We start from the raw sequence: 57671 nt of genomic DNA, 5'->3' as shown, positions 1-57671 counted from the left end.
TTTCCCAAAAGTTATTCACTTTCGTCGGTTTGCCGTGTTGAATGGTCAACCAGCCGTCCCGCGCCAGACGCTGCAAAACTTCGCGTAACGTGGTACGTGTTACTCCAATGAGTTCGGAGAGTTCACGTTCAGCGGGCAAAATAGTGCCAGGTGGGAAGCGGTTATTCCAGATACTCTCAATGATGTACTCTTCCGCGAACCCAGCAGGGCTTTGCGCCTTAATGACCATAGTGATAATTCCATTACACAGCAAAACATAGTTACACACATCATACCAGACGGGTTTCTTAGCTGATAGCTGACGCAACGAAGAAAAAGTGGATCAAGGCTTCATTTTCCAGATAACGCTGATACGCAGTCGGTACGATAAGCCACGTGAAGAGCTTGCCTGCGTTCACTCGTGCCGCTAAGCTTTGCGGTCAAACATAAAAACATGATTTCATTTTTACAGGTAAGGGAAACTGCCATGGAGCTATCATGGGGCCGCGCTATGTGGCGCAACTTTTTAGGCCAGTCGCCGGACTGGTATAAACTTGCACTGCTCGTCTTCTTAATCATTAACCCGCTTATTTTTTTCATCAATCCCTTTATCGCGGGTTGGTTGCTGGTGGCCGAATTCATTTTTACGCTGGCAATGGCGCTTAAGTGTTATCCACTGTTGCCGGGCGGGCTGTTAGCCATCGAAGCTGTCGTCATCGGCATGACCAGCGCCACTCATGTTCGTGAAGAAGTTGCCGCCAACCTTGAAGTGCTCTTGCTGCTGATGTTTATGGTGGCGGGCATCTACTTTATGAAGCAACTGCTGCTGTTTATTTTTACCCGACTGCTGCTCAGTATTCGCTCCAAGATGCTGCTGTCGCTGGCCTTTTGTGTTGCCGCTGCCTTCCTTTCGGCGTTCCTCGACGCATTGACCGTGGTCGCGGTCGTGATCAGCGTGGCGGTCGGTTTTTACGGTATCTACCATCGCGTCGCCTCTTCCCGCCCGGGAGATAACAATTTGCTGGATGACAGCCATATCGACCAGCACAATAAAGTCGTACTGGAGCAGTTCCGCGGTTTTCTGCGTAGCCTGATGATGCACGCGGGAGTCGGCACAGCCTTAGGCGGTGTGATGACCATGGTTGGCGAACCGCAGAACCTGATTATCGCCAAAGCAGCTGGCTGGCATTTTGGTGATTTTTTCCTGCGCATGTCGCCGGTCACCGTCCCGGTGTTGATTTGCGGTCTGCTCACCTGCCTGCTGGTTGAAAAGTTACGTTGGTTTGGCTACGGTGAAACATTGCCGGAAGCTGTCCGTGGCGTTCTGCAACAGTTTGACGATGAAAGCCGGCAACAACGTACCCGCCAGGATAAAATCAAGCTGATTATTCAGGCAGTCATCGGCGTATGGCTGGTCGTCGCCCTCGCGCTGCATCTGGCAGAAGTTGGATTAATTGGCCTGTCGGTGATTATTCTGGCGACTTCGTTAACTGGCGTTACTGACGAACACGCTATTGGTAAAGCCTTCACCGAGTCGCTGCCGTTCACCGCACTGCTGACCGTGTTCTTCTCTATCGTTGCGGTGATTATCGATCAACAGCTCTTCTCGCCGATTATTCATTTCGTTTTGCAGTCTTCTGAGCATGCACAGCTGACCCTGTTCTATCTTTTCAACGGCCTGCTGTCGTCAATTTCAGACAACGTCTTTGTTGGCACAATTTACATCAACGAAGCGAAAGCGGCGCTGGAGCACGGGACGATTAGCCTGAATCAATATGAACTGTTAGCGGTGGCGATCAATACCGGGACCAACCTGCCTTCCGTGGCCACGCCAAACGGCCAGGCAGCATTCCTGTTCCTGCTGACCTCCGCGCTGGCACCGTTGATTCGCCTTTCTTATGGTCGCATGGTGTGGATGGCTCTGCCGTATACTCTCGTCCTGACGCTCGTCGGTCTGCTTTGCGTAGAGTTCACGCTGGTTCCAGTGACCGAGTGGATGACGCAAACAGGCTGGTTAGCTACACTTTCATAACAATAAACCGGGTAAATCACTGCCCGGTTTGACTTTTTGCATGATAATTATCCGATTACACAATATTTCAATTGCCGCTAGTGGCGCATAAATTGAATTGGTTTAAACTGCGGTCTCTACGCATGTTGCAGGGAAATTATTATGTTGCGATTTTTAAACCAGTGCTCCCGTGGGCGTGGAGCGTGGTTATTGCTGGCGCTAACCGCCCTGGCGTTGGAACTTGTTGCCTTGTGGTTCCAGCATGTCATGCTGCTAAAACCCTGCGTGTTGTGTATTTACGAACGTAGCGCATTATTTGGCGTGATGGGTGCTGGTCTGGTGGGCGCAATTGCCCCAAAAACGCCACTGCGTTATGTGGCAATGCTTATCTGGATTTACAGCGCCTGGCGCGGGCTTCAGTTAGCGTATGAACACACGATGATTCAGCTTCACCCGTCACCGTTCATGACCTGTGATTTTGCCGCGCGCTTCCCGAGTTGGTTACCGCTGGATAAATGGCTGCCGCAGGTATTTATGGCATCCGGTGACTGCGCTGAGCGTCAGTGGTCATTTTTAACCCTGGAGATGCCGCAGTGGCTGTTGGGGATTTTTGCCGCGTATCTGGTCGTTGCAGTGTTGGTGCTGATTGCTCAGCCCTTTAAACCGAAAAAACGTGACCTCTTCGGTCGCTAACAGAACGCTCCTTCGGGAGCGTTTTTTTTTGCCATAATGTCATTGCTTGCTGGCATCTATAAGATGTATATTAAATACATCTTATAGATGCCATACAAAGGAGATGTCTTATGTCCCATTTACGCATCCCGGCAAACTGGAAAGTTAAACGCTCTACTCCCTTCTTTACGAAAGACAATGTCCCGGCCGCTCTGCTTTCTCACCACAACACAGCAGCCGGCGTTTTTGGACAACTCTGCGTGATGGAAGGCACTGTAACGTATTACGGCTTTGCCAATGAAGACGCAAAAGAACCTGAAGTAAAAGTGGTCATTAATGCCGGACAGTTCGCGACCAGCCCACCGCAGTACTGGCATCGTGTTGAATTAAGCGACGATGCGCAGTTCAACATTAATTTCTGGGTTGAAGATGACAACCATAGTGATGAGATGTATCAGGCGAAAAAGTCTTAATCCTTAACGCCTGTTAATCGATGGGCGGCTTAGTCCGCCCATGAAGGTTTGTTCAGAATATGGTCCTGCCAGTCACGCACTTCTGATTCTTTCACCGCGATATGGCGTACTGAAATACGCTCACCGTGCATTGCCGCCTTTGACCCCGTCAGCAGCGGATGCCACTCCGGCAGCCCTTTACCTTCCGCGAGCAGACGATAGGCGCAGGTCATCGGCAACCATTCAAAAGTCGGCAGATTATCGCGCGTCAGCTTGATGCAGTCAGGCTCGTACTCGAATCGACGTTCGTAATTACGGCACTGACAGGTTTTGATATTGAGTTGCTTACACGCGACGTTGGTAAAGTAGATTTCGTCGGTGTCTTCATCCATCAGCTTATGCAGGCAGCATTGGCCGCACCCATCACATAATGACTCCCACTCGGCATCGGTCATTTCATCAAGGGTTTTACTTTGCCAGAAAGGTATGTCGCTCATCAGGGTATCCGCTATTTCACTAAAGCTGCACCTTATAACCAGTCTGGCACGTTGATGCAAGTTTTGCCGCCCGAAATAGGCGGCAAGCACAGGTTACAGCACCCGGGTGGTTAGCGTCTGTCCATGGAAACTGATAGCCAGCTCATCACCGCTGTGTAACGGCCCAACGCCAGCTGGCGTCCCAGTCAATACCACATCACCGGCTTTAAGCGTGAAAAATCGGCTCATGTAAGCAATCAATGGGACAATATGATGGATCATATCCGCCGTAGTGCCCTGCTGGCGGACTTCGCCATTCACCGTTAATCCGAGCTGAGTATCCTGCGGATCACCGTTAAATTCCGCTACCGGAATAAACCCCGACAGCGGGCAAGAGTTGTCAAAACCCTTCGCTTTTTCCCACGGCTGGCCCGCTTTTTTCATTTTGCCCTGAATATCACGCAGGGTCAGGTCCAGCGCCACACCATAGCCAGCGATGGCTTTGCGCACATGCTCTTCTGTCGCCTGGCGCAGGGTTGCACCGATCAGCACGGCCAGTTCAACTTCGTGATGGACGGACCCCATATCCGCCGGAATGACCAGCGGTTGGCGCAAATCACACAGCGCAGTTTCAGGCTTAATAAACAACACTGGCTCTTCCGGCGTTGCTCCCCCCATCTCTTTAATGTGGTTTGCATAATTGCTACCGACGCAAACCACTTTGCTCACCGGATAATCCAGCAGAGCACCATGCCAGTTGTGATGTTGATACATTACTTTCCCCTAACGTAGTCATAGATTTCAGGTACTGCATCGATGAGACATGCTGCTGCCGGATGCAGTTTAACGTTTAGCGTCTGATGTATTTTCTTTTACCGCAGATAAATGCTGTTTGAGTAAATCTTCAGGCGGCGGTGGTATTTGTAAATAATAGCCCTGCTCGGTTAGTGCCTGTTTTACTTTTTCAAGATCGGCATTAACCAGTTTTTTACGACCATCAAGCGGTAAAATCATTGCCAGCTTTGGCTGGCCAAACCCTTTCATCAGTTCTTCAGGAACACGCGAGAAATCGTCTTTTTTTTCGACATATAAATAGGTCTGGTCACGTTTGCTGCTTCGGTAGATCACACAAAACATATCTTTTACTCTGAATTCACGGAATGGTGGCTTGCCTCAATATAATACTGACTATAACATGCCTTATAGTCTTCGGAATATCACCCCGCACTGGGGATGATAAATAGCAAATTGAGTAAGGCCAGGATGTCAAACACGCCAATCGAGCTTAAAGGCAGTAGCTTCACCTTATCAGTGGTTCACTTACATGAAGCAGAACCCGAGGTTATTCGTCAGGCGTTGGAAGACAAAATCGCGCAGGCACCTGCTTTTTTAAAACATGCTCCCGTCGTAGTTAACGTGAGTGGTCTTGAAAGTCCGGTAAACTGGTCAGCGCTGCAGAAAGTTGTCGCGTCTACCGGATTGCGCATTATCGGCGTTAGCGGATGCAAAGATGCCAGACTCAAAGCTGAAATCGACGAAATGGGTCTTCCTTTACTGACAGAAGGTAAAGAAAAAGCCATTCGTTCCGCACCTGTTGAAACTCCGGCACCTGCCGTACCGCCACAAAACGTTACTCCCATCACAAAAACACGATTAATAAATGTACCGGTTCGTTCCGGTCAGCGTATTTATGCTCCACAATGTGATCTGATTGTTACAAGTCACGTCAGTGCGGGCGCAGAGCTTATCGCTGATGGCAATATTCACGTTTATGGCATGATGAGAGGCCGTGCGCTGGCGGGCGCAAGCGGCGATCGGGAAGCGCAAATTTTCTGTACCCACCTGACGGCAGAACTGGTGTCTATCGCAGGTGTTTATTGGCTGAGTGATAAAATCCCAGCAGAATTTTATGGCAAAGCGGCACGTCTGCAATTGGTAGAGAACGCTTTGACAGTTCAACCGTTGAATTGATCCCTTTTTAACAAGGAATTTCTATGGCACGCATTATTGTTGTTACTTCGGGTAAAGGGGGCGTTGGCAAAACCACCTCCAGCGCGGCCATCGCTACAGGTTTGGCCCAGAAGGGAAAGAAAACTGTCGTTATTGATTTTGATATCGGCCTGCGTAACCTTGATTTGATTATGGGTTGTGAACGCCGCGTCGTTTATGACTTCGTCAACGTTATTCAGGGCGATGCGTCGTTAAATCAGGCGTTGATCAAAGATAAACGTACCGAAAATCTCTTTATTCTTCCGGCCTCACAGACTCGTGATAAAGACGCGCTGACGCGTGAAGGCGTCGCGAAAGTTCTGGACGACCTGAAAACGATGGAATTTGACTTCATCGTCTGCGACTCCCCGGCAGGTATTGAGACCGGCGCGCTGATGGCCCTGTATTTTGCCGACGAAGCCATTATTACCACCAACCCGGAAGTGTCTTCTGTACGTGACTCTGACCGTATTCTGGGTATTCTGGCATCGAAATCTCGTCGCGCTGAAAATGGCGAAGATCCGATTAAAGAGCATCTGCTGCTTACGCGCTATAACCCTGGCCGCGTAAATAAAGGTGACATGCTCAGCATGGAAGACGTACTGGAAATTCTGCGAATCAAGCTGGTTGGTGTGATTCCTGAAGATCAGTCAGTCCTGCGCGCGTCTAACCAGGGTGAGCCGGTTATTCTCGACATCAATGCTGATGCCGGTAAAGCCTATGCTGATACCGTAGACCGTCTGTTGGGAGAAGAACGTCCTTTCCGCTTCATTGAAGAAGAGAAGAAAGGTTTCCTCAAACGCCTGTTCGGAGGATAAGTTATGGCATTACTGGATTTTTTTCTCTCGCGGAAAAAGAGCACAGCGAACATCGCTAAAGAGCGACTGCAGATTATTGTTGCGGAACGTCGTCGTAGTGACGCAGAGCCACATTATTTACCGCAACTGAGGAAAGATATTCTCGAGGTTATCTGCAAGTATGTACAAATTGATCCTGAAATGGTCACCGTACAGCTTGAACAAAAAGACGGCGATATTTCTATCCTCGAACTTAACGTGACTTTGCCTGAAGCAGAAGAGTCTAAATAGCATCTTTTGTAAATGAGTCATGGTTGAAAAAAGGCAGATTATTCTGCCTTTTTTATTTTTGATCGTAGTCCAGGCTGCGCCCCATTTATTCCAAACTGAACTTCGGGTAGTTCTCAGCAAAATAGCGACGTAAATACTCCACGGTAATACGGATTTTTGCCGATGTCGCCAGACGTGACACATAAACAGCCCAAATATTTGCTGGTTGATAATAGTCAGGCAATATATGAACCAGATGCCCACTGGCGATGTTATCGCAGACATCCCACCATGAACGTAGCGCAATCCCCTGACCATCGACACACCATTGGTGAACAACTTCGCCATGATTGGAGGAGAGCGGCCCCGTCACCTTGATCGAGTGCACGCCCTCTTTATTACGCATTTGCCAGATGCCAAATGGATGATCGCGCTCTTTAATCACCAGGCAGGGCAACGTGGACAGATCGTTCAGTTGCTTCGGTGTACCGTGCTGTGCCACAAACTCAGGTGATGCACACAATACTCGATAATTGGTCGCCAGCTTACGTGCGATCAAATTGGGTGCAATATCATCCCCGATGCGGATATCAAGATCGACACCTTCATTAACCAGATCGACTAACCGATCCTCAACGTCAAACCGCAACTCCAGCTGCGGATACTCTTTTGCCAGCGCTGACAACGCTGGAGCCACTACACGGCGACCAAAACCAAAGCTGCTGATAATACGTAACATCCCCTGCGGGATCTGCCGGACATCAGACAGCTCATCCATCATCTGATCCACATCCTGCAGGATCCGCTGAGCCCATTCGTAGATCCGCTCCCCCTCTTCCGTGATGGTTACGCGTCGCGTAGTCCGGTGCAGCAGCACTACATTCAGCGTCTGCTCCAGCAGGGCAACTCGCTTACTGATAAAAGCCGGTGAAACGCCTAGCTCCTCGGCAACGGCGGCAAAACCCGCACGGCGGGCAACCAGCATAAAGACGCGTAAATCATTTAACAGCGGCAGATTATTCATGATCTGTGTTTTATGTTTCACCAGTTGGAGGGATTAACTATTAATCAGTCAATTATAGGATAAGGGGAAAGTCAATTTTGATGGCGTACAAGTGAGAGCTGCTATGAAGAAAACCTGTCGTATTGCCGCTATCCCCGGAGATGGCATTGGTAAAGAAGTCCTGCCTGAAGGCATTCATGTGTTACAAGCGGCCGCTGAGCGCTGGGGGTTGTCGCTCAGCTTTGAGCAAATGGAATGGGCCAGCTGCGAGTACTATATGCATCACGGCAAGATGATGCCCGATGACTGGCATGAACAGTTGAAATCCTTCGATGCTATCTACTTTGGTGCGGTCGGCTGGCCGGACACTGTCCCGGATCACATCTCACTATGGGGCTCGTTGCTCAAGTTTCGTCGGGAGTTCGATCAATACGTCAACCTGCGTCCGGTACGCCTGTTTCCTGGTGTTCCTTGCCCACTGGCGGGTAAGAAACCTGGCGACATTGATTTCTACGTTGTGCGTGAAAACACCGAAGGCGAGTATTCATCACTGGGTGGTCGCGTAAGCGAGGGTACCGAATACGAGGTGGTTATCCAGGAGTCGGTCTTCACCCGTCGCGGCGTGGATCGTATATTGCGTTACGCTTTCGAGCTGGCGCAAAACCGCCCACGTAAAACCCTGACCTCGGCGACCAAATCCAATGGCCTGGCTATCAGCATGCCTTACTGGGATGAGCGCGTTGAAGCTATGGCGGCTCACTATCCCGAGATCCGTTGGGATAAACAGCATATCGACATTCTGTGCGCCCGCTTTGTGATGCAGCCGGAGCGTTTTGACGTGGTGGTCGCCTCTAACCTGTTTGGCGACATCCTGTCCGATTTGGGGCCTGCCTGCACTGGCACGATTGGCATTGCACCTTCGGCAAACTTAAATCCGGATCGAACCTTCCCATCGTTGTTCGAACCGGTCCACGGTTCGGCCCCGGATATCTACGGCAAGAATATTGCTAACCCAATTGCCACCATCTGGGCTGGTGCGATGATGCTGGATTTCCTTGGCAACGGCGATGCGAATTATCAGGCGGCCCACGATGGCATTCTGGCTGCGATTGAACAGGTTATTGCCAGCGGTCCGAAAACGCCGGATATGAAAGGCAATGCCACCACTCAACAGGTAGCTGACGCTATCTGCCGGGCACTGCGTTAGAGGTCAAACCACGAAATATGAGCCGCGTCACTGACGCGGTTTTTTTATGTGTTCTGTACGTCAAATAACCTGCGTGAATTCACTTTTTATTATTTCCGTTCCGTGTTTTATTGCTTCACGCATCAGGCAATTGTTTAATTCATGTAAAGAACAAATAATAAAATTGTTAAATACGAAGCGACAAAATCTTACCCTACAGCATGATAACAACGACAGGCTAATGCCAAACGCGGGCGACTATGCCCAGGAGATCATCCATGTTGAGCAACGTAAAGAAAAAAGATGTGCCACTGATAGCCATCAGCCTGGTGGCTATTCTTTTTATCGCCGCCACACTCAGTTTCTTCCCTCAGCAGTCTGCACAAGTTGCAAATACCATTTTTAACGGCGTGACCCGAATGCTGGGTTCCGCCGTGCAGATCCTGGTCCTCATGGCCATGGGGCTGGTTGTCTGGCTGGCCACCAGCAAATACGGCAATATTCGCCTCGGTGAAGGTAAAGCGGAATACAGTACCCTTTCCTGGCTGTTTATGTTTATTTGCGCTGGATTAGGCTCCTCCACGCTCTACTGGGGGGTTGCTGAATGGGCCTATTACTACCAAACGCCGGGGCTGAACATCGCCCCACACTCACAAAAGGCCCTGGAATTCAGTCTGCCTTACTCCTTTTTCCATTGGGGGATCAGCGCATGGGCGACCTACACGCTGGCCTCGTTAACCATGGCCTACCATTTCCATGTGCGTAAAAATAAAGGCTTGAGCCTGTCCGGGATAATTGCTGCTATCACCGGCGTTCATCCACAGGGCGTATGGGGAAGACTGGTCGATTTGATGTTCCTGATCGCCACCGTCGGCGCGTTAACCATCTCCCTGGTCGTTACCGCTGCAACCTTCACTCGTGGTTTATCAGCACTTACCGGTTTACCGGATAACTTCACGGTGCAAGCCTTTGTGATCCTGTTCTCTGGCGGCATTTTCTGCCTGAGCTCCTGGATTGGCATCAACAATGGTCTGCAACGTCTGAGCAAAATGGTCGGCTGGGGGGCATTTTTACTGCCGTTGGTGGTACTGATTGTCGGCCCAACCGAGTTCATCACCAATAACATCATCAACGCTATTGGCCTGACGACACAAAACTTTTTGCAGATGAGTCTGTTTACCGATCCACTCGGTAACGGTGAGTTTACCCGCAACTGGACGGTGTTCTACTGGCTGTGGTGGATCTCCTACACCCCGGGCGTCGCTATGTTTGTCACGCGCGTATCCCGCGGTCGCAAAATTAAAGAGGTTATCTGGGCATTAATCCTCGGTAGCACCGTTGGCTGCTGGTTCTTCTTCGGGGTGATGGAGAGCTACTCTATCCATCAGTTTGTCAATGGCGTGATTGATATCCCGCAGATCATGGCAACGCAGGGCGGAGAAACGGCTGTGCAGCAGGTACTGATGTCACTGCCTGCCGGGAAGCTGTTCCTGGTCGCGTATCTGGCCATCATGATTATTTTCCTTGCCTCGCATATGGATGCTGTGGCCTACACCATGGCAGCCACCAGCACACGTAATCTACAGGAAGGGGATGATCCTGAACGTGGCTTACGTTTGTTCTGGTGTGTGGTCATCACATTAATTCCATTATCAATTTTATTCACCGGTGCGTCTCTGGAAACAATGAAGACCACGGTGGTACTGACCGCCCTTCCCTTCCTCGCCATCCTGTTGGTAAAGGTCGGCGGTTTTCTTCGCTGGGTACGGCAGGATTATGCCCATGTTCCTGCTCACCAAATTGAAAGTCATCTTCCCGAAGCACCGGGCGACGCGCCTGTCACGCCACCGGCTGGGACACTACTCAAAGGCGGCAATTAAGCGCCAGTCAAAAATCTTCTTACTCACAAATTAAAGGTAATCCAATGAGCAATCTGAGCCCTGAGTTTATTCTGCCGCAAAATTTTTGTGCCAATCCGCAGGACGCCTGGACTATCCCGGCACGGTTCTATACCGACCAGCAGGCTTTTGAACACGAACAAGAGAACGTGTTTGCCAAAAGCTGGATTTGTGTTGCCCACAGCAGCGAACTGGCAAAGCCAAATGACTATGTCACGCGTGAAGTGATTGGTGAGAACATCGTGCTGGTGCGTGGCCGCGATAATGTACTGCGCGCATTCTACAACGTCTGCCCGCATCGTGGTCATCAACTGCTGAGCGGCGAAGGGAAAGCCAAGAACGTGATTACCTGCCCCTACCACGCGTGGGCATTCAAACTTGATGGCAATCTGGCTCATGCCCGTAACTGTGAAAACGTCGCCAACTTTGACAGTGAGAAGGCTCATCTGACACCAGTGCGACTCGAAGAATATGCCGGTTTTGTATTCATCAATATGGACCCGAACGCCGGTAGCGTTGAAGATCAGCTTCCGGGACTGGCAGCCAAAGTCGTCGAGGCCTGCCCTGACGTGCACGATCTGAAACTCGCCGCGCGTTTCACTACCCGCACGCCGGCCAACTGGAAAAATATCGTTGATAACTATCTGGAGTGCTACCACTGCGGTCCGGCCCACCCTGGTTTTTCCGACTCAGTACAGGTTGACCGTTACTGGCATACCATGCACGGCAACTGGACGCTGCAATACGGTTTTGCCAAACCCTCTGAACAATCGTTTAAGTTCGAAGAAGGTGTTGATGCTGCGTTCCACGGCTTCTGGTTGTGGCCGAGCACCATGCTTAACGTCACGCCAATCAAAGGCATGATGACCGTTATTTATGAATTCCCGGTGGATGCAGAAACCACACTGCAAAACTACGACATCTATTTCACTAATGAAGAGCTGACCGAAGAGCAAAAAGCGCTGATCGAATGGTATCGCAATGTCTTCCGCCCTGAGGATTTACGCCTGGTTGAGAGCGTACAAAAAGGTCTGAAATCACGTGGCTATCGTGGACAGGGACGCATTATGGCGGATACCAGCGGTAGCGGAATCTCCGAACATGGCATTGCCCATTTCCATAACCTGGTCGCTCAGGTGTTTCAGGATTAATCAGTGAAGGAGTTAGTCATGACCGTTTTTCAGACTTCACTTTTTCGCCAGCAGGCGTTTATCGCCGGACTGTGGTGTGATGCCGATGACAGTAACACGTTGTCGGTCAGCAACCCGGCAACAGGGGCCGTTCTGGGACAAATTCCCAACATGGGAACGTCAGAGGCGCAACGCGCCATTGATGCCGCCTCTCAGGCGCTTCCTGCCTGGCGGGCAATGACCGCAGCCCAACGTTCCACGTTGCTTAAAGCCTGGCATCATTTAATTCTCGACAACAAAACGGCGCTGGCGCAAATCATGACCGCCGAGCAGGGCAAACCGCTGGCTGAGGCGGAAGGAGAGATTGTCTATGCCGCGTCGTTTATTGAGTGGTTTGCCGAGCAGGCTAAACGTACTAATGGCGAGATTATCCCCTCGCCTGCGGCGGATAAACGGTTGATGGTTATCCGTCAGGGTATCGGTGTCTGCGCGGCAATAACACCATGGAACTTCCCTGCGGCAATGATCACCCGCAAAGCCGGTCCCGCGCTGGCTGCAGGTTGTACGATGGTAGTAAAACCGGCCAACGAAACACCGTTTACCGCTCTGGCGCTGGCAGAACTTGCACGTCAGGCCGGTATTCCGGCGGGTGTTATCAATGTCGTGACCGGAAAGTCCCGCGAAATTGGTGCATTGTTCACCGCAGACGATCGCGTACGCAAACTGTCGTTTACCGGCTCTACCGAGGTAGGGCGCGTACTGATGCGCCAGTGTTCCGATTCTATCAAAAAGGTTTCACTGGAGCTGGGCGGCAACGCGCCGTTTATCGTATTTGAGGACGCGGATCTCGACAAAGCCGTTGAAGGCGCGCTGGTGGCTAAATTCCGCAATGCCGGACAGACCTGTGTTTGCGTGAACCGTTTTTACATTCATCAGGCTGTTTATGATGCGTTTTGCGAGAAATTCGTGGCCCGGGTCGCCGCTCTGAAAGTCGGCAACGGTGAGCAACCCGGCGTACAAACCGGTCCGCTGATCAATAGCGCCGCCGCCGACAAAGTGCAGTCGCTTCTTGATGACGCGCTGACGCGGGGCGCCACGCTGTTAACCGGGGGTCAACGCCATGCTCTGGGAGGAAACTATTTTACGCCCACCGTCATCGGCAACGTGCAGCCGGGCACGCAGTTGCTCCAGGAAGAGATATTCGGACCGGTCGCCGCGCTGGTGAAGTTTGAAGATGAACAGGATGCGATCCGCCAGGCAAATGACACCATTTATGGACTGGCATCCTACTTCTACAGCAATGATGCCGCACGCATCTGGCGTGTTTCAGAGCAACTGGAGTATGGCATGGTCGGTATTAATACCGGACTGATCTCGAATGAAGTCGCCCCTTTCGGTGGTGTGAAGCAATCAGGGCTGGGGCGAGAAGGTTCTGAACACGGTATCGAAGATTACCTGGAGATGAAATATCTCTGCCAGGGGCTGTAACGACAGATTCCGGCGCGCCGGGTAACCCGCGCCGGACAGATTTTTTAGGGAGTGCCGCAATGTCTGAATATCAAATGCGAGAAGTTCAGGTCAGTCAGATTGAAACGATTACCGCGCATGTAAAGCGCTTCACCTTAACGGCTGCCTCAGGCGATCCGTTGCCTGCGTTCCAGGGCGGCAGCCATATCATCGTGCAGATGCGCGATGGCGAAAATCTCTATAGCAACGCGTACTCGCTGATGAGCTCGCCGTTGGATACCCGCACCTGGCAAATTGCTGTGCGCCTGGAGGAGAATTCCAAAGGCGGCTCACGATACCTGCATCAGCAGGTCAAACCCGGCGATACGCTGACGATTTCCACGCCCAATAATCTTTTCGCCCTCGAACCGCAGGCGCAAAAGCATTTGTTAATTGCTGGCGGCATCGGTATTACGCCCTTCCTGTCGCAGATCCCGGAACTCGAAAGCGCCCAGGCACAGTGGCAGCTACATTACTGTTCACCCAGCCCTGAAAACTGCGCGTTTCATGATGAACTGAAACAGCACCGCCAGGCCGATCGCATTCATCTGCACCTTTCGAGTGAAGGCACACGCCTCGACCTGGCACGTCTGCTTGCCGATGTAGAACCCGGCACCCATATTTATACCTGCGGCCCGGCCGTGCTTAACGATGCCGTAAGAAGCGAGGCCGCCCGCCACGGTCTGGATAACAATACGCTGCATTTCGAGCAATTTGCGGTAGAAGATAAAAGCGGTGATGCTTTCACCCTCGTGCTGGCACGTTCCGGACGTGAGTTTGTCGTTCCGCAAGAGATGACGATTCTGCAGGTTATCGAAAATAACAAAGCTGCCAGAGTCGAGTGCCTGTGCCGTGAAGGCGTGTGCGGTACCTGTGAGACGACGATTCTTGAAGGGGAAGCGGATCACCGCGATCAATACTTTAGCGACGACGAAAAAGCCAGCCAGCAGAGCATGCTTATTTGCTGTTCACGTGCCAAAGGCAAACGCCTGGTGCTTGATTTGTAGAATTTAACCGACCGGATAAGCGATGGACTCCCCGGTCGGCCTGCTCGCTTACTGTGGATAGTCCAGCAGCAGCGTCTTGAGGCGGTCGGCCATCAGTTCGCCACGCCAACCGGAAATCAGCTCCGGCAGGGACGCCTGCGGCTTTAATTTCCAGTGCCAGTTGAGCAGTTGGTTGATTTGACGACGCGAAGCAAGGAGTTCCACGCTAAGATTCTGCTCCGCACTCACATCGGCCACCAGGGCTTTAATGGCTTTGAATGCCTTGCGATAACCCGGCATATCCATCAGATTCAGCAACGGTTGCGGCAGCGACTCTTCCGGTAAGGCCTGTGCCTTTTCTACCAGGGAGATCAGCGTCTTGCCGTGGAAGCGAATTTCGCTCCCGGAAAGTCCCAGACTATCCAGCTCGCCCAGACTGCCCGGCATATAACGGGCCACCGCCCACAGATGCTCTTCACGCACCACGAAGTTTACCGCCAGATCGCGCTCACGCGCTTTGCGCAACCGCCAGTCGGCAAGCAGTTGCAGACAGGCGAGCTGACGGGTACGCAACTGCCAGGCATTGGTAATTTCTCGCCACGCATCTTCGGGTGCCAGAATTTCCTGACGACGCTGTTGCATCAAACGACATTCGTCCAGCGCAGCGGGCAGCCAGCCGGATGCATCGGTTTCTGCCATCAGTTTTGTGGTGATCGGTAATAAATACCAGACATCTGCCGCCGCATACTCGCACTGCCGCTCAGTCAGCGGTCTGGCCAGCCAGTCGGTACGTGATTCACTTTTATCCAGCACCACCCCGGTGAACTCTTCCACCATCGCAGCAAAGCCCCACGACAGTGGGCGCCCACAAAAGGCGGCCAGAATCTGTGTATCGATCAGTGGTTGCGGGAGCTCACCAAACGTGTTGAGAAACACTTCGAGGTCTTCACTTCCGGCATGCAGGAATTTGGTGATCGCAGTGTTACGCAGGATATCGCGCAGCGGCGACCAGTCGGTGATCCCCTGCGGGTCAATCAGAGCAACGTGTTTGCCATCAAACAGCTGGATCAGTCCCAACTGCGGGTAGTAGGTACGCGTGCGAACAAATTCGGTATCCAGGGCTATCGCCGGAAATTCACGAACGGCTTCGCACAGCGTGGCCAACGCGTCGTCCGTGGTGATCATTTGATAATTCAAATCGTGCTCTCTTAGGTTTTCGCCAAAAAAAACGCCGGATTATCCGGCGCTTTCTGCTGGCTGTCTTAACGCTCAGCCTTTATTGTCCACTTTGCCGCGCGCTTCGTCACGTAATTCTCGTCGCAAAATTTTACCGACGTTAGATTTCGGCAACTCATCACGGAATTCCACCAGCTTCGGTACTTTATAGCCCGTCAGGTGACGACGGCAGAAAGTAACCAGCGCTTCATCGGTTAACGAGGCGTCTTTCTTCACCACGAAAATTTTCACCGCTTCACCGCTGCTGCCTGATGGAACGCCAACGGCAGCCACTTCCTGCACACCTGGATGTTGCATCACCACGTCTTCAATTTCGTTCGGATAGACGTTAAAGCCGGAGACCAGGATCATATCTTTCTTACGATCAACAATACGCAGGAAGCCTTCATCATCCATCACCGCAATATCGCCGGTGTGCAGCCAGCCGTCTTTGACGATTTCGTCTGTGGCGTCTGGTCGCTGCCAGTACCCCAGCATCACCTGCGGACCTTTCACGCACAGTTCGCCCGGTTCTCCCGGTGGCACTTCGTTGTCGTCATCATCCACCAGTTTGACCTCGGTAGACGGAACCGGTAACCCGATACTGCCGCTATGGTAGTCGATATCGTGAGGGTTGACGCTCACCAGCGGAGCGCACTCCGTCAGGCCATAGCCTTCCAGCAGATACTGCCCCGTCAGCTTCACCCAACGTTCCGCTACCGCCTGTTGAACCGGCATCCCGCCGCCTGCAGAAAGGTGCAGTGACGAGAAGTCCAGTTGCTGGAACTCTTTGTTATTCAGCAGCGCGTTAAACAGCGTGTTAACGCCGGTCATCGCGGTGAAGGGATATTTCGCCAGCTCTTTTACCAGTCCGGGAATATCGCGCGGGTTGGTAATCAGCAGATTTTGACCGCCCAGCTCAATAAACAGCAGGCAGTTCATCGTCAGCGCAAAAATGTGATACAGCGGTAGAGCTGTTACCACCAACTCTTTGCCCGGATGCAGCAACGGACCATAGGTGGCATTAACCTGCTCCAGGTTAGCCAGCATGTTACGGTGCGTGAGCATTGCGCCTTTCGCCACACCGGTGGTACCACCGGTATACTGCAGGAAAGCCAAATCTTCTGACACGACTTCCGGCTTCACATACTGCATGCGGTAGCCGTTTTGCAGCGCACTGCGAAACGAGATGGCATCCGGCAGGTGATATTTCGGCACCAGACGCTTGATATATTTCACGACGAAGTTAACCAGCGTCCCTTTGGCGGTGGACAACTGATCGCCCATACGCGTGAGGATCACGTGTTGAACTGAGGTCTTATCGACCACTTTCTCCAGCGTGTGAGCAAAGTTAGAGACGATGACGATCGCCGATGCACCGCTATCGTTGAGCTGATGTTCCAGCTCGCGAGGCGTGTACAGCGGGTTCACGTTCACAACTATCATGCCAGCACGTAAAATCCCAAACAGTGCAACGGGATATTGCAACAGGTTGGGCATCATCAGTGCCACGCGATCGCCCTTTTTCAGTCCAAGTCCTTGTTGCAAATAAGCCGCGAATGCCCGACTGCGCTCTTCGAGTTTGCGGAAGGTCATCACCTCCCCCATGTTCATAAACGCGGGTTGATCGGCATACCGTCTTACTGAGTGTTCAAAGAGTTCCACCAGGGATTGATAACGGTCAGGATTGATCTCCGCGGGAACACCAGCGGGATAACGGTTAAGCCAAACCTTTTTCAATACATCACCTCTAAAATGCGTATTCGTCGTCATCACAACCCCAGGCAATAAACAAATTGTTAACATAATATTAACTCAGCGTACCAGTTTGTTTATTACACAACGACAAGGTTGCGAAGCACGTCACTATTTATTTTTCTTATATCCACGTTAATGCAGAAACAGCGGACGAGCCGCTGTTTCTTTTATCATTAAAACAAAGAGTTACTCTGTTACTATCGTCTGAACCTGCGCGGGACCGGGATTGTACCATCCCCATCCGCCGTAGCCACCGTAAGGCCAGCCACGCGCACCGTAGAACCAGGGGTCAATCGGCTGCGGAGGCATGACAATCTGCTGAGTAATATGCCAGCGTTTATAACCGGTTACCTGCATCAGCATGAACTTATACGGTGTACTACCAATTTTTCCGTCCACAGTTCCGCTAATGGGTCCGACGACGGTGACCAGTTGACCACGAAAATCTACCGGGTCGAGAAAACCGTTAACATCGGCATAAATTCGCCCGCGTGACGCTTCGCCCAGAATCGGTCGTGCCCCGCTATCGAGCGGCATAGTGGCGATCTCCAGTCGGGATTTCCCCTGCTGGTTTTGAATATCCACCACCTTACCGCCAAAACGTGCTTCTTGTCCGACGTACAACTGCGGCGCATTCATCACCCGCACCAGATCCTGCTGCGGTGTCGGGCTCGAACCTTTAATCGCATCCGGGATGGTGACGCAGCCGCTTAGCGATAACGCCAATACGCCTGCCAGTACACCTTTCAATAACTGCTTTTGCACCACCATATTGCGACTCCCTTTTCTTAGCCTCTGCCCGGACATGTTCGCGATGCTGTGTATTGACATCAGTGCGAATTTACCAGGGATGTACTACTAAGATTCATTCTTTACCGGGAAGTTTCTTCCACGCCACGGTGTTACGTAAATAAACCGGTTCAGCATGTTCAACCGCCACGGTCTTACCGGCAGCCAGCATTTGCGTGGCGACAGGCAGCATATCTTCTGCCGCAGGAAGCAATACGTCGCCATCGTTCAGCATCAGACCACTATCTTTGCCGAGTTCAGGCCAGGCTGGCCAGCCCGTGCCAACGGTTACCCAGTCGCCAGAAAGCTGCAGCAGGCGATCGTGTACCTGCTCCGGCGTTAACACCGCTTCTGTCTCTTCGCCGTGCCAGATGCCATCTTCATCACGCTGGTATTCAGCCCAGTACACTTCACCCATACGCGCATCAATCGCGGCCAGTACGCGGGTAGCGCCCGATTTACGCCAGGCCCCCTGCGCCATTGTCGCGAGAGTGGAGACGCCGATCATCGGTAAATTCGCGCCTAACGCCAGCCCCTGGGCAATGCCAATCCCAATACGGACACCGGTGAAACTACCGGGACCGCGCCCAAATGCCAGGGCGTCAATGTCGGTTAACGTGAGATCGCCAGCGGCCAGGATTTCCTCGACCATCGGTAAAATTCGTTGGGTATGTTCTCGTGGGCAAAGCTCGAAGTGAGCCTTGATAGTACCGTCATTCCACAGGGCAACAGAGCACGCCTCTGTGGCGGTATCGATAGCCAGAATTCGCATGGGTGTTTGTGATCAGATCAATAAATTTGGCGCGCATCTTACCACACTCCGTAACAAATTACTCAGCCGATGGTATAGCAAGAAAGCGAACAGCACGCGCAATATCACGCGTGCGTGGCGCAGGCGGAAGGCTTGCCAGGAAGGTCGCGCCATAAGGCCGCATCACCAGACGGTTATCACAAATCACCAGCACACCGCGGTCGTCAGCATCACGGATCAGTCGCCCTACCCCCTGTTTCAGCGTGATAACCGCATCCGGCAACTGGACGTCTTCAAACGGATCGCCGCCGCGCAGTCGACAATCCTCCATTCGGGCTTTTAACAGCGGGTCGTCCGGCGAGGTAAACGGCAGTTTGTCGATAATGACCAGCGACAGCGTATCGCCACGCACGTCTACCCCTTCCCAGAAGCTGCTGGTGGCAACCAGTAGCGCATTACCTGCGCTGACAAACTGCTGTAACAGTTGCCCTTTACTGGTTTCGCCCTGCAATAGAACGGGAAGCGTCATGGTGGCGCGGAATTGTTCCGCCAGATCGCGCATCATCGCGTGCGAAGTGCACAGCATAAAGCAGCGACCGTTGTTCGCTTCGATAATGGGACGCAGCATGGAAGCCAACTGCCGCGCAGCCCCCGGCTGGTTGGTTTGCGGGAGATTACGCGGCACGCACAGCAGCGCCTGACGGGTGTAATCAAATGGACTCGGCAGTAGCATCGACTCGGCATCGTCAATACCCAGCCGCGCGGTGAAATGATGGAGGTCATCGTTTACCGACAGCGTCGCGGAGGTAAAAATCCAGCAGCCCGGCTTTTGTTCCATCACTTCTTTGAATTTATCCGCCACAGTGAGCGGCGTCAGCGCGAGCGTAAAATGGCGGGAGGTGCATTCATACCAGTAGCTGAAGCCTGGCTGGTTGATCTCTTTCAGACGCTTCAGGCGCGCACGGTAAAGCGTGGCACGTTCAAACGCAGCATCCAGCAAGGCAGAACGGCCGAGAGACAGCTTCGCCACGTCATAACAGAGCTCAAGTGTGTCATCGAGCAGCAAAAACGCGCGCTGCACACGTTGGTCAGCCAACAGCTCTCGTAGGTTTCCACGATAGCCGGGCTCGCCGAGCTGTAGGCGAAAGTCCTGCGCGCTTTGCGCCAGCCGGTCCGCGCATTTTTGCAACTGCTTGGTGTCTTTCAGCTCGGTGCGATAGGCAATGGTGATGTCTTTTGCTAGATCCAGCAGTTGGCGACTGGAAAGCGATTGACCAAAGTACTGGCTGGCGATATCCGGTAGCTGATGGGCTTCATCGAAGATCATCACGTCTGCCTCGGGGATTAATTCACCAAATCCACTCTCTTTCACCACCATATCAGCGAGAAACAGATGATGGTTCACCACGACGACATCCGCTTCCATCGCCTTCTTGCGCGCTTTAACGACAAAGCACTCTTTATACAGCGGGCAGTCGCTGCCAAGGCAATTATCGTTTGTGCTGGTTACCAGCGGCCAGGCCTGAGAGTCTTCCGCCACGCTGACGCAGGTGCTGATGTCGCCATCAAGCGTTTGATTTGACCATGAGCGCAGCAGTATGACATCGCTTAACGTTTGTACCGGTAGATCACCACCCGCCAGCGCCTGCTGTTCGAGGCGTTCCAGACACAGGTAGTTGGAGCGCCCTTTTAGCAACGCCAGCTTACCGGTGAATTTCAGTGCTTTGGCAACGGTGGGAAGATCGCGACTGTAGAGCTGATCCTGCAACGCTTTCGATCCCGTCGACACAATCACTTTCTTTCCAGCGCGAAGCGCCGGGGCGAGGTAAGCGTATGTTTTACCTGTGCCAGTGCCGGCTTCTACAACAAGCGGTTGTGATTTTTCAATGGCATGACTGACAGCAATCGCCATCTGTCGCTGTGGTTCACGCGGTTTAAAACCCGGTATCGCTTTAGCCAATTGACCGTCTGCTGCAAAATCGTCCGTCACACTGCCCCCTGTTCATTTGAACAGGGATTATGTCAGGCCAGCGGGTCTTTCGCCAGTTGAAGAGGTGACGCGGGCGCAACATTATGGCAGTCTTGGCGCAATCTGAAGCCCATGAAGAAAAATGTAAATAAGGAATGATTTATGACGATTGTGCGCATTGATGCTGAAGCTCGTTGGTCTGACGTGGTTATCCATAACAACACGTTGTACTACACCGGCGTGCCGGAGAATCTGGATGCAGACGCTTTTGAGCAAACGGCAAATACGCTGGCGCAAATTGATGCGGTGCTGGAAAAACAGGGTAGCGACAAGTCACGAATCCTTGATGCCACCCTTTTTCTGGCGGACAAAAGTGATTTTGCCGCCATGAACAAAGCTTGGGATGCGTGGGTCGTTGCCGGTCACGCGCCGGTACGTTGTACCGTTCAGGCCGGATTGATGAACCCGAAATACAAAGTCGAGATCAAGATTATCGCTGCAGTTTAAGCGGCGCTACTCGTCTTCATCTTCAAAACGCGCCACGATCCGTTCACCGGTATGGCTGGCGCGTAGCTCTTCAGCAACCAGAGCAATCGCCTGTCCGCTGCTCATCCCCTGCGACATCAGTTCCTGAATCCGCTCTACTGCTTTTTGCTGCTGCTCATGACTGAGTGAAGGTAAACCTGCAAACATTGTTAACTCCTGCTAAATTGTCTGCGCTAATTATTTCATGCTACCGGGCAGTTAGCCAGTAGAGTAGCAACGAGTCAGGACTGATGAAGACGTTATCTCCCGCAGTAATCACATTACCCTGGTGTCAGGACGCCGCTGAACGCTATTTTTCGACCTTAAGCCATCTGCCCTGGGCGATGCTGTTGCATTCAGGTCATGCCGATCATCCGCATAACCGTTTTGATATTCTGGTCGCCGACCCTGTAGCGACCCTGGTTACGCGTGCACAGGAGACTATGGTCAAGGACAGGCAAGGCATTTTGCGCACGCTTGATGACCCGATGAAAGTATTATATTCAACGCTAACCGCTCAGGCTATTCAGCCTGATTATCATCCCGACCTCCCGTTCCAGGGCGGCGCACTGGGTTTGTTTGGCTACGATCTGGGCCGCCGCTTTGAATCGCTGCCAAATATTGCCGAACGCGATATCGCCCTGCCGGATATGGGCGTCGGTATCTATGACTGGGCGTTGATTGTCGATCACCAGCTACAGACTGTATCACTGCTTAGCCATAGCGATGTGCATGCCCGTCTGGCGTGGCTCGAAAATCAACTGCCGCCGGTACGCGAGCCATTTACATTAACGTCGGCATGGCACTCGAATATGAGCCGTGAGCAATACGGCGAAAAATTTCGTCAGGTGCAGCACTATTTGCACAGCGGCGACTGCTATCAGGTCAACCTGGCCCAACGTTTTCAGGCGCAATATCAGGGAGATGAATGGCAAGCGTTTGTGCAGCTCAATCGCGCTAACCGCGCGCCATTCAGTGCGTTTATACGCCTGGAAGACGGCGCAATCCTCAGTCTGTCACCGGAACGCTTTATTCAACTGGAAGATCAGCATATCCAGACACGCCCCATCAAAGGTACGCTACCCAGACTGGACGATCCTGATGCCGATCGCCAGCAAGCCGACAAGCTGGCAAATTCGCCAAAGGATCGGGCGGAAAACCTGATGATCGTCGATTTGATGCGTAACGATATTGGCCGCGTTGCTGTACCGGGTTCGGTAAAGGTTCCGGAGCTGTTTGTGGTTGAACCGTTCCCTGCCGTTCATCATTTGGTCAGCACCATTACCGCACGTCTGCCAGAGTCATTACACGCCGCCGATCTGCTGCGTGCCGCCTTCCCTGGTGGCTCCATCACCGGCGCGCCAAAAGTGCGGGCGATGGAAATTATCGACGAACTGGAGCCGCAAAGACGCAACGCCTGGTGCGGCAGCATTGGTTATCTGAGCTTTTGCGGCAATATGGATACCAGCATCACCATTCGCACACTGACAGCCACAAACGGACAAATTTATTGCTCCGCTGGCGGTGGCATTGTTGCAGACAGTCAGGAAGACGCGGAGTATCAGGAAACGTTTGATAAAGTGAATCGTATTTTGCACCAACTGGAGAACTGACACGTGGAATACAGCAGCCTGACGCTTGATGATTTTTTATCGCGCTTCCAACTCCTGCGCCCGCAGGTCAATCATGCCGCGTTAAACCAGCGCCAGGCCGCCGTACTGATCCCTGTCGTACGCCGTGCGCAGCCGGGATTGCTGTTAACCCAGCGATCCGTTCATCTGCGCAAGCACGCCGGACAGGTCGCCTTTCCCGGCGGCGCGGTGGACAGCAGCGATGCTTCATTGATTGCCGCCGCCCTTCGCGAAGCGCAGGAAGAAGTGGCGATCCCACCTTCTTGCGTTGAGGTGATTGGCGTGCTGCCACCGGTCGACAGCGTTACCGGATTTCAGGTCACGCCAGTGGTAGGTATTATCCCGCCAAATTTACCGTATCGCGCCAGTGAGGATGAAGTGTCTGCAGTGTTCGAAATGCCGCTGGCGCAGGCCCTGCATTTAGGTCGCTATCATCCTTTGGATATCTACCGTCGCGGTGATTCACATCGTGTATGGCTTTCCTGGTATGAGCACTATTTCGTCTGGGGAATGACTGCCGGAATAATTCGTGAGCTGGCGCTGCAAATTGGCGTCAAGCCCTGACTATACTTATCTTTACGCACGCCATAGACAACTTGAAACTCAGGTCACAACATTAGTAAAACCGCGGTTATCTATTAGTTTAATTCATGTGAATAGTTAAGCCGATCGCCGCGTTCCCTCTTACACTATGCGCAGTTATAACATCGTTACTGGAAAGCCCAGTCGCCCTGTAGGAGTATTATCGTGATTAGTCTATTCGACATGTTTAAGGTGGGGATTGGTCCCTCATCTTCCCATACCGTAGGGCCTATGAAGGCGGGTAAACAGTTCGTCGATGACCTGGTCGAAAAAGGATTACTGGACAGCGTAACCCGTGTTGCCGTCGACGTGTATGGTTCACTATCGCTCACGGGTAAAGGTCACCACACCGATATCGCCATTATTATGGGTCTGGCGGGCAATGAGCCTGCTACCGTGGATATTGACAGCATCCCCGGATTTATCCGCGACGTAGAAACGCGTGGCCGCCTGCTGCTTGCGCAGGGGCAGCACGAAGTGGATTTCCCGCAGAATGACGGCATGCGTTTTCACAACGGCAACCTGCCGCTGCATGAAAACGGGATGCAGATCCATGCGTACAATGGCGAAACCGTCATTTACAGCAAAACGTACTATTCCATTGGCGGTGGGTTCATCGTTGATGAAGAACATTTTGGTCAGGATGCAACGAATGAGGTCAGCGTACCTTATCCGTTCAAATCCGCCACTGAAATGCTGGAATACTGCAACAGCACCGGTTTGTCTCTCTCTGGCATGGTGATGCAGAACGAACTTGCGCTGCACAGTAAAAAAGAGATTGAAGAGTACTTTGGCAACGTCTGGCAGACCATGCAGGCTTGTATCGATCGTGGGATGAACACCGAAGGCGTGCTGCCGGGTCCGCTGCGCGTTCCTCGCCGTGCCTCCGCCCTGCGTCGTATGCTGGTTTCCAGCGACAAGCTCTCCAACGATCCGATGAACGTGATCGACTGGGTGAACATGTTCGCGCTGGCGGTTAACGAAGAAAACGCCGCGGGTGGTCGCGTTGTAACCGCGCCAACCAACGGTGCCTGCGGGATCGTGCCTGCAGTACTGGCCTATTACGATCATTTCATCGAGTCCGTCAGCCCGGATATCTACACCCGTTATTTCCTGGCGGCGGGGGCAATTGGTGCGTTGTACAAGATGAACGCCTCTATCTCTGGCGCCGAAGTAGGCTGTCAGGGTGAAGTCGGTGTGGCATGTTCCATGGCTGCTGCAGGTCTGGCTGAGCTACTGGGCGCGAGCCCTGAGCAAGTGTGTGTTGCTGCCGAGATCGGTATGGAGCACAACCTGGGCTTAACCTGCGATCCGGTTGCCGGACAGGTGCAGGTTCCGTGCATCGAACGTAACGCTATTGCGTCCGTGAAGGCGATTAACGCCGCACGTATGGCGATGCGCCGCACCAGCGCGCCACGCGTCTCGCTGGATAAAGTCATTGAGACCATGTACGAAACAGGTAAAGACATGAACGCCAAATACCGCGAAACGTCACGCGGTGGTTTGGCAATCAAAGTTCAATGTGACTAATACTTAATTTTCGCCCATCTGCGACGGATGGGCGAATTTGCCCCTTCTCGCTCGTCTACTGTAATTTTCCCCACTACACTTGCTCTGTTGCTGTTGGCTTCTGTGACCAACGGCTTATCGGGCGGCCCGCATGCAAACAGCACAACGGATCATTCAAAACTATCGCCGTAATCGCTTAATCGTCTGCACAATATGTGCACTACTGACGCTCATCCTCACATTAACGGTCCGATTTATTTCGGAGCGTAATATAAATCACCGTTACACCGTCACCTTTGCTAATCATGCCGTAGAGGCACTGGATGATGTGCTGCTCCCACTGCAGGCCGGGCGCGATATACTGCTCCCGTTGATTGGTCTTCCCTGCTCTGTGGCGCGTTTACCTTTGAGCAAGCATGCTGCCAGGCTACAAACAGTGCGCTCTATCAGTCTGATTCAGGGGGGGATTCTTTATTGCTCCAGTATCTTTGGCTATCGCAATGTGCCTATCCGCCAAATTCAACCTGAATTACCGAGCCGGGAGGCGCAACTTCTGTTGTCCACCGACCATTCGCTGATTAAAGGTAGTCCCATTCTGACGCAGTGGTATCCGGCCTCCGCGGATGGCGAAAATGGGGTGCTGGAAATCGTCAATATTGATTTATTATCGACCATGCTGCTGGAACCCCAGCCACCGCAAATCACCAACGCCAGTTTAACCGTCGGCAACCGCCACCTGCTCTACGGACAAGGTGTTGTCGAGACCTTGCCTGCACTGAACGATGAAAAACGTTATCAGCTTTCATCGCAACATTTTCCCTTCACGATCAGCGTCACCGGCCCTGGCGCCAGTGAATTGGCGATAAAACATCTGCCGACACAACTGCCGCTGGCGGTGATCCTGAGCCTGTTGGTGGGATACCTTGCCTGGCTGGCAACCGCCAGCAGAATGAGTTTTTCCTGGGAGATTAATCTGGCTCTCGCGGCACACGAGTTCGAGTTGTTTTGTCAGCCACTGCTGAACGCGCAGACCCAGCAATGTATGGGTGTAGAAATTCTGTTGCGCTGGAACAACCCACGTCAGGGCTGGATTTCGCCGGAAGTGTTTATTCCTATCGCCGAAGAGCACAACCTGATTGTCCCTCTTACCCGTCATGTCATCGCAGAAACCATTCAGCAACGACACGTTTTTCCGATGAGTAGCCAGTTTCATATCGGTATCAATGTTGCCGCCAGCCATTTCCGCCACGGTACGCTGTTAAAAGACCTTAATCAGTACTGGTTCAGCCAGCATCCCATCCAGCAACTGGTTATAGAACTGACCGAACGCGATGCCTTACTGGATGTGGATTATCGGATCGTGCGCGAGTTGAATCGCCTCGGCGTTAAGCTGGCGATTGACGATTTTGGTACCGGAAACAGCTCGCTCTCCTGGCTGGAAAAATTGCGCCCGGATGTGCTGAAAATTGATAAATCATTTACTTCGGCGATCGGAACCGACGCCGTGAATTCAACCGTCACAGACATCATTATCGCGCTGGGAAAAAGGCTGAATATCGAACTGGTGGCTGAAGGCGTAGAAACGCAGGCACAGGCGCAGCATTTACGCCGTCATGGCGTACATATCTTGCAGGGTTTTTTGTATGCCAAGCCGATGCCGCTTCGTGATTTTCCCAAATGGCTGGCGGGCAGCACGCCACCGCCCGCCAGGCATAACGGGCACCATATCATGCCCATTATGCCATTTCGCTAACCCCGTTTACTCGTCTTCGTCGTGAGCGGGTTGTTCTTTAACAATGCGAACTAAATCCACACGATAGTCATTAGCTTCGACAATCGTAATGCTCAGCGGTGCAACCTCAATAACATCACCTACACGCGGGATGTGACCGTTAGCCGCAATCACCAGCCCTGCTACGGTAGCGATGTCTTCGTCCTCATCCACCAGCGTATCCACGTCCAGCGCCTGTTGCAGCGCGTGCAGATCGGTTCCCCCTTTCACCAACCAGCCACCGGCGTCAGCAATGATTTCAGGGGTTTCGTCGGCGTCCGGGAATTCACCTGCGATCGCTTCTAATACGTCCAGCGGTGTTACCAGCCCCTGCACCACACCAAATTCGTTAGTGACGATGACAAAGCTACCGCGGGCACGACGCAGCACGCCTAGCAGATTAATCGGGTCGAGCGTTTCCGGGACGACAATTGCCGGCGAGGCAGACGCAATCGCTGCAACATCCACACCGTCTTCCAGCGCCACCAGCAGCTCTTTAGCACGCACGATACCGATAATTTCATCAAGTTCACCGCGACACACCGGGAACAGGCTGTGTGGAGAAGAAAGCAACTGTTCGCGAATTTCCGCTACGCTCAGATCGGCGTCGACCCAACTAATTTCACCACGAGGTGTCATGATGCCGCGTAATGAACGGGATGCCAGTGAGAGAACACCGTTGATCATATAGCGTTCTTCTTCCACAAACGCGCCTTCCGGGACCGGAACAGGAACCGGATTGTCGGATTCCATCTGCACGCTGGCCTGACGTTTACCCCCCATCAGACGCAAGATTGCATCCGCAGTCCGCGCACGCAGCGGCAGAGTCGACTGGTGGCGAATAAAGTTACGACGGGCAATCTGGTTAAACAGTTCGATGATAATTGAGAAGCCAATCGCCGCATACAGATAGCCTTTCGGAATGTGGAAGCCAAACCCTTCGGCAACCAGGCTCAAACCGATCATCAGCAGGAAGCTCAGACACAGCACCACCACCGTCGGATGTTGGTTCACAAATCGCGTCAGCGGCTTCGATGCCAGCAGCATCACCGCCATCGCAATAACCACCGCCGCCATCATCACCGGCAGATGGTTGACCATACCGACTGCAGTAATGACCGCATCCAGCGAGAACACCGCATCGAGGATAACAATCTGCGTCACCACGACCCAGAAGCTCGCATAGCCTTTTGACTGCCCGGTATCATGTTCACGGTTTTCCAGCCGCTCATGCAGCTCTGTCGTAGCCTTGAACAAGAGGAAGATACCCCCCAGCAGCATAATCAGATCTCGCCCGGAAAACGCGTAGTCCATGACCGTAAACAGCGGTTTTGTCAGCGTCACCATCCACGAAATCACGGACAACAAGCCCAGACGCATAATCAGCGCCAGTGACAAACCAATGAGGCGCGCTTTATCTCGCTGTTTCGGTGGCAGCTTATCGGCAAGAATTGCAATGAAGACCAGGTTATCGATACCCAGAACAATTTCGAGAACAACAAGCGTGAGCAAACCCACCCAAATCTGCGGGTCCATTAAGAGTTCCATGACAAGCTCCTGCTTAAGGAATGATCAAACTGCGCCCTGAACATCTCAGGCGTTAAAGCAATATGCAGATAAAGTTTGTGGCAAAAAGTGCCAAACTGACAGGCTTGATACGGCCTAAAGGTGAAATGACGTCGGTGACGATCCATATGGTGGGCTACTGCCCTATACTCCTGAGTAATTAAACAGATGCTAAACATAACAGAGACAACCGGTTTTTAGCAAAGATTTACCTTCCTTTGCAATAAGTTGTTTCGGAGATATTTCACCCTTCGAAATTTCTTCTGATCGGAAGTTAAATTACGGATCTTCATCACATAAAATATTTTTTTCGATATCTAAAATAATTCACGAAAATCATAGGTTTTTCTTTGTAACCCTTATCTGAATCGATTCGATTGCGGACGAGCGATTCAAAATGCATCTTCACGTTGATGTGTTAACGATAATAAAGGAGGTAGCAAGTGACCATTGCTATTGTAATAGGCACACATGGTTGGGCTGCAGAGCAGTTACTTAAAACAGCAGAGATGTTGTTAGGCGAGCAGGAAAACGTCGGCTGGATCGATTTCGTTCCAGGCGAAAATGCCGAAACGCTGATTGAAAAGTATAACGCTCAGTTGGCAAAACTGGATACCAGTAAAGGCGTGCTGTTTCTCGTTGACACATGGGGAGGCAGCCCGTTTAACGCTGCGAGCCGCATTGTTGTCGATAAAGAGCATTATGAAGTTATCGCAGGCGTGAACATTCCCATGCTGGTAGAAACCTTCATGGCGCGTGACGACAACCCCAGCTTCGATGAATTAGTCGCACTGGCGGTTGAAACGGGTAGCGAAGGCGTAAAAGCGCTGAAAGCAAAACCTGTTGAAAAAGCCGCACCTGCCCCCGTCGCAGCACCTAAGGCAGCGGCACCCGCGAAACCGATGGGCCCGAACGACTATATGCAGATCGGCCTCGCACGTATCGATGACCGTTTAATCCATGGTCAGGTGGCAACTCGCTGGACCAAAGAAACCAACGTAACGCGCATTATCGTCGTCAGTGATGAAGTTGCTGCTGATACCGTGCGTAAGACGTTGCTGACTCAGGTCGCACCGCCAGGCGTTACCGCACATGTGGTTGATGTCGCGAAAATGATCCGCGTCTATAACAACCCGAAATACGCCGGTGAGCGTGTAATGCTGCTGTTCACCAACCCGACCGATGTAGAACGCATCGTTGAAGGTGGCGTAAAAATTACCTCTGTTAACATTGGCGGCATGGCATTCCGCCAGGGGAAAACGCAGGTAAACAACGCGATTTCGGTGGATGAAAAAGACATCGAAGCCTTCAAGAAACTCAACGAACGCGGTATTGAGCTCGAAGCCCGTAAGGTTTCTACCGATCAGAAACTGAAAATGATGGATTTGATTGCCAAGGCGAAATAACCACCTGGCATTTACTTAGTTTTCACACTTAAGTCTGTATAGCAATAGGAGAAGTACAATGGAGATTACCACTCTTCAGATTGTGCTGGTGTTCATCGTCGCATGTATCGCGGGTATGGAGTCGGTACTCGATGAATTTCAGTTCCACCGTCCATTGGTGGCCTGTACGCTGATTGGTGCCGTTCTCGGGGATATGAAAACCGGCATTATCATCGGTGGTACCCTGGAAATGATCGCTCTGGGCTGGATGAACATCGGTGCTGCGGTTGCGCCTGATGCTGCACTGGCTTCCATTATCTCTACCGTTCTGGTTATTGCGGGTCACCAAAGTATCGGTGCAGGTATCGCGCTGGCGATACCACTGGCAGCAGCAGGCCAGGTTCTGACCATTATCGTTCGTACCATCACCGTAGCATTCCAGCACGCGGCGGATAAGGCGGCCGAAAACGGCAACCTGACGGCGCTCTCCTGGCTGCACGTTTCCTCCCTGTTCCTGCAGGCTATGCGTATCGCTATCCCGGCGGTAATCGTAGCGATTTCTGTCGGTACCAGTGAAGTTCAGAGCATGCTTAATGCCATTCCGGAAGTCGTGACCGGCGGCCTGAACATCGCAGGCGGTATGATCGTGGTGGTTGGTTATGCGATGGTCATCAACATGATGCGCGCAGGCTACCTGATGCCATTCTTCTACCTCGGCTTCGTCACCGCGGCATTTACTAACTTCAACCTGGTTGCTCTGGGTGTGATTGGCGCAGTAATGGCGATCCTCTACATTCAGCTGAGCCCGAAATATAACCGCGTAGCCGGTGCGCCTGCTGCGGCGGCTGGCAATAACGATCTCGATAACGAACTGGACTAGCAGGTGAGCGAAATGGTTGATATGACTAAAACTACCACCGAGAAAAAACTCACTCCGAGTGACATTCGTGGCGTGTTCATTCGTTCTAACCTGTTTCAGGGTTCATGGAACTTCGAACGTATGCAGGCGCTGGGCTTCTGTTTCTCCATGGTACCGGCTATTCGCCGCTTGTATCCGGAAAACAACGACGCCCGTAAGCAAGCTATCAAGCGTCACCTGGAATTCTTTAACACCCATCCCTATGTAGCGGCACCGGTTCTGGGCGTTACACTGGCAATGGAAGAACAGCGTGCGAATGGCGCAGAGATTGACGATGGTGCTATCAACGGTATCAAAGTTGGTCTGATGGGACCGCTGGCAGGCGTGGGCGACCCGATTTTCTGGGGTACCGTACGCCCGGTATTCGCCGCGCTGGGTGCAGGTATCGCGATGAGCGGTAGCCTGCTTGGGCCACTGCTGTTCTTTATCCTGTTCAACCTGGTACGGCTGGCAACCCGTTACTACGGCGTGGCATACGGCTACCGTAAAGGCGTAGATATCGTTAAAGATATGGGCGGCGGCTTCCTGCAGAAACTGACTGAGGGAGCGTCAATCCTCGGCCTGTTTGTCATGGGGGCCTTGGTTAACAAGTGGACGCACGTGAATATCCCACTGGTGGTCTCCACCATCACCGGTCAGGATGGCCAAACGCGCGTGACCACTGTGCAGACAATCCTTGATCAGCTGATGCCGGGCCTGGTTCCTCTGCTACTGACCTTCGCCTGTATGTGGCTTCTGCGTAAGAAAGTGAACCCACTGTGGATCATCGTTGGCTTTTTCGTCATCGGTATCGCGGGCTACGCTGTCGGCCTGCTCGGCCTGTAAGACTGTTGTACATCACCGGGGGCTTGCCCCCGGTTTTTCTATTTAGAGGGTTGAGGATTCATGACTATCACGGACCTGGTGCTGGTTCTATTTATCTTTTCGCTGCTGGCGTATGCCATTTACGATCAGTTCATCATGCCCCGCCGTAATGGCCCCACTCTACTTACTGTTGCCCTGCTTCCACGCAGTCGAGTCGACAGCGTTATCTTCATCGGTTTGATTGTTATTCTGATCTACAACAACATCACCAGCCACGGCGCGCAATTTACCACATGGTTATTATGTGCACTGGTGTTAATGGGGTTGTATCTGTTCTGGATCCGTACGCCTAAAATTATTTTCAAACAAAAAGGTTTTTTCTTCGCCAATGTCTGGATTGAATATGACCGGATTAAAGAGATGAATTTATCAGAAGACGGTGTGCTGGTGATGCAATTAGAGCAAAGACGATTGCTTATTCGCGTACGAAATATAGACAACCTGGAGAAGATATATAAACTTCTCATTTCAAACCAATAAGTTACAAATATAGCCTGAACTATGTTTTTTATATCTCAGTGAAAAACAAACATAGCTAAGGCTATATTTCTCCGCCCATATGTTATTTAATTTAACGTTTTATCTATAAATAAATCTAAATGAAAATTATTTTCATTTAGAAGTCAAATAATATTTCTGCGTTTCTTGTTTTATATTCCAAAAATATGTTAAGGTTGCGCCCGTCGTTGGGGAGTAGCCGATTTCCAGACTCCGGAAATGTACGTGTCAACATACTCGTTGAAAAACGTGGCACGTACGGACTGAACATCACGTTTAGTCAGGCGAGACCATAGGCACATCAACTGCAATGCATATTTGAATGGCTCTGTATAGACAATGGGTCCGCTCATTGTGCATGGTTACTGGGGGCAGTGATGTGTTTTATGGAATACCCCGGTCAGGACGCTGTTATGAATATCACCGCAACTGTTCTTCTCGCTTTCGGCATGTCGATGGATGCTTTCGCAGCATCAATTGGCAAAGGCGCCACCTTACATAAACCTAAATTCTCTGAAGCTCTGCGTACCGGCCTTATCTTTGGCGCAGTCGAGACCCTTACGCCACTGATTGGCTGGGGAATGGGGATGCTTGCCAGCAAATTCGTGCTGGAGTGGAACCACTGGATCGCCTTCATTTTGCTGATCTTTTTAGGCGGCCGAATGATAATCGAAGGCTTTCGTGACAACGATGATGAAGATGAAGAGCCGCAGCGCCGCCACGGTTTCTGGCTGCTGGTCACCACTGCCATTGCGACCAGTCTCGACGCGATGGCCGTCGGGGTGGGTCTGGCCTTCCTGCAGGTCAACATTATTGCCACTGCGCTGGCCATTGGCTGCGCCACGTTAATTATGTCCACGCTTGGCATGATGATCGGTCGTTTTATTGGCCCGATGTTGGGCAAGCGAGCTGAAATTCTGGGTGGGGTAGTCCTGATTGGTATCGGCGCCCAGATCCTCTGGGCACACTTCCACGGTTAATTCAGACGCTGCCAGATATGAATACTAAAGTCAGTCTGGCAGTCAAACTTCGTTTTCCCCGCTAACGTTTCCCACACTTCCGGCTTTGCCCGCCAGGCGAACGGCGTCATTTGCAATAACGCAACGGCCTCGCTGCCCTTAAGCTGCATCTGATACCCCAGCGCAATACTCTGTTGCAGAACAAAACCGTCCAGTTGCTCTGTGTGTGGCGCATGTAAACGCACCTCATCATAAATCAGCCCTTTAAGTTCCATTAAATGACGCGGACCCGGCGTGGCGGTGATTACCCATCCACCCGGTTTCACCACGCGGGCCAACTCTTCGGCTTTGCAAGGTGCGTAGATCCTGATAATGGCGTCCATTGACGCATCGGCAAACGGCAGACGATGGCTGGAGGCAACGCAAAAGGTCACCTGCGAATAACGTCGGGCCGCGGCCTTAATCGCCACTTTAGAAACATCAAGCCCAAAGGTTGTACTGCCCGCCAGCACATCGGCAAACGCGTGAGTGTAGTACCCTTCCCCACAGCCGATATCCAGGATCGTCGCATCGTCTGAAATCAGCCTCTGCTTGAGCGCATCCACAATCGCATCGCGTAGCGGCTGATAGTGACCAGCATCAAGAAATTCCCGGCGCGCCTGCATCATTTCCGCACTGTCACCCGGATCGCGCGACCGCTTATGCTGAACCGGCATCAGGTTAACATATCCCTCTTTCGCCACGTCAAACTGGTGTCGCTCCGGGCAGACAAAACTGTTATTCGCTTGAGTAAGAGGCTGGTGGCAAAGAGGACAGGAAAACGACATGACAACTCCGGCAGGTGGCTTAAGGGCGCAAGTGTAACGCGAATTGCGCCCTGGGAAAATAACTTACAGCGACGGCGAGGATACGCTGCTGCCGTGCATCACCAGCAGATGATCGGAGTCAGCAGGCATGCCGTCCGGTTTGACGTTTTCCAGACGCAGAACATCGCCCATAATCTGGCTGAAGACCGGCGCGGAGACGGCTCCCCCATAGTAAGCACCGTTTTGCGGGTTATTAATCACCACGACCAGCGCGAATTTTGGATCGCTCGCTGGCGCAACCCCTGCCGTATAAGCCACGTATTTATCGACATATTTACCGTCATCACCAATTTTCTTTGCCGTCCCGGTTTTCACCGCAACACGGTAATCCCTCACCGCAGCCTTGGTCCCACCGCCGCCGGGTAGCGCGACGCTTTCCATCATATGTTCAACCTGATGCACCAACGCCTCCGGCATCACCCGCGTACCTATCACTGGCGGATCGATACGCGTAATAGAAAGGGGGCGGTAAATACCAAAACTGCCGATGGTGGCATAGACATGCGCCAACTGGAGCGGCGTCACCATTAACCCGTAACCGAATGCAAAGGTCGCCCGGTCCAGATCGCTCCAGTAACGTCGCTGAGGCATTAAACCGCTACTTTCTCCGGTTAGCCCCAGCCCGGTTGGGTCGCCAAAACCAAAGCGTTTATAGGTATCCAGCAGTTTCTGTACCGGCATTGCCAGCGAAAGGTGCGACACACCGGTATCGCTTGATTTCTGCAAAATACCGGTAAGCGATAGCTCCGGGTAAAATCCGACATCGCGGATGCGATGTCCATCGAGATTAAAAGGATGGGTATCAATGACGCTATCAGGCTGCACAATCCCTTGCTGCAGAGCAGTCATGATCACCAGCGGTTTAACGGTTGAACCGGGTTCAAAGGTGTCGCTAATTGCACGGTTGCGAAAATCATCCAGCACCGCGCCATCACGGTTATTGGGATTGAAGTCGGGAAAGCTTGCCATCGACAGGATTTCGCCGGTGGCAATATTGACCAGCACCGCGGCTCCAGATTCCGCTTTATTCCATGTTACGGCATTATCCAGCGCATCTTCAGTCACCGTCTGCAAGCGCTCATCAATACTGAGCTGCAATTCGTGCGCGGGGACCGGCATCACTTCCGTGATATTTTCAATCACATGCCCGAACTTGTCTTTGCGCACAAGGCGAGAGCCGGGTTTACCCATCAACTGGCTGTTGAAACTTTTCTCCAGGCCTTCAATACCTTGTCCATCAATGTTCGTAAAGCCGATAAGATTTGCCGCCACATGACCTGCGGGATAGAAACGGCGGGATTCTTCGCGCAGATTAATCCCCGGGAGATTAAGATCATCGACCCACTGCGCCTGCTGAGGAGAGATCTGGCGCGCCAGATAAATAAAACGGCCAGCTGGATTGCTGTTAACACGTTCAGCCAGCGTGCTGAGTGAAATATGCAGGGTCTTCGCCAATGCCTGCCAGCGTTCGTTATAGCCAACGCCACCTTTGCTGACAATCGTCTTCGGATCGGCCCAAACTGCATTCACCGGCACGCTTACTGCGAGAGGACGTCCTTCTCTGTCGGTAATCATCCCACGCGGTGAGGCGATTGTGACTTCACGTAACGAACGCATATCCTCCTGCTTGACCAGGCTCGTTGGGGTGACAATTTGTAACCACGCAACCCGACCAAGCAACAATCCCAGACTCAACAGTATTGCCACACAAAGCAGGGCAAAACGTACGGGAGTAAAATTGCGCGCATCGCCGTCGTTTTTCTTTTTCACCGGGGCTCCAGCAAGATAGTTTTTCAGGTGACTGATTTAACGGGAATTGCCGGGAGAAAGCGGGAAAAACAATGCTACGAACATCGCGCCTTTGCAACAAAGCGCTAATGGAGAGGCATTCAGAAATATTTTGACGTAATTTGAATTAAAAAGCCCCGCATAAGCGAGGCTTTATATCTGAATTGGTTGCGCCTGAGCGCTTCAAATCAGTGGTATCGATCAGATAGCTGTTACGTTAACAGCAGCCGGACCTTTCTGGCCGTCCTGAATTTCGAACTCAACGTTCTGGCCTTCAGCCAGAGTTTTGAAGCCGTTACCCTGGATAGCGGAGAAGTGTACGAACACATCTTTGCTGCCATCAGCCGGGGTAATGAAACCAAAACCTTTAGACTCGTTGAACCACTTAACTTGACCTTTAATCTTTGCCATTTGCAAAATTCCTTAGAGTATTTTCTTCGCCCGCAGGCATAACATAGATAAAACTGAGACATTACTGCTTGAGGCACTAATATAAGGTTCGGCAGAGAAGCGGTATTCAACGTCAACGTGTTTACTCAGGACTTCTTTACTGAAAATGCCACACATAAACAGAACTGTACCTCGTTTAACCCAAACCGTGTTATCACATACAACGTTAATAATGGCAAGCCATTTTTAAACGTGTCTCGATCGGTCGCACAAATCCCGCAGTTCATCAAACAACAACTGCACAGTTATGCGCCAGGCCGAGTAGAGATATATCCTCGCCTCTCTCCCCTTGCCCCGGCTGGCCTGCGCCGTAGCATGGACTTTCTACCATAGCTCATCAGGTTCAACTGTTCCAGATTATCTGTCACAGCCTCTGCCAGATATCATTTTTTATGCTTAGTAATGCATAAAATATCACAAGCGTAAAAATGAGATCGGCATTCTGGTTTTGCACCAAAATAATGAAAGAATGATGACAATGCACAAAAAAAGTAAGAGAAACGTTTCGCTGATAATAAAACGATCGGTATCACAAAAATGACACAATCATATTATTAATCTATGGATAATTATATTTATGTCAAACCAGAGATAAGATATTAATTGGTCAGAGCATCTGGAAAAATGCAGGTTCCACGTGTGTCGGCGCAGTAATTGCCGGATTGTTGCAGAAGAAAATAATCTGATATCGTTGACGACAGGATGAAGCATCTGAGGATAGCATCTACAGACTCTCACCCTGTCTTTCTGTTTACTACCGTTCGGCTACCAGACGAATGATGTCATCATCTTCATCCTGAGTTTGCACCGCGGTAGGCTCTTCTGCTTTTTCCGGTTCGTTAGCTTCACAAAGACGACGGAGCAATACGTTCTGTCGTTTTTGCTGATCCAACAACGCCTCAAGCAGTTCAATCTGCTCGTTAGTACGCGAACTTGCCCGATTGATGAAAAACCACAATACAAGCCCGATAACCAGAACCACCACCGATACCACTAAAGACGCAAAACTCAACGCGCCAGAATTCAAAACTTCGTTCATTTCACCACCTCAATGTAGACAGCGTAGTTTACCATTGCCGCACAAGAAGGTAATCAACTGTTACTGAAATGCGCTTACCAGGGAATAAATTTATTGATGGCGCAAATTCCGCTGAAAAATTGTACGTCCTGATCGCACATGATGTTGAACACCTGCGCCCACATCAGTATGCATACCAGCACGACAACTATCAGGACCACCCATCGAATTTTTTTCACTCCAACTCCACTCTCCGAATCTACAGCCTATGTTGATAAATTATCATGAGTTACCTAAACCCTAAGTTAACTGTAACGGCATTAAATGTTTTTAGGAATGATTCACTTGTTTCATCCCATGTACAGGCTAATCTAATAATAACGAGAAAAGATAAGAGGTTGTAATGCGTTTGATTATCCGCGCTATTGTGTTGCTCGCTCTGGTTTGGATCGGTTTATTACTGAGTGGCTACGGCGTTTTGATAGGAAGTAAGGAGACTGCGGCAGGTCTGGGCCTGCAATGTCAATATCTGACCGCCCGCGGGACCAGCACCGCGCAATACGTCCATACCAACAGCGGCATCATTGGCCTGTCAGATTGCCCCCTGTTGAGGAAAAGCACCGTCGTTATCGATAATGGTTAATATAGCAGCAAAAAAATCAGTACGTTATTCGCTCCGGCGACGACGGCAGATCGTAAAAAACCCGATACGCCGTATCGGGTTTTCTGTGTATCGCAACACGTCAAAATTAGAACGGGTAATCGTTATAACCCATTTGCTCTGAAATCTTACGCGCTGCGGTGTGCAGCATTTCGACATATTCGTGCAAACGTTCTTCAGAAAAACGCAGCGTCGGGAATGAGATGCTCAGACCCGCAATGACCACGCCGAAACGATCAAACACCGGTACCCCGATACAGCGCAGTCCTTCTTCCTGCTCTTCGTTGTCTTCGCCATAGCCCTGCTCACGGACTTTATCGAGTAATACCAGCAATTCATCAGTGTTAGTGATTGTCCGATCTGTACTGCGTTTGTACTCAATACCATCCAGAATTTGCTTCACTTCATCGCGGTCGCGCCATGCCAGCAGCACTTTACCAATGGCGGTGCTGTACAGCGGATTACGACGACCCACGCGGGAATACATGCGCAAATTGTACATCGAGTCGATTTTATGGATGTAGACAATGCTGTCTTCATCCAGCGCACCGAGGTGTACTGTTTCCTTGGTCAGACGTGAAAGTTCGCGCATCTGGATGTCAGCGCTACGGATCAGATCAACGTTCTGTAATGCACGCGCACCCAGTTCAAATAATTTCAGGGTCAGGGAATACTTCTCAGACTCGCCTTCTTGTGCCACATAACCCAGCGTTTTCATGGTCTGCAAAAAGCGATAAACGGTGCTTTTTGACATCATGACGCGTTGTGACAATTCGGTAATACCAATTTCGCGCTCTTCACCCAGCGCCTGCAGGATGCCAAAAACCTTCAGCACGGAAGATACAGAATCGGGTTGTTTATCCAGATCTGCGATAGCCATTTACCACCTCATTGCGAGTGTTTTATAAAAATCAGAACCGGTTTTTATTATAATTTCACGTACCTGCCGTCGCAATCTGTCTTTGCTCACTTAGTTACAAATCTGCGACCTAACGCCTGAATATCAATGCTAAAATTATTATTCTCATCATATTTTCCGACAAAATTGACTGCCTATGGAAAAACTCAGGTCGATGGTCTGCCATTGCCCCAGCGATACGGTGCAATTTTAATCATTGCTATTGGCCATCTCTATGGTAGTACTGGACGGCGCAATTGCTAACATTGCCCTGCCGACGATTGCCACCGATCTTCAGGCCTCCGCGGCCAGTTTCGGGTGGATCATTAATCAGAGCTGTCATTTCTGTCAAAGCTGACACTTTAAAAGAACAGTTTATTGACGCTAACCAAGATCGTATCTGCGTTCATAACGCACACTTCCACGACTATTATTTGAACGTTGGCTTATCTGGGCACAGCTCTTTCAACGTTCTTGACGCTAAGGTTGTTCCAAACGATGAAAACTAAAATTTTGCTTGTCATGGCACTGATGACTTCGTTCTCTGGTGCTGCTCATGCAGTGGGTGTGCAGTATGGTGAATACCAGCAGGTGGAGAACATCGCACAATGTGGGTATATTGCCAACACAATGATCGCTGACAACACTGCTCACGTGATGGAGTTGTCACTCAAAAAGTATGTAGACATAACAGCGCGAATGCGCCCTGGCGGTTATAACCCATCTCCTGTCGATCTGGCCACTGACTATGCGCTGTTCTTCCAGCAGTCAGTGTCAGATACAGAAGATGACATGTTTAAAGCGATCAATGCACAGGGCCTACCTCTTGCTCCTGAGTCCTGGCAAGCTATGGCCGCTCAGTTTTGGGTAAGCAATAACTGTGCAGCTATCACCGCAGTGAAGTAACGGCAACGCGATACAGGAAGGACAGACCGTCTTCATTAATGGAGTATTTGACACAAAGGCGAAATCGAACGCTGGCTGACTCACATTCTTTCTTCCAAAGTGGGTGCAGAACATCGCCAGCACTCGATCCATCGATCATCGTATTGTCTGGTTAAGAGGGAGATTTAACCTAAGCCTGCAACTACAACCACTTCGGTGGACATATCGCGCCTATCGGAGCACAAAACTATCCCTCTTTGGCGACATCTTCGTATTCGGAGCGTTTATTCTTTTTCGTATGGGAGAATACCGATTTTGCGCTCTTCACCCAGCAGCGCCTGCAGGATGCCAAAAACCTTCAGCATGGAAGATACAGAATCGGGTTGTTTATCCTGAGCGCGATAGCTATTTACCACCTCATTGCGAGTGTTTTATAAAAATCAGAACCCGTTTTATTACAATTTCACGTACCAGCCGCCACAATCTGTCTTTGCTCACTTAGTTACAAATCTGCGACCTAACGCCTGAATATCAATGCTAAAATTATTATTCTCATCATAATTTCCGACAAAATTGACTTCCTATGGAAAAAATTCAGGCCGATGGCCTGCCATTGCCCCAGCGATACGGTGCAATTTTAACCATTGTTATTGGCATCTCTATGGCAGTACTGGACGGCGCAATTGCTAACGTTGCCCTGCCGACGATTGCCACCGATCTTCAGGCCTCCGCGGCCAGCTCAATCTGGGTCGTTAACGCCTACCAAATCGCGATTGTCGTATCACTCCTGTCACTCTCATTTTTGGGTGATATGTTTGGCTACCGTCGCATATACAAGTGCGGACTGGTGGTATTTCTGCTCGCATCACTTTTCTGTGCCCTCTCCGATTCGCTGCACATGCTAACACTGGCGCGTGTGGCTCAGGGGTTTGGCGGCGCGGCGCTGATGAGCGTGAATACAGCACTCATTCGCCTGATTTATCCGCAACGTCAGCTTGGACGAGGAATGGGGATCAACTCCTTTATTGTGGCGGTTTCCTCAGCAGCAGGCCCAACTATTGCGGCAGCGATCCTCTCAATTGCCTCGTGGAAATGGTTGTTTCTGATTAACGTCCCGCTGGGGATTATCGCGTTGCTGCTGGCCATGCGCTTCCTGCCACCTAATACACCGCGCAGCAATAAGCCACGTTTTGATCTGCCCAGCGCAGTGATGAATGCGCTAACGTTTGGCTTGTTAATTACTGCACTCAGTGGGTTCGCGCAAGGGCAATCGCTTAAGTTAATTGGTGCTGAGCTCGTAGGGCTTATCGTGGTCGGTTTTTTCTTTATCCGCCGTCAGCTGGCGCTGCCGGTGCCGTTACTACCGGTTGACCTGCTGCGCATTCCACTGTTTTCACTCTCGATTTGCACGTCAATTTGTTCATTCAGCGCGCAAATGTTGGCGATGGTTTCCCTGCCTTTCTTTTTGCAAACCGTACTGGGTCGTAGCGAAGTCGAAACAGGACTACTACTGACCCCATGGCCGCTGGCAACCATGGTGATGGCGCCGCTGGCTGGTTATCTGATTGAACGCGTTCATGCGGGTCTTTTAGGTGCGCTGGGTATGGCCGTCATGGCAAGTGGGTTATTTTCGCTGGTGCTACTGCCTGCGACTCCTTCTGATTTTAATATCATCTGGCCGATGATTTTATGCGGTGCGGGTTTTGGCCTGTTCCAGTCACCGAATAACCACACCATCATCACCTCCGCACCACGTGAACGCAGCGGTGGAGCGAGCGGGATGCTGGGAACGGCACGCTTGCTTGGACAAAGTACCGGGGCAGCGCTGGTTGCATTGATGCTCAATCAGTTTGGCGATAACGGAACACATATATCACTGATAACAGCGGGTGTACTGGCAACGGTTGCCGCCATAGTGAGCGGCCTGCGTATCACGCAACCGCGCGCATAAACGCCATGCCCGGCAGCACTTCGCCGGGCATGGCGTCATTTATTATTCGCGTAACAGTGCCGATGTCACCACTCCGGTTGGTACATAGGATTGGACGGATCGTCGGTATCTCCCATTATACAATCTGAAAAAAACTCCAGACTAAATCCTGCAGTGGCTAACTGCATCAATTTACGCTGCTCATCCGTTAAATTCGCTGTTGGGTCGAGCTCTTCTGCTGAAGCAGCATCTTCTGCGGAAACTGGCGTTGTGCTGATGGTCATATCGCTCATGATAAATACCTATTTCAGAAACTCTTTTTGGGTTTCCAGCAAAGCTTCTATCGTCGACGACAAGACTTTAGTCAGGTTATTGAAGATAGTATTGGCCTGGCTTAATTTTTCAGACATAACTTGCGACTGACTCTCTACCGTACTCGACATCGTGTTCATCGAGTTTTCCCACTCGTTGAACATGCTGCTACTGATAGTGACTGATTCATCTGCGTTGTGCCCTTCAAAATCCCAGGTCGATGCGGGAGAGACATAAATATTCGCTTCATCCCCGCCAGTTCCGTTCATGTCATATGACCGGTCTATAACAACAATACTTTCTGTAACATGCACACTAGCATTACTATTACCAGCTTCACCATTAGTTTTTGCCGGGTCTAACATTGCCGTTGGAATTAAATAACAATCATATTCATGATAATCTTTAGTATCCGGTGATGTTACGAGTGTATAACCCGTCGGGATATAAAACTCTTTCTCGTCTATTTTGTCTATGGGGACAATAACCATATCCTTAGACGTTGGAATAACAGAATATGATTTATCACCCCCTGTATTTCCAGTATATCTTGTATCGGGAGAAACGACGGCTAAAGGCGGTGGTACAGGAACAGCCGATGCTGGAGACGCACTTCCAGCATCGGCTCGATACGCATACGATGAAGATGACTGAGATCCGTGAGCCTCAAAATCCCAATCGTCAGCATCGCTAACATAGATATTAGTTGCATCCTTGCCACTTGCTGGACCACCGTTGACCATATTCTTGATGTTGCTAGTGTCCAGTCCGCATTTAATGACATTATGAATATCAGTGATAGTGCACCTAACCTCGATACGGCAACAATTCAGGAGCGAGGTAGTGCAGCAGGCCAAATTATCAAGAGATTTCTTCTCTCCCCTCGAACAGTGCATATCTCGGACGCGAGCATAGCTAAACTAGAGCAATCTGGTTTTGATGCTTACATGAATCAAGGGCTTCAGAAATTGCCAAAAGAGGACCGTGAAATGACATTATCCATATATAAGGCTTTCGCCACGCACCTAAATAAGTCAAGCGAGAATGACGTGCTAAAAAATGATGTTTCTTCTACCTTTTTCGGACAGGCTATATTGACAACATCATCTTTTCTCGAATCCAGTCGTATTGCGAGGGAGGCCCCAGGTATCGCCGGGGTTGGAGTTACTAGTACAGGAGAGGCTATCAAATCCGTATATGAAAAATTTCTTACTTACATTAACTCCCTGTAATTAATTCACCTGCATAGCATTTTATTCTGGATATCACCACACGATTGATAGTTTGAACTATTAAAGAGCCGCATCGCGGCTCTTTATCAATCCAGGTCACTTACTTCAGGTATTCCCCACTGCGCAGCGCTTCAATACGCTTATCCAACGGCGGGTGTGTCATAAACAGCTCACTCAACGATTTGGATTTACCGTTGATGCAGAACGCCATCATGCTGGTCGCTTCCTGCGGCTCATAACTGGTTTTCAGACGCTGCAATGCGGCAATCATCTTCTCACGACCAACCAGCTTTGCAGAACCGGCATCCGCATGGAATTCACGATGGCGTGAGAACCACATGGTAATAATGCTCGCCAGAATACCAAATACCAGCTCCAGTACCGTCGCTACCGCAAAGTAGATTAACGGGTTACCGTTGCTACCCTCTCCTTCATCGCGGTTACCGCCCATAAACCCAGCGGCAATCTGCGCCAGAATACGCGAGATAAAGATAACAAAGGTGTTCACCACACCCTGAATTAACGTCATGGTCACCATATCGCCATTGGCAATGTGGCTGATCTCATGCGCGATAACGGCTTCGGCTTCATCAGGGCTCATGTTTTGCAACAGGCCGGTACTCACAGCCACCAGCGAAGCATCCCGGCGTGCACCGGTAGCAAACGCGTTAATATCAGGCGCGTGGTAGATTGCAACCTGCGGCATAGCGATCCCGGCCTGGCGGGCCTGATTCGCGACTGTATTCATCAGCCAGCGTTCTCTTTCATTACGCGGCTGCTCAATAACTTCCCCGCCAACGGACTTTAACGCCATCCATTTGGACATCAGCAGCGAAATGAAGGAACCACCAAAACCAAACAGCAGTGCCATGATCAACAAGCCTTGAACGCTGCTTGACTGGATCCCTGTCAGGCTCAATACCAGCCCGAAAACGACCATCACAGCCAGGTTCGTCAGCAGGAAGAGCGCGATTCGCATCATAATTTTCTTTTAACCTCAATTTAACAAAACGCACTATGCGATTACCCATATCGTATGGGTCTTACGGCTATTTTCAAGCATCCATAGGTGCTAAGTCACCAGAAAGACACAACTTTACATTTTATCGTATCAGACTGACGTCTTCATGCGTTTGTTAAAAAAACAGGCACAATTTCTTGTGCCTGTATGAGGTTATTGAGTGGTTGCGGGCTGTTCCGCTGGCTTCTCTTTCTCAAGATGCGCCAGGTCGAGCGCGATTTTTACCGTTTCATCCAGGTACGGATCCGGCTCCTGGTAATCCTTCGGCAGATCGTCCAGTTTCTTCAATGGTGGTTTGCCTTCACGTTTAAACCGATCGTTGATACGCGCCAGACGCATTGCGTCATCTTCGTTATTCTCTTTCTCGCGCTGAGCGTAATTGAGAGAAGCGATGTTGCGCTTATCCTTCATCGCATTGAAACGCGCAATGTCCTTCATGATGTACTGGAACTCAGGATCGTTCGCAATACGTGCATTGTGCTCTTTCAGCAATTCAGGTCCGAACGGCGTCAGATTATCTGACTTAGTGTAGGTTGCAGCATCAATGCTGTCCCACGGCAGCGCGTTATCTTCGAACTTCTCACCGGTTTCGGTTTCTTCATTACCTGTCGGCATGATGATATCCGGCGTTACGCCCTTACGCTGCGTACTGCCACCATTAACGCGGTAGAACTTTTGAATGGTGTACTGAACAGAACCCAGCGCCGGCCATTCCGGACGCAGCATCTGATCGTAAATACGGTTCAGAGATCGATACTGCTGTACGGTACCCTTACCAAACGTCGGTTCACCGACAATCAGTGCACGGCCGTAATCCTGCATTGCCGCAGCGAAAATCTCTGATGCCGAAGCACTGAAGCGGTCAACCAGTACCACCAGCGGACCTTTGTAGTAAACAACGCCATCAGTATCGCTGTCTTCGCGCACCTTGCCGTTGTTATCACGAACCTGAACCACCGGACCAGAAGGGATAAACAGACCGGAAAGCGAGACCGCTTCGGTCAGTGCGCCACCACCATTGGTACGCAGGTCGATAATCACGCTGCTGACATTCTGTTTTTCCAGTTTCTGCAGCTGAACTTTGACGTCATCCGTCAGGCCAACATAGAAACCAGGAATATCCAGTACGCCGACTTTTTCTTTACCAACGGTTTTCACCGACATTTTAACAGCGCGGTCTTCGAGACGAATGCGTTCACGCGTTAACGTGACGATGCGCGTCTTGGTTCCCTTACCGGCAGGCAGGATTTCGAGGCGAACTTTACTGCCTTTTGGTCCTTTGATCAGCGCGACAACATCATCCAGACGCCAGCCAATCACGTCGACCATACCTTTTCCGGTCTGGCCTACGCCGACAATACGGTCGCCAACACTTATCGCTTTGCTCTTGGCTGCCGGGCCGCCCGCAACCATGGAGTTAATGACGGTGTAGTCATCATCCATTTGCAGCACTGCGCCAATACCTTCAAGAGACAAGCTCATTTCCGTATTGAACTGTTCGGTATTGCGTGGAGAAAGATAGTTAGTATGCGGGTCGATTTCACGGGCAAAAGCCGTCATCGCCAGAGAAAACACATCTTCGCTATTGGTCTGCGCCAGACGGCGAATCGCAAACTTGTAGCGGCGCGTCAGCGTTTCGCGAATTTCAGCGTCGGTTTTACCGGTCAGCTTCAGGCTGAGTTCGTCAAATTTAACCTTGCCGTCCCACAGCGCATTTAGCTCTGCTTCGCTTTTCGGCCACGGAGCTTTACTCCGGTCGAGGTTAAAGTTGTCGTTACCGGTGAAATCCATTGGACGTGCCAGTACGCCTAATGCGTACTGATAACGTTCAAACCGGCGCTTTTGCGCCAGATTATAGAGATCGTAAAAGACATCCAGCTTACCGCTACGCAGTTCATCACCGAGGACCGTTTTCTTTTTTGCAAACTGTTCGATATCGCTCGCCAACAGCACGTTGTGGCTGTAGTCGAGCAGATTCAAATAGCGGTCAAAAATTTTCGCCGAAAACGCCTGATCCAGATCGAACTGGCGATAGTGTGAACGCGTAAAACGCGATGTCACACGTTCGCTTACCGTCGCATGCTGGGTTTCTTCCTTTAAAACGGGGATTTGATCGGCACGCGTGATGTCTTCCACAGCGAGTGCCTGGCCTGCAAATGCAAGCAGACCAGCTAACGCAGTAAGCCTAAAAAAAGTGTTCATGCCAGGCCTGGCCTCCGTTTCAGAACACCAGGTGTTCTGCGCGTACAATCAAAGACATACCCGAATTCAGCTGTACACGGACGCCATCTTTGGTGATTTCTAATACGGTGGCATCCATCGCATTATTACCTGCTTTCACCTTCAGAGACTGCCCTACCGTCAGCACTGAAATATCAGATACCGGGGTATGCTGTTCTTCACGAGGAGCACGCGGTGCTTTTGCTGCTGGTTTTTCAGCGCGAGGTTTACGCTCTGCGCCTTCCTTACGACGCGGAGCAGGACGCGGCTTGCGCTCGCGACGCGGTGCGTCTTCTTTTTCACCAGCAGCAGCGGCCGCTTCGCGTTTTTTCGCCTGTTGCTCTGCACGTTGCGCCTGAACGCGGGCTTTAGCTTCTTCCAGCTGTTTGCGTGCATGTTCAACGTGCTGCTCATCCAGCTCACCACAAGGGTTGCCGTCAAGATCGACACGCGTTGCGCCCAATTTAACGCCATACAGATAGCGCCAGCTTGAAGTATAGAGACGTAAGGCAGAGCGGAGCTGTGTCTTGCTGAGGTTCATTTCGCCCTCAACACGCTCTACCAGATCCTGAAAAATGCCAATTTTCAGTGGGCGCGCTTCGCCTTCCGCACTAAAACACTGCGGGAAGCGTTCGGCCAGAAACGCGATAACTTCTTTACTGCTATTCAACTTAGGTTGATTTTCCATGAAATTTCCTGATTACAACGGACGTAGCCAACAAGCGCAGGCATGAACAGGCGTCATTATAATGACGTCATCAGTAATTGCTACGTTATCCGTTGATTATCCTGCGACGGTCGCAAAGAATTTTTTGTAATCCGTCGTTGCAAGCACGGTTTCAAGCTGTGCCACCAGTGTACGCAGACCTTGTTCATCTTCCTCAGTAAAGCGGCCAAACGCCGTGCTATCGATATCCAGCACGCCGATTATCTGATTTTCGACGGTGATTGGCAGGACGATTTCCGCATTGCTGGCGGCATCGCAAGCGATATGGCCATCAAAGGCATGCACGTCCTCTATACGCTGAACCTGGTTCTGCGCCACCGCAGTACCGCACACGCCGCGCCCTACCGGGATGCGTACGCAGGCGATTTTCCCCTGGAAGGGACCGAGCACCAGCGTAGTGTTCTCAAGCAGGTAAAAACCTGCCCAGTTCACTTCTGCAAGACGTTCGTACAATAACGCGCTGGTATTCGCCAACGTTGCCAGAAAACTGGTTTCACCTGCCATTAATGCCTGAAAATCACGGTTCAGATCCGTGTATAGCTCTATTTTGTTCATTATGTAATCACTTAGTTGTCTTACTTAAAACTGCAGCCTACTAAAATAAACATTAAATGCGTAAATGCTCAAGATCATTCCCATCATGGGTTAAGATAACATTACTTCAACACTTGATTCGCGATACATGGCCCTTACTCATCCACGCATCACGCCGACTAAAAAAATAGCGATCAGATCCATTGGTGAAGCGCTACCCCGTGCGCATTACCAACGATGCCCTGAATGTGACCTGCTGTTTAGCTTGCCGAAAATGCGTTCGCACCAAAGTGCATTCTGCCCACGCTGTCAGGCCAAAATTCGTGACGGCCGTGACTGGTCGTTAACGCGACTGGCAGCAATGGCTTTCACCATGCTGTTACTGATGCCCTTTGCGTGGGGAGAGCCGCTGCTGCACATCTATCTATTAGGCATACGCATTGACGCGAATGTGGTACAGGGCATCTGGCAGATGACCCGGCAAGGCGATCCGCTGACGGCATCCTTCGTGATGTTTTGCGTCATTGGCGCTCCCGTAATACTCGTTTCATCAATCGCTTATTTATGGTTTGGCAATATTCTCGGTATGAACCTGCGCCCAGTATTATTGATGCTGGAAAGGCTTAAAGAGTGGGTCATGCTTGATATCTATCTTGTCGGTATCGGCGTCGCCTCGATCAAAGTGCAGGACTACGCTTTTCTGCTGCCTGGAGTGGGACTCTATGCTTTTATTGCGCTGGTGATCCTGAGCATTTTGACGCTGTCGCACCTCAATGTTGAGCAATTATGGGAACGCTTTTATCCACAAAGGCCCGCACGCCGCCCCGACGGACAGCTTCGTGTTTGCCTCGGTTGTCACTTTACAGGTTATCCTGATGCCCGAGGCCGCTGTCCCCGTTGCCATATTCCATTACGCTGGCGCAGAAATCAGAGCATCCAAAAGTGCTGGGCAGCTCTGCTGGCCTCGATTGTCCTGTTGCTGCCTGCTAATCTGCTGCCCATCTCGGTAATTTATGTTAACGGTGCCCGCCAGGAAGACACTATCCTGACAGGCATCATGTCCCTGGCGAACAGCAACGTTGGTGTAGCAGCCATTGTTTTTATCGCCAGTATCCTGGTGCCCTTCACCAAAGTGATTGTGATGTTTACGTTGTTGTTCAGTATCCAGTTTAAATGTGAACAAGGGTTGCGCACCCGCATCCTGCTACTCCGTATGGTGACCTGGATTGGTCGCTGGTCGATGCTGGACTTGTTTGTTATCGCCTTAACCATGTCGCTGATAAATCGCGATCAGATACTTGCTTTTACTATGGGACCGGCTGCGTTTTATTTCGGTGCAGCGGTAATATTGACTATTCTTGCAGTGGAATGGCTGGACAGCCGCTTACTTTGGGATGCACATGAGTCAGGAAACGCCCGCTTCGCAGATTGAAGCGCAGATTAAAACAAAACGCCGTATCTCTCCGTTCTGGCTGCTGCCGTTCATCGCACTGATGATTGCAGGATGGCTCATCTGGGGCAGCTATGAAGATCGTGGCAATACCGTGACCATCGACTTTATGTCCGCGGACGGTATTGTCCCAGGACGCACGCCCGTGCGCTATCAGGGTGTCGAAGTTGGCACGGTGCAGGATATCAGCCTGAGTAAAGATCTGCGCAAAATTGAAGTTCGAGTCAGCATTAAGTCCACCATGAAAGATGCCCTGCGCAAAGACACACAATTCTGGCTGGTCACGCCGAAGGCATCACTGGCGGGCGTTTCTGGCCTCGATGCACTGGTTGGCGGGAACTATATCGGGATGATGCCGGGCACCGGCGAGCCGGAAGATCATTTCGTCGCGCTCGACACGCAGCCAAAATATCGGCTGAATAATGGCGATTTGATGTTGCACCTGCAAGCATCCGACCTCGGTTCTCTCAACAGCGGTTCGTTGGTTTATTTCCGCAAGATCCCGGTAGGCCGGGTCTATGACTACACCATCAACCCCAATCATCAGGGTGTAACCATCGATGTACTGATTGAGCGCCGCTTTACCAATCTGGTGAAAAAAGGCAGTCGTTTCTGGAATGTGTCTGGCGTGAATGCGGATGTCAGCCTGAGCGGCGCAAAGGTAAAACTGGAAAGTCTGGCCGCGCTGGTCAATGGCGCCATAGCCTTTGACTCCCCAGAAGATTCACAACCTGCCGCCGCCGACGACACGTTTGGGTTATATCAGGATCTCGCCCACAGCCAACGTGGCGTGATCGTCAAACTGGAACTACCCAGCGGCGATGGCCTGAAGGCTGGATCAACCCCGCTGATGTATCAGGGCCTGGAAGTCGGTCAACTGACCCGGCTGGATTTGAATCCAGGCGGTAAAGTCACTGGTGAAATGACCGTCGACCCCAGCGTTGTAACGCTGCTGCGCGACGGCACGCGCATTGAGTTACAAAGCCCCAAATTATCATTAAACGATATGAGCCTAAGCTCGCTGTTAACAGGGAAAACGTTTGAACTGGTGCCCGGCGAAGGCGAGCCACGTAGCCAGTTTGTGGTGATCCCCGGTGAACAGTCCCTGCTTCATGATCCCGGCGTTATGACACTTACACTGACCGCCCCGGAAAGTTACGGCATCGATGCTGGCCAGCCGCTGATCCTTCATGGCGTGCAGGTCGGTCAGGTTATCGAACGTAAGCTATCAAGCGATGGCGTTTCATTTATCGTGGCTATCGAGCCGCAGCATCGTGCACTGGTGCAAGGTGACAGCAAATTCGTGGTTAATAGTCGAGTGGATGTCAAAGTGGGCATTGATGGCGTTGAGTTCCTTGGCGCCAGCGCCAGCGAATGGATAAGCGGCGGTATTCGCATTTTGCCTGGTACCAAAGGTGAAATGAAAAAAAGCTATCCACTGTATGCAAACCTCGAAAAAGCAATTGAGAACAGCCTGAGCGATCTGCCCACCACCACCGTCAGCCTGAGCGCCGAGACACTACCGGATGTGCAGGCCGGGTCAGTGGTGCTATACCGTAAATTCGACGTCGGTGAAGTCATTAGCGTACGCCCTCGTGCCGACGCGTTTGATATCGATCTGCATATCAAACCGGAATACCGCAATCTGTTAACCAGCAACAGCGTGTTCTGGGCTGAAGGTGGCGCAAAAGTTCAGCTTAACGGCAGCGGCCTGACCGTACAGGCATCTCCCCTGTCGCGGGCGCTAAAAGGGGCGATTAGCTTCGATAACCTGAGCGGTGCCAGCGCCAGCCAGCGCAAAGGCGACAAGCGTATTTTGTACGCGTCAGAGACCGCTGCACGTGCGGTAGGTGGACAGATTACTCTGCACGCATTCGACGCTGGGAAACTCGCCGCAGGGATGCCAATTCGCTACCTGGGGATTGATATTGGTCAGATCCAGACCCTTGAACTGCTCACCAGCCGTAACGAAGTGCAAGCCAAAGCGGTGTTGTATCCGGAATACGTGCAGACCTTCGCGCGAAGCGGTACACGATTCTCGGTAATTACCCCGCAAATTTCGGCGGCAGGTGTAGAGCATCTGGATACTATCTTACAGCCATACATTAACGTGGAACCAGGGCGCGGTAACCCGCGCCGTGATTTTGAACTGCAGGAAGCGACGATTACTGATTCACGCTACCTTGATGGTCTGAGTATTGTGGTAGAAGCGCCAGAAGCAGGATCACTCAATATCGGTACTCCGGTTCTGTTCAGAGGTATTGAAGTGGGGACCGTCACGGGTCTGACGCTGGGTTCACTGTCCGATCGCGTGATGGTGGCCATGCGCATCAGTCAGCGCTACCAGCACCTGGTGCGCAATAACTCCGTGTTCTGGCTGGCATCTGGATACAATCTCGATTTCGGCCTCACCGGCGGCGTCGTGAAGACAGGTACCTTCAATCAATTCATTCGCGGTGGTATCGCGTTTGCCACCCCACCAGGTACGCCACTGGCACCGAAAGCGCAGGCGGGTAAACACTTCCTGCTACTGGAGAGTGAGCCGAAAGAATGGCGTCAGTGGGGAACCGCCCTGCCACGCTAATCTTTTCCCTGCTCCGGCGTACTCGCGCCGGAGCGGTTAGCCTCGTCATACTTCAAGTAGGCGCATAGTTGTCCTGCAACTCGAATTATTGAGGGTATATGCTACACTGCGCACCTGTTTTTTTGCCGGTGGTACCAAGTGGCTTATTTTCCTGACGCCTTTCTGACACAAATGCGTGAAGCAATGCCTTCCACGCTCTCTTTTGAAGATTTTCTCGCAGCCTGCCAGCGTCCATTACGCCGCAGTATCCGCATCAATACGCTGAAAATCTCCGTTGCTGATTTTCTCGACTTAACCGCGCCTTATGACTGGTCACTCACTCCGGTTCCCTGGTGTGCTGAAGGCTTTTGGATTGAGCGCAACGATGAAGAGTCTGTACCGCTCGGCAGCACCGCAGAACATTTAAGCGGTCTGTTTTATATTCAGGAAGCCAGCTCAATGCTGCCAGTCGCCGCGTTGTTTGCCGAAGGTAATACTCCGCAACGTGTCATGGATGTTGCGGCAGCCCCCGGATCTAAAACCACGCAAATTGCCGCAAAAATGAATAATCAGGGCGCGATTCTGGCGAATGAGTTTTCCGCCAGTCGCGTCAAAGTTCTGCATGCCAATATCAGCCGTTGCGGGATAGCCAATGTCGCGCTCACCCATTTTGACGGCCGGGTATTTGGCGCAGCGTTGCCTGAATCCTTCGATGCCATTTTGCTGGACGCCCCATGTTCCGGCGAAGGCGTGATGCGTAAAGACCCCGATGCGCTAAAAAACTGGTCGCCAGAAAGTAATCTGGAAATAGCCGCAACTCAGCGCGAACTGCTCGACAGCGCCTTTCACGCTCTGCGCCCCGGCGGCACGTTGGTTTACTCGACCTGTACGCTTAACCGTGACGAAAATGAAAACGTCATGCAGTGGTTGATTGAGACTTACCCGGACGCCGTCGAGTTTCTTCCTCTGGGTGATTTATTTCCGGAGGCCGGACGCGCCCTGACACCTGAGGGATTCCTGCACGTGTTCCCACAAATTTATGACTGTGAAGGATTCTTTGTCGCGCGTTTGCGAAAAACAGCCCCTATCCCTGCACTGCCTGCGCCGAAATATAAGGTGGGAAATTTCCCCTTCAGCCCGCTGAAAAGCCGGGAAGCCGCACAAATCACCCAGGCTGCTACCGCCTGTGGATTGCAATGGCAAGACAATCTGCGCCTTTGGCAGCGTGATAAAGAAATTTGGTTATTCCCGACAGACATTGAACCGCTGATTGGTAAAGTCCGTTTTTCCCGCCTCGGGATTAAACTCGCTGAAACCCACAATAAGGGTTACCGCTGGCAGCATGAGGCAGTTATCGCCCTTGCTAACCCAGAACATCACAATGCGTTTGAACTGACGCTTGAAGAAGCGGAAGAGTGGTATCGCGGCAGAGATGTCTACCCGCAAACCTCACCAACAACCGACGATGTACTGGTCACGTTCCAGCATCAGCCGATTGGACTGGCAAAACGTATTGGATCACGGTTGAAGAACAGTTATCCACGCGATCTTGTCCGGGATGGAAAACTCTTTACAGGATAACGCACGTTTTTACTGGCGCTTTTGCCCACGTTGACTACGCTGAAAAATGGGCGGCTTAACTGGTCGTACCACAACCCGCAAATCAACGGAGAGCACGATGATGAAAACCAGTGTGCGCATTGGCGCTTTTGAAATCGACGACGCCGAGTTACATGGCGAATCGCCGGGGGACCGAACGTTAACCATTCCTTGTAAATCCGATCCGGATTTATGTATGCAACTGGACGCCTGGGATGCCGACACCAGCGTCCCGGCCCTTCTCAATGGAGAACATTCCGTTCTATTCCGCGAGCACTACGATCGTAAGTCAGATGCCTGGGTCATGCGCTTTGCCTGATTCAAAAAGAACCCGTCGCCAGACGGGTTATTTATTAGCGTTAAAACAATTGAATCTAAGTACGCAGGCGGAGAAGAAAGCGATGGTTCCCCCCGCAGCCAGCACGCTATAAGCGAGTTCCCAGCTTTGCGTTGAATCCATCACCACACCAAATGTTAAAGGCGCAAGAGACCCCACGCCAAATCCAAGCAGCGACCGCAATCCCATCACACTCCCCAGCTTTGCCTGAGGCACATTATCGGCAATCGCGGCAGATAAGACGCCTGAATCACCAAGAATGAAGAAACTCCCCATAAACGCGAACAATAATGTCCACCCCGCCCCCCAGGAAACCGATAATCCCATCAGGAGTGAACTCAACGCACCGGCAGCGCCCATAAAAATCAATACCGATGCGCGATTAAAATAATCGGAGATTGCCCCTACAATCAGCGTCGAGAACATCCCCGATAAATGTACAGCACAGGCGACGATCAACCCGGTGGCCATCGGCTCCATCTGCCAGGCTTGCAGCGCATTCGTCACCAGGCTGGGGGTCCATGCCCAGCTCCCCAGTAACTCCCAGCAATGCGCAATATAACCTACCATCAGCAGTATTGCGCCGACCGACAGAACATGGCTCTTTGCCGATCCCCCCTGCTTCTGCGTCCTGTACATGTCTTCCTGATAGCCGGATAACGCCACTGAACCGGATACCGCGCCAACCAATGCGCCAGCGGCACATAAAGAGAACGCAAAGGAAGCTCCCCAGCGCAATGCTCCCCAGGCGGAGATAAATACAGACAGCAGGTAGCCAAACGAACCTGCGGCCAGGATCATCCCAACGGCAAGTCCACGTTTGGGCACGCTGTTCATGCCCATAGCCAACATCATCGCTGGCGTGTAGGCCCCACCCTGGGTCAATCCGACAAAGGCCATCATGACCAGAGCGGAGGAATAAGAGCGGGCAAAACAGGCAAAAAGCAATAAAGCGAGCACACCGAACCACGAGAAAATGAGATACACCTTGCGAGCCCCCAGATAGTCGCACAGCCAGGAGGCAGCAAATAAGGCGCAGGCGTTTGAAATACTAAATACCGTCTGTATTGTTCCCGCAGCGGCGGCGTCTATATGCCACTCTTCACGTATTACCGGAAGTGCACCAGCAAAAGCCATTGTCCCCAGGCATGTCCCCGCCCGTCCAAGGCAAAACAAATTGAATGCTTTCACTAAAATTGCCTTCAGAAAAAGTGAATATCGATAATGAACCAGAGCGTTACCGGCCATGTTATGAGCAAGGGGAAGACGCTGACAAACGATCTTTATTGCGTCAATTGGTTGAGTTAGACTCAACCAATGACACGATTACTCTCGCTCCCCCATTTGCCGGCATTCGAAGCTGCTGCGCGTAAAAGCAGCTTCAGTGCGGCAGCTGATGAACTGTTTATCACCACAGGGGCAGTCAGCCGACATATCCGCGCACTGGAAGCACAACTGGGCGTACAACTGTTTTATCGTGCACACAAATCTGTCAGGCTGACGAGTGCCGGCGAGACCTTTTCCCGCGTCGCAACACGGTTACTCGATGAACTTGCGCAGGCAGAAAAAGAGGTCAGCGCTAACACCTTTTCGGGAAGGTTAACCATCCAGTGCCTGCCCACATTCGCCATGCACTGGCTAATGCCAAGACTGGCTGAGCTGAATGAAATCCACCCTGAACTCACCGTCGATGTCACCACCAGCATTGGTCCCGTTAGCTTCGCTTCTCCCTTTGATGTCGCGATTCGCCGGGATCCGGCACATTTTTCCGGGCTTAAACCTGTTCCATTTCTTCGGGAATCAAGCCTGCTGGTTTGTAGCCAGCAGTACCTGCACAGCCGACCTCTGGTCTCGCCAGATCAACTGGACGATCATATAAAAATTCAAATTCGTGCGCGTAACGATCTCTGGAAACGCTGGCATAGCCATTTCCCAAATGATCATCAAGAAAGTAACCAGATTATCACGCTGGATCATACATTTGCGGCAATGCAGGCGGCTGAAGATGGCTTGGGTTTGGCCGTAATGCCCTATTTATTCTGTGAAAAACACCTGAAAACAGGAAGGCTGGTTGCGCCATTTGGCGATTTGACTATCGATACCGGAACCTATTCTCTGCTGTGGAATGACAGGCAAGATGGGGCCGTAAGAAAATTTACCCACTGGTTGCAATCTTTCGAACTGCCCGGTGAAACGTACCTGCCCTTCACGAATGAGTACACAGTGACGCGTTAACTTATTTCTCCCCGCCCCATTAACTGCAATTTCTTCTACACTATTGATACGGCAATACAATTTGAGGATGGAATGTTCACGCTGATTCTTTTTGTTTGCTACCTGGATGGCGGTTGTGAAGATATCGTGGTTGATGTCTACAATACAGAACGGCAGTGCTTAATTTCGATGGACGATCAGCGCATTCGCAACGGCGGATGCTTGCCGGCCGAAGACTATATCGACAGCTTCTGGCGTCCTGCTCAGGAATATAGTGATTTCTAATTATTGTAACTGCACCAACGTTAGCTCACCGCCAAATACCGCGCCGGTATCAATATAGTGCAGATTATCGCGATCAAGCCGATGGCGCAGGGGAGTATGGCCAAACCAAAAGTGATCTGCGCCATGAATTCCACTGCCTTTATTCATTAATCGCGCACGATCCCACAACACCCGTTGCAAATCGACCTCTTTTCGCCACAGATAAATATCATCCGGGTAATCGGCATGGGCAATCACGTGTACGCCATTCTGACAATGCAGTTCCAGAATCCACGGTAATTGCTGACAGGCTTCAAGAGCAAATCTTGCCGCGGGTTGTGCTGCCTGCGCAAACCACGAGCCCCCATTCATAAACCACAGCTGCAGATCCCCCGTTACCAGCGCATCCAACGCCATCTGCTCGTGATTCCCCCTGACCGCTATCATCCAGTTTCGGCGAAGCAACTGTAGACAGCGCAGACTATCAGGCCCACGATCGGTAACATCGCCGACAGAAACCAATAGATCGCGCCACGGATCAAACCGACACTGGCGCAGTTTATCCATCAGCATAGAAAAACAGCCGTGAAGATCCCCCACGACCCAGATGTGACGCCAGTTTGTTCCTTCGACCCTCTGGTAGACGTTGTCAGACAGCCCCATATGACCTTCTACTCTCGGATATTACCTGCCTATAACTTTAGCAATAGCGGCATGAAACGAGGAGTAAACCGCATACGACACGCGATGATTTGCGCAGGGTACGATTTGACATCACTACAAACTCTCTGCTGTCGATGTCATGCAGCCCAGAATAACTACGCTGTGGATGCTACCCACAATTCGCCTTTGCGATAGGGCTTCTTCACATTTTAATAGTGTTACTATTATTCTGCCTGGTTGATCCGTTATTTCACTGATAGATCAACTGGTTTCAGTGGCTTCCGCAGTTCAGTATCATGAAAATCTTTATATCGTGGTTCGAGACGGGCAGATTCTGAAAGAATAACTCGATTATCCCGAAAGCTCAGATGGTCACTATCAAATAACTTATGAAAATCAGCAGCAAGTGCAATGCCATTTTCTACACTCGGTAAGCCTTTATTGGCATGGCTAATTATGTGGCAAGCTTCAACTGCCAAAGTACTGCCGGTAATTGCGCATTTATTGCCCCAATTCGACATCACCGCTTTACGAAATTTTGCCTGCTCCCGGCGAATTTTAACCATGCGTAGACCGTCTTCCCTGCGAGCATATGTCCCCATTTGATAATCAGGTATTGCAATCAATAAACTGAGAACCGACACAATTTCTTCGCACAAAGGCGCTTCAAATGAAGCTCCCTGATGACAAAAATGTCGTTTAAAATTAGTCCATTCCTCTTTTCGCTTGCTGGGAGGGAGTTGTTCACCAACGAGCAATTCATCCACCGGAAGGAAAGTATCAAGAGTGGATAGATCTTTCAGTTGAACTCGATATGGATAAGCGTTGTTTGGGTCCACAAAAGTATCAATAATTTCGAATAAGCCACACAACTGGAAGTCTCGCTTTCCAGAGAGTTTTTGAATAACAAAAAGGCGGTCACCAGGGGTCACTTGACGGGTTTTCCATTCCTGCCCAACCCCATACCCATTACTGTAGTCAAAATCTTTTGTA

General features: G+C 51.3%; 59 protein-coding genes, 1 pseudogene and 1 riboswitch (2 of these 61 running past the window's edge). Of the genes and pseudogenes, 32 read left to right on the top strand and 28 right to left on the bottom strand.

The features are described 5' to 3' along the window. Nucleotides 1-229: the 5' end (the start) of a fatty acid metabolism transcriptional regulator FadR gene (gene fadR / locus HV041_RS07050; RefSeq protein WP_005122254.1), read on the bottom strand. 491 nt of this gene lie to the left of the window's left edge; only the first 229 of its 720 coding nucleotides appear in the window; its start codon is at nt 227-229; the stop codon falls past the left edge of the window. A 237-nt stretch (nt 230-466) separates the two neighbouring features. On the opposite strand from fadR, the gene nhaB reads away from it, so the two are divergent. The 3 genes from nhaB to HV041_RS07035 all read left to right on the top strand — a co-directional run bounded on the left by nhaB (nt 467) and on the right by HV041_RS07035 (nt 3135). After that, entirely contained in the window at nt 467-2011 is a 1545-nt protein-coding gene (nhaB, locus tag HV041_RS07045) for a Na(+)/H(+) antiporter NhaB (protein WP_048211424.1), read from the top strand. Nucleotides 2012-2152: 141 nt separating this feature from the next. Further along, on the top strand, nt 2153-2683 hold the full coding sequence (gene dsbB / locus HV041_RS07040) for a disulfide bond formation protein DsbB (RefSeq protein ID WP_005122248.1): 531 nt from the start codon (nt 2153-2155) through the stop codon (nt 2681-2683). Nucleotides 2684-2793: 110 nt separating this feature from the next. Then, on the top strand, nt 2794-3135 hold the full coding sequence (locus tag HV041_RS07035) for a DUF1971 domain-containing protein (RefSeq protein WP_016153372.1): 342 nt from the start codon (nt 2794-2796) through the stop codon (nt 3133-3135). A gap of 29 nt (nt 3136-3164) precedes the next feature. Here HV041_RS07035 and HV041_RS07030 read toward each other — a convergent pair whose 3' ends face one another. From HV041_RS07030 to HV041_RS07020, 3 genes are all read right to left on the bottom strand, one after another. Continuing rightward, nucleotides 3165-3611 carry a YcgN family cysteine cluster protein gene (locus tag HV041_RS07030; protein WP_003020944.1) on the bottom strand — a complete coding sequence of 149 codons (447 nt, stop codon included), beginning with the start codon at nt 3609-3611 and terminating at the stop codon, nt 3165-3167. Between the two features lie 93 nt (nt 3612-3704). Then, nucleotides 3705-4364: a fumarylacetoacetate hydrolase family protein gene (locus HV041_RS07025; protein WP_048211422.1), complete on the bottom strand. Its 660-nt coding sequence runs from the start codon at nt 4362-4364 to the stop codon at nt 3705-3707. Between the two features lie 69 nt (nt 4365-4433). After that, the gene (locus HV041_RS07020) at nt 4434-4727 is read right to left on the bottom strand and encodes a YcgL domain-containing protein (RefSeq protein WP_048211421.1); all 294 of its coding nucleotides are present in this window, start codon (nt 4725-4727) and stop codon (nt 4434-4436) included. A 126-nt stretch (nt 4728-4853) separates the two neighbouring features. Here HV041_RS07020 and minC point away from each other — a divergent pair, with 126 nt between their 5' ends. Genes minC through minE form a run of 3 tightly spaced genes read left to right on the top strand, consistent with a single transcriptional unit; the run spans nt 4854 to nt 6667 of the window. Further along, nucleotides 4854-5561, top strand: coding sequence for a septum site-determining protein MinC (gene minC / locus HV041_RS07015; protein ID WP_121584735.1), 708 nt, complete (start codon nt 4854-4856; stop codon nt 5559-5561). Between the two features lie 23 nt (nt 5562-5584). Further along, nucleotides 5585-6397, top strand: coding sequence for a septum site-determining protein MinD (gene minD / locus HV041_RS07010; RefSeq protein ID WP_003020956.1), 813 nt, complete (start codon nt 5585-5587; stop codon nt 6395-6397). A gap of 3 nt (nt 6398-6400) precedes the next feature. Then, the gene (gene minE, locus HV041_RS07005; protein WP_001185666.1) at nt 6401-6667 is read left to right on the top strand and encodes a cell division topological specificity factor MinE; all 267 of its coding nucleotides are present in this window, start codon (nt 6401-6403) and stop codon (nt 6665-6667) included. Nucleotides 6668-6752: 85 nt separating this feature from the next. Here minE and HV041_RS07000 read toward each other — a convergent pair whose 3' ends face one another. Continuing rightward, entirely contained in the window at nt 6753-7670 is a 918-nt protein-coding gene (locus HV041_RS07000) for a LysR family transcriptional regulator (protein ID WP_048211419.1), read from the bottom strand. Nucleotides 7671-7773: 103 nt separating this feature from the next. Between HV041_RS07000 and HV041_RS06995 the strand changes: the two genes are divergently transcribed. The 5 genes from HV041_RS06995 to HV041_RS06975 all read left to right on the top strand — a co-directional run bounded on the left by HV041_RS06995 (nt 7774) and on the right by HV041_RS06975 (nt 14376). Beyond that, complete coding sequence (locus tag HV041_RS06995; RefSeq protein WP_121584736.1) at nt 7774-8856, top strand: tartrate dehydrogenase; 1083 nt, start codon at nt 7774-7776, stop codon at nt 8854-8856. Nucleotides 8857-9113: 257 nt separating this feature from the next. Then, nucleotides 9114-10715 (top strand): BCCT family transporter, encoded by a 1602-nt coding sequence (locus tag HV041_RS06990; RefSeq protein ID WP_048211417.1) that lies wholly within the window; start codon nt 9114-9116, stop codon nt 10713-10715. 44 nt (nt 10716-10759) lie between these two features. After that, nucleotides 10760-11884 carry a carnitine monooxygenase, oxygenase subunit YeaW gene (gene yeaW / locus HV041_RS06985; protein ID WP_121584737.1) on the top strand — a complete coding sequence of 375 codons (1125 nt, stop codon included), beginning with the start codon at nt 10760-10762 and terminating at the stop codon, nt 11882-11884. Between the two features lie 18 nt (nt 11885-11902). Beyond that, entirely contained in the window at nt 11903-13351 is a 1449-nt protein-coding gene (locus HV041_RS06980) for an NAD-dependent succinate-semialdehyde dehydrogenase (protein WP_121584738.1), read from the top strand. Nucleotides 13352-13410: 59 nt separating this feature from the next. Beyond that, entirely contained in the window at nt 13411-14376 is a 966-nt protein-coding gene (locus HV041_RS06975; RefSeq protein WP_121584739.1) for a PDR/VanB family oxidoreductase, read from the top strand. Between the two features lie 48 nt (nt 14377-14424). Here HV041_RS06975 and rnd read toward each other — a convergent pair whose 3' ends face one another. The 5 genes from rnd to HV041_RS06950 form a co-directional block, all read right to left on the bottom strand. Further along, nucleotides 14425-15540 (bottom strand): ribonuclease D, encoded by a 1116-nt coding sequence (gene rnd / locus HV041_RS06970; protein WP_048211413.1) that lies wholly within the window; start codon nt 15538-15540, stop codon nt 14425-14427. 84 nt (nt 15541-15624) lie between these two features. Continuing rightward, nucleotides 15625-17310, bottom strand: coding sequence for a long-chain-fatty-acid--CoA ligase FadD (fadD, locus tag HV041_RS06965; protein WP_005122193.1), 1686 nt, complete (start codon nt 17308-17310; stop codon nt 15625-15627). A gap of 204 nt (nt 17311-17514) precedes the next feature. Then, nucleotides 17515-18099, bottom strand: a complete 585-nt coding sequence (locus HV041_RS06960; RefSeq protein WP_048211412.1) for a Slp family lipoprotein — start codon at nt 18097-18099, stop codon at nt 17515-17517. Between the two features lie 94 nt (nt 18100-18193). Then, on the bottom strand, nt 18194-18889 hold the full coding sequence (gene tsaB / locus HV041_RS06955; protein ID WP_048211411.1) for a tRNA (adenosine(37)-N6)-threonylcarbamoyltransferase complex dimerization subunit type 1 TsaB: 696 nt from the start codon (nt 18887-18889) through the stop codon (nt 18194-18196). A gap of 58 nt (nt 18890-18947) precedes the next feature. After that, nucleotides 18948-20858 (bottom strand): ATP-dependent DNA helicase, encoded by a 1911-nt coding sequence (locus tag HV041_RS06950; RefSeq protein ID WP_121584740.1) that lies wholly within the window; start codon nt 20856-20858, stop codon nt 18948-18950. A gap of 141 nt (nt 20859-20999) precedes the next feature. Here HV041_RS06950 and HV041_RS06945 point away from each other — a divergent pair, with 141 nt between their 5' ends. Further along, entirely contained in the window at nt 21000-21344 is a 345-nt protein-coding gene (locus HV041_RS06945) for a RidA family protein (protein WP_005122186.1), read from the top strand. A 6-nt stretch (nt 21345-21350) separates the two neighbouring features. Here HV041_RS06945 and HV041_RS06940 read toward each other — a convergent pair whose 3' ends face one another. Next, the gene (locus HV041_RS06940; protein ID WP_003020986.1) at nt 21351-21530 is read right to left on the bottom strand and encodes a YoaH family protein; all 180 of its coding nucleotides are present in this window, start codon (nt 21528-21530) and stop codon (nt 21351-21353) included. Between the two features lie 83 nt (nt 21531-21613). On the opposite strand from HV041_RS06940, the gene pabB reads away from it, so the two are divergent. The 4 genes from pabB (at nt 21614) to HV041_RS06920 (ending at nt 26837) form a co-directional block, all read left to right on the top strand. Then, a complete protein-coding gene (gene pabB / locus HV041_RS06935; RefSeq protein WP_161958609.1) occupies nt 21614-22975 on the top strand; it encodes an aminodeoxychorismate synthase component 1 in 1362 nt (453 codons plus the stop codon). Between the two features lie 3 nt (nt 22976-22978). Then, nucleotides 22979-23557 (top strand): CoA pyrophosphatase, encoded by a 579-nt coding sequence (locus HV041_RS06930; RefSeq protein WP_048211408.1) that lies wholly within the window; start codon nt 22979-22981, stop codon nt 23555-23557. Between the two features lie 183 nt (nt 23558-23740). Continuing rightward, the gene (sdaA, locus tag HV041_RS06925) at nt 23741-25105 is read left to right on the top strand and encodes an L-serine ammonia-lyase (protein ID WP_048211407.1); all 1365 of its coding nucleotides are present in this window, start codon (nt 23741-23743) and stop codon (nt 25103-25105) included. Between the two features lie 130 nt (nt 25106-25235). Next, entirely contained in the window at nt 25236-26837 is a 1602-nt protein-coding gene (locus HV041_RS06920) for an EAL domain-containing protein (RefSeq protein ID WP_048211406.1), read from the top strand. Between the two features lie 6 nt (nt 26838-26843). Here the strand turns inward: HV041_RS06920 and yoaE are convergent, their stop codons facing one another. Then, nucleotides 26844-28403: a CNNM family cation transport protein YoaE gene (gene yoaE / locus HV041_RS06915; protein WP_048211405.1), complete on the bottom strand. Its 1560-nt coding sequence runs from the start codon at nt 28401-28403 to the stop codon at nt 26844-26846. Nucleotides 28404-28864: 461 nt separating this feature from the next. Here yoaE and manX point away from each other — a divergent pair, with 461 nt between their 5' ends. The 5 genes from manX to mntP all read left to right on the top strand — a co-directional run bounded on the left by manX (nt 28865) and on the right by mntP (nt 33067). Beyond that, nucleotides 28865-29827, top strand: coding sequence for a PTS mannose transporter subunit IIAB (manX, locus tag HV041_RS06910; RefSeq protein WP_005122176.1), 963 nt, complete (start codon nt 28865-28867; stop codon nt 29825-29827). Nucleotides 29828-29885: 58 nt separating this feature from the next. Beyond that, nucleotides 29886-30686, top strand: coding sequence for a PTS mannose/fructose/sorbose transporter subunit IIC (locus HV041_RS06905; RefSeq protein WP_003021004.1), 801 nt, complete (start codon nt 29886-29888; stop codon nt 30684-30686). A gap of 12 nt (nt 30687-30698) precedes the next feature. Next, a complete protein-coding gene (locus tag HV041_RS06900; protein ID WP_003833769.1) occupies nt 30699-31550 on the top strand; it encodes a PTS mannose transporter subunit IID in 852 nt (283 codons plus the stop codon). Nucleotides 31551-31610: 60 nt separating this feature from the next. Continuing rightward, nucleotides 31611-32069: a DUF986 family protein gene (locus HV041_RS06895; protein ID WP_121584741.1), complete on the top strand. Its 459-nt coding sequence runs from the start codon at nt 31611-31613 to the stop codon at nt 32067-32069. Nucleotides 32070-32265: 196 nt separating this feature from the next. Beyond that, nucleotides 32266-32494: riboswitch (yybP-ykoY riboswitch) on the top strand. 6 nt (nt 32495-32500) lie between these two features. After that, nucleotides 32501-33067 carry a manganese efflux pump MntP gene (mntP, locus tag HV041_RS06890; protein ID WP_115602405.1) on the top strand — a complete coding sequence of 189 codons (567 nt, stop codon included), beginning with the start codon at nt 32501-32503 and terminating at the stop codon, nt 33065-33067. Here the strand turns inward: mntP and rlmA are convergent. The 6 genes from rlmA to mgrB all read right to left on the bottom strand — a co-directional run bounded on the left by rlmA (nt 33064) and on the right by mgrB (nt 37407). Continuing rightward, nucleotides 33064-33873 carry a 23S rRNA (guanine(745)-N(1))-methyltransferase gene (gene rlmA / locus HV041_RS06885; protein ID WP_121584742.1) on the bottom strand — a complete coding sequence of 270 codons (810 nt, stop codon included), beginning with the start codon at nt 33871-33873 and terminating at the stop codon, nt 33064-33066. The genes mntP and rlmA overlap by 4 nt on opposite strands. 63 nt (nt 33874-33936) lie before the next feature. Beyond that, entirely contained in the window at nt 33937-35682 is a 1746-nt protein-coding gene (gene ftsI / locus HV041_RS06880; protein WP_101742622.1) for a peptidoglycan glycosyltransferase FtsI, read from the bottom strand. A 219-nt stretch (nt 35683-35901) separates the two neighbouring features. Next, nucleotides 35902-36111: a transcription antiterminator/RNA stability regulator CspE gene (gene cspE, locus HV041_RS06875; RefSeq protein WP_001062678.1), complete on the bottom strand. Its 210-nt coding sequence runs from the start codon at nt 36109-36111 to the stop codon at nt 35902-35904. A gap of 12 nt (nt 36112-36123) precedes the next feature. Further along, nucleotides 36124-36267: a DUF2627 domain-containing protein gene (locus HV041_RS06870; RefSeq protein WP_003034983.1), complete on the bottom strand. Its 144-nt coding sequence runs from the start codon at nt 36265-36267 to the stop codon at nt 36124-36126. 637 nt (nt 36268-36904) lie between these two features. Beyond that, nucleotides 36905-37189, bottom strand: coding sequence for a YebO family protein (locus tag HV041_RS06865; protein ID WP_048211402.1), 285 nt, complete (start codon nt 37187-37189; stop codon nt 36905-36907). A gap of 74 nt (nt 37190-37263) precedes the next feature. Continuing rightward, on the bottom strand, nt 37264-37407 hold the full coding sequence (gene mgrB / locus HV041_RS06860; RefSeq protein WP_003034977.1) for a PhoP/PhoQ regulator MgrB: 144 nt from the start codon (nt 37405-37407) through the stop codon (nt 37264-37266). A gap of 164 nt (nt 37408-37571) precedes the next feature. Between mgrB and HV041_RS06855 the strand changes: the two genes are divergently transcribed. Beyond that, nucleotides 37572-37811, top strand: coding sequence for a YobH family protein (locus tag HV041_RS06855; RefSeq protein WP_061068061.1), 240 nt, complete (start codon nt 37572-37574; stop codon nt 37809-37811). Between the two features lie 106 nt (nt 37812-37917). On the opposite strand, the gene kdgR is transcribed toward HV041_RS06855, so the two are convergent. Then, entirely contained in the window at nt 37918-38709 is a 792-nt protein-coding gene (kdgR, locus tag HV041_RS06850; RefSeq protein WP_005120190.1) for a DNA-binding transcriptional regulator KdgR, read from the bottom strand. A 126-nt stretch (nt 38710-38835) separates the two neighbouring features. On the opposite strand from kdgR, the pseudogene HV041_RS06845 reads away from it, so the two are divergent. The 3 genes and pseudogenes from HV041_RS06845 to HV041_RS06835 all read left to right on the top strand — a co-directional run. Beyond that, nucleotides 38836-39058, top strand: a pseudogene (locus HV041_RS06845) (hypothetical protein); the annotation flags it as partial. Nucleotides 39059-39225: 167 nt separating this feature from the next. Further along, entirely contained in the window at nt 39226-39633 is a 408-nt protein-coding gene (locus HV041_RS06840) for a hypothetical protein (RefSeq protein ID WP_121584743.1), read from the top strand. Between the two features lie 562 nt (nt 39634-40195). Beyond that, nucleotides 40196-41563 (top strand): MFS transporter, encoded by a 1368-nt coding sequence (locus tag HV041_RS06835; protein WP_048211398.1) that lies wholly within the window; start codon nt 40196-40198, stop codon nt 41561-41563. Nucleotides 41564-41628: 65 nt separating this feature from the next. Here the strand turns inward: HV041_RS06835 and HV041_RS06830 are convergent, their stop codons facing one another. Together HV041_RS06830 and HV041_RS06825 are read right to left on the bottom strand one after the other, a co-directional pair. After that, on the bottom strand, nt 41629-41835 hold the full coding sequence (locus tag HV041_RS06830; protein ID WP_048211397.1) for a hypothetical protein: 207 nt from the start codon (nt 41833-41835) through the stop codon (nt 41629-41631). A gap of 9 nt (nt 41836-41844) precedes the next feature. Further along, nucleotides 41845-42597, bottom strand: coding sequence for an IpaD/SipD/SspD family type III secretion system needle tip protein (locus HV041_RS06825; protein WP_225807913.1), 753 nt, complete (start codon nt 42595-42597; stop codon nt 41845-41847). 42 nt (nt 42598-42639) lie between these two features. Between HV041_RS06825 and HV041_RS06820 the strand changes: the two genes are divergently transcribed. Next, the gene (locus tag HV041_RS06820) at nt 42640-43086 is read left to right on the top strand and encodes a hypothetical protein (RefSeq protein WP_048211396.1); all 447 of its coding nucleotides are present in this window, start codon (nt 42640-42642) and stop codon (nt 43084-43086) included. 100 nt (nt 43087-43186) lie between these two features. Here HV041_RS06820 and htpX read toward each other — a convergent pair whose 3' ends face one another. From htpX to HV041_RS06800, 4 genes are all read right to left on the bottom strand, one after another. After that, entirely contained in the window at nt 43187-44068 is an 882-nt protein-coding gene (gene htpX, locus HV041_RS06815; protein WP_003034964.1) for a protease HtpX, read from the bottom strand. 192 nt (nt 44069-44260) lie between these two features. After that, nucleotides 44261-46309: a carboxy terminal-processing peptidase gene (gene prc / locus HV041_RS06810; protein WP_048211395.1), complete on the bottom strand. Its 2049-nt coding sequence runs from the start codon at nt 46307-46309 to the stop codon at nt 44261-44263. 19 nt (nt 46310-46328) lie between these two features. Beyond that, entirely contained in the window at nt 46329-47015 is a 687-nt protein-coding gene (gene proQ / locus HV041_RS06805) for an RNA chaperone ProQ (RefSeq protein WP_003833781.1), read from the bottom strand. Between the two features lie 96 nt (nt 47016-47111). Next, the gene (locus HV041_RS06800) at nt 47112-47609 is read right to left on the bottom strand and encodes a GAF domain-containing protein (protein ID WP_048211393.1); all 498 of its coding nucleotides are present in this window, start codon (nt 47607-47609) and stop codon (nt 47112-47114) included. 127 nt (nt 47610-47736) lie between these two features. Here HV041_RS06800 and yebS point away from each other — a divergent pair, with 127 nt between their 5' ends. The 4 genes from yebS to HV041_RS06780 all read left to right on the top strand — a co-directional run bounded on the left by yebS (nt 47737) and on the right by HV041_RS06780 (nt 53519). After that, nucleotides 47737-49020, top strand: coding sequence for a membrane integrity lipid transport subunit YebS (yebS, locus tag HV041_RS06795; RefSeq protein ID WP_121584744.1), 1284 nt, complete (start codon nt 47737-47739; stop codon nt 49018-49020). Next, nucleotides 48989-51622, top strand: a complete 2634-nt coding sequence (locus HV041_RS06790; protein WP_061068062.1) for a PqiB family protein — start codon at nt 48989-48991, stop codon at nt 51620-51622. Before yebS ends, HV041_RS06790 begins: the two co-directional genes overlap by 32 nt. Before the next feature lie 138 nt (nt 51623-51760). Next, entirely contained in the window at nt 51761-53182 is a 1422-nt protein-coding gene (gene rsmF / locus HV041_RS06785; RefSeq protein WP_121584745.1) for a 16S rRNA (cytosine(1407)-C(5))-methyltransferase RsmF, read from the top strand. Nucleotides 53183-53282: 100 nt separating this feature from the next. Continuing rightward, nucleotides 53283-53519, top strand: a complete 237-nt coding sequence (locus HV041_RS06780) for a YebV family protein (RefSeq protein ID WP_101742234.1) — start codon at nt 53283-53285, stop codon at nt 53517-53519. 27 nt (nt 53520-53546) lie between these two features. Here the strand turns inward: HV041_RS06780 and HV041_RS06775 are convergent, their stop codons facing one another. Beyond that, nucleotides 53547-54785 (bottom strand): MFS transporter, encoded by a 1239-nt coding sequence (locus HV041_RS06775; protein WP_082759583.1) that lies wholly within the window; start codon nt 54783-54785, stop codon nt 53547-53549. A gap of 69 nt (nt 54786-54854) precedes the next feature. On the opposite strand from HV041_RS06775, the gene HV041_RS06770 reads away from it, so the two are divergent. Continuing rightward, complete coding sequence (locus HV041_RS06770; protein ID WP_121584746.1) at nt 54855-55772, top strand: LysR substrate-binding domain-containing protein; 918 nt, start codon at nt 54855-54857, stop codon at nt 55770-55772. A gap of 72 nt (nt 55773-55844) precedes the next feature. Then, the gene (locus HV041_RS06765) at nt 55845-56036 is read left to right on the top strand and encodes a YebW family protein (RefSeq protein WP_048211387.1); all 192 of its coding nucleotides are present in this window, start codon (nt 55845-55847) and stop codon (nt 56034-56036) included. Here HV041_RS06765 and pphA read toward each other — a convergent pair whose 3' ends face one another. Both pphA and HV041_RS06755 read right to left on the bottom strand, forming a co-directional pair. Continuing rightward, nucleotides 56037-56678: a protein-serine/threonine phosphatase gene (gene pphA, locus HV041_RS06760; protein ID WP_061068066.1), complete on the bottom strand. Its 642-nt coding sequence runs from the start codon at nt 56676-56678 to the stop codon at nt 56037-56039. It lies immediately after the preceding gene. 245 nt (nt 56679-56923) lie between these two features. After that, nucleotides 56924-57671: the 3' portion of an HNH endonuclease signature motif containing protein gene (locus HV041_RS06755; protein WP_048211385.1), read on the bottom strand. It continues 35 nt past the right edge of the window; the window shows 748 of its 783 coding nt (coding positions 36-783); its start codon lies beyond the right edge, outside the window; it ends in the stop codon at nt 56924-56926.

The sequence above is a fragment of the Citrobacter sp. RHBSTW-00029 genome (assembly GCF_014104295.1).
GTDB classification, from domain to species: Bacteria; Pseudomonadota; Gammaproteobacteria; order Enterobacterales; family Enterobacteriaceae; genus Citrobacter; species Citrobacter youngae.
This window is presented reverse-complemented; position numbering and strand designations above follow the sequence as displayed.

Coding starts and splice junctions, on each gene's coding strand:
- nhaB (WP_048211424.1), top strand. CDS start 467: ATGGAGCTATCATGGGGCCGCGCTATGTGGCGCAACTTTTTAGGCCAG.
- dsbB (WP_005122248.1), top strand. CDS start 2,153: ATGTTGCGATTTTTAAACCAGTGCTCCCGTGGGCGTGGAGCGTGGTTA.
- HV041_RS07035 (WP_016153372.1), top strand. CDS start 2,794: ATGTCCCATTTACGCATCCCGGCAAACTGGAAAGTTAAACGCTCTACT.
- HV041_RS07030 (WP_003020944.1), bottom strand. CDS start 3,611: ATGAGCGACATACCTTTCTGGCAAAGTAAAACCCTTGATGAAATGACC.
- HV041_RS07025 (WP_048211422.1), bottom strand. CDS start 4,364: ATGTATCAACATCACAACTGGCATGGTGCTCTGCTGGATTATCCGGTG.
- HV041_RS07020 (WP_048211421.1), bottom strand. CDS start 4,727: ATGTTTTGTGTGATCTACCGAAGCAGCAAACGTGACCAGACCTATTTA.
- minC (WP_121584735.1), top strand. CDS start 4,854: ATGTCAAACACGCCAATCGAGCTTAAAGGCAGTAGCTTCACCTTATCA.
- minD (WP_003020956.1), top strand. CDS start 5,585: ATGGCACGCATTATTGTTGTTACTTCGGGTAAAGGGGGCGTTGGCAAA.
- minE (WP_001185666.1), top strand. CDS start 6,401: ATGGCATTACTGGATTTTTTTCTCTCGCGGAAAAAGAGCACAGCGAAC.
- HV041_RS07000 (WP_048211419.1), bottom strand. CDS start 7,670: ATGAATAATCTGCCGCTGTTAAATGATTTACGCGTCTTTATGCTGGTT.
- HV041_RS06995 (WP_121584736.1), top strand. CDS start 7,774: ATGAAGAAAACCTGTCGTATTGCCGCTATCCCCGGAGATGGCATTGGT.
- HV041_RS06990 (WP_048211417.1), top strand. CDS start 9,114: ATGTTGAGCAACGTAAAGAAAAAAGATGTGCCACTGATAGCCATCAGC.
- yeaW (WP_121584737.1), top strand. CDS start 10,760: ATGAGCAATCTGAGCCCTGAGTTTATTCTGCCGCAAAATTTTTGTGCC.
- HV041_RS06980 (WP_121584738.1), top strand. CDS start 11,903: ATGACCGTTTTTCAGACTTCACTTTTTCGCCAGCAGGCGTTTATCGCC.
- HV041_RS06975 (WP_121584739.1), top strand. CDS start 13,411: ATGTCTGAATATCAAATGCGAGAAGTTCAGGTCAGTCAGATTGAAACG.
- rnd (WP_048211413.1), bottom strand. CDS start 15,540: ATGATCACCACGGACGACGCGTTGGCCACGCTGTGCGAAGCCGTTCGT.
- HV041_RS06960 (WP_048211412.1), bottom strand. CDS start 18,099: ATGGTGGTGCAAAAGCAGTTATTGAAAGGTGTACTGGCAGGCGTATTG.
- tsaB (WP_048211411.1), bottom strand. CDS start 18,889: ATGCGAATTCTGGCTATCGATACCGCCACAGAGGCGTGCTCTGTTGCC.
- HV041_RS06945 (WP_005122186.1), top strand. CDS start 21,000: ATGACGATTGTGCGCATTGATGCTGAAGCTCGTTGGTCTGACGTGGTT.
- HV041_RS06940 (WP_003020986.1), bottom strand. CDS start 21,530: ATGTTTGCAGGTTTACCTTCACTCAGTCATGAGCAGCAGCAAAAAGCA.
- pabB (WP_161958609.1), top strand. CDS start 21,614: ATGAAGACGTTATCTCCCGCAGTAATCACATTACCCTGGTGTCAGGAC.
- HV041_RS06920 (WP_048211406.1), top strand. CDS start 25,236: ATGCAAACAGCACAACGGATCATTCAAAACTATCGCCGTAATCGCTTA.
- yoaE (WP_048211405.1), bottom strand. CDS start 28,403: ATGGAACTCTTAATGGACCCGCAGATTTGGGTGGGTTTGCTCACGCTT.
- HV041_RS06905 (WP_003021004.1), top strand. CDS start 29,886: ATGGAGATTACCACTCTTCAGATTGTGCTGGTGTTCATCGTCGCATGT.
- HV041_RS06900 (WP_003833769.1), top strand. CDS start 30,699: ATGGTTGATATGACTAAAACTACCACCGAGAAAAAACTCACTCCGAGT.
- HV041_RS06895 (WP_121584741.1), top strand. CDS start 31,611: ATGACTATCACGGACCTGGTGCTGGTTCTATTTATCTTTTCGCTGCTG.
- mntP (WP_115602405.1), top strand. CDS start 32,501: ATGAATATCACCGCAACTGTTCTTCTCGCTTTCGGCATGTCGATGGAT.
- rlmA (WP_121584742.1), bottom strand. CDS start 33,873: ATGTCGTTTTCCTGTCCTCTTTGCCACCAGCCTCTTACTCAAGCGAAT.
- cspE (WP_001062678.1), bottom strand. CDS start 36,111: ATGGCAAAGATTAAAGGTCAAGTTAAGTGGTTCAACGAGTCTAAAGGT.
- HV041_RS06870 (WP_003034983.1), bottom strand. CDS start 36,267: ATGTGTGGCATTTTCAGTAAAGAAGTCCTGAGTAAACACGTTGACGTT.
- HV041_RS06865 (WP_048211402.1), bottom strand. CDS start 37,189: ATGAACGAAGTTTTGAATTCTGGCGCGTTGAGTTTTGCGTCTTTAGTG.
- HV041_RS06855 (WP_061068061.1), top strand. CDS start 37,572: ATGCGTTTGATTATCCGCGCTATTGTGTTGCTCGCTCTGGTTTGGATC.
- kdgR (WP_005120190.1), bottom strand. CDS start 38,709: ATGGCTATCGCAGATCTGGATAAACAACCCGATTCTGTATCTTCCGTG.
- HV041_RS06840 (WP_121584743.1), top strand. CDS start 39,226: ATGAAAACTAAAATTTTGCTTGTCATGGCACTGATGACTTCGTTCTCT.
- HV041_RS06835 (WP_048211398.1), top strand. CDS start 40,196: ATGGAAAAAATTCAGGCCGATGGCCTGCCATTGCCCCAGCGATACGGT.
- HV041_RS06830 (WP_048211397.1), bottom strand. CDS start 41,835: ATGAGCGATATGACCATCAGCACAACGCCAGTTTCCGCAGAAGATGCT.
- HV041_RS06825 (WP_225807913.1), bottom strand. CDS start 42,597: ATGGTCAACGGTGGTCCAGCAAGTGGCAAGGATGCAACTAATATCTAT.
- HV041_RS06820 (WP_048211396.1), top strand. CDS start 42,640: ATGAATATCAGTGATAGTGCACCTAACCTCGATACGGCAACAATTCAG.
- htpX (WP_003034964.1), bottom strand. CDS start 44,068: ATGATGCGAATCGCGCTCTTCCTGCTGACGAACCTGGCTGTGATGGTC.
- prc (WP_048211395.1), bottom strand. CDS start 46,309: ATGAACACTTTTTTTAGGCTTACTGCGTTAGCTGGTCTGCTTGCATTT.
- proQ (WP_003833781.1), bottom strand. CDS start 47,015: ATGGAAAATCAACCTAAGTTGAATAGCAGTAAAGAAGTTATCGCGTTT.
- HV041_RS06800 (WP_048211393.1), bottom strand. CDS start 47,609: ATGAACAAAATAGAGCTATACACGGATCTGAACCGTGATTTTCAGGCA.
- yebS (WP_121584744.1), top strand. CDS start 47,737: ATGGCCCTTACTCATCCACGCATCACGCCGACTAAAAAAATAGCGATC.
- HV041_RS06790 (WP_061068062.1), top strand. CDS start 48,989: ATGAGTCAGGAAACGCCCGCTTCGCAGATTGAAGCGCAGATTAAAACA.
- HV041_RS06780 (WP_101742234.1), top strand. CDS start 53,283: ATGAAAACCAGTGTGCGCATTGGCGCTTTTGAAATCGACGACGCCGAG.
- HV041_RS06775 (WP_082759583.1), bottom strand. CDS start 54,785: ATGGCCGGTAACGCTCTGGTTCATTATCGATATTCACTTTTTCTGAAG.
- HV041_RS06770 (WP_121584746.1), top strand. CDS start 54,855: ATGACACGATTACTCTCGCTCCCCCATTTGCCGGCATTCGAAGCTGCT.
- HV041_RS06765 (WP_048211387.1), top strand. CDS start 55,845: ATGTTCACGCTGATTCTTTTTGTTTGCTACCTGGATGGCGGTTGTGAA.
- pphA (WP_061068066.1), bottom strand. CDS start 56,678: ATGGGGCTGTCTGACAACGTCTACCAGAGGGTCGAAGGAACAAACTGG.